The organism is Gardnerella lacydonensis (assembly GCF_048545055.1).
GTDB classification, from domain to species: domain Bacteria; phylum Actinomycetota; class Actinomycetes; order Actinomycetales; family Bifidobacteriaceae; genus Bifidobacterium; species Bifidobacterium vaginale_C.
The window spans coordinates 1-44,266 of the sequence record NZ_JBKQXT010000008.1 but is presented as its reverse complement, the minus strand read 5'-3'; the positions used below and the strand labels follow the sequence as shown (position 1 = coordinate 44,266).

Annotated in this window: 34 protein-coding genes and 5 pseudogenes; 11 read left to right on the top strand and 28 right to left on the bottom strand. The window is 39.1% G+C overall.

The features are described from left to right. The first annotated feature begins 135 nt into the window (after positions 1-135). On the top strand, positions 136-2,580 hold the full coding sequence (locus ACJV45_RS06720) for a hypothetical protein (RefSeq protein WP_419397934.1): 2,445 nt from the start codon (positions 136-138) through the stop codon (positions 2,578-2,580). Positions 2,581-2,930: 350 nt separating this feature from the next. Here the strand turns inward: ACJV45_RS06720 and ACJV45_RS06715 are convergent, their stop codons facing one another. Continuing rightward, a complete protein-coding gene (locus ACJV45_RS06715; protein WP_419397933.1) occupies positions 2,931-4,697 on the bottom strand; it encodes an ABC transporter ATP-binding protein in 1,767 nt (588 codons plus the stop codon). Between the two features lie 207 nt (positions 4,698-4,904). Beyond that, the gene (locus ACJV45_RS06710) at positions 4,905-5,714 is read right to left on the bottom strand and encodes a nucleoside phosphorylase (protein WP_419397932.1); all 810 of its coding nucleotides are present in this window, start codon (positions 5,712-5,714) and stop codon (positions 4,905-4,907) included. Between the two features lie 620 nt (positions 5,715-6,334). On the opposite strand from ACJV45_RS06710, the gene cysK reads away from it, so the two are divergent. Together cysK and epsC are read left to right on the top strand one after the other, a co-directional pair. Continuing rightward, the gene (gene cysK / locus ACJV45_RS06705) at positions 6,335-7,267 is read left to right on the top strand and encodes a cysteine synthase A (RefSeq protein WP_415703570.1); all 933 of its coding nucleotides are present in this window, start codon (positions 6,335-6,337) and stop codon (positions 7,265-7,267) included. A 135-nt stretch (positions 7,268-7,402) separates the two neighbouring features. Further along, positions 7,403-8,260, top strand: a complete 858-nt coding sequence (gene epsC, locus ACJV45_RS06700) for a serine O-acetyltransferase EpsC (protein ID WP_419397931.1) — start codon at positions 7,403-7,405, stop codon at positions 8,258-8,260. 7 nt (positions 8,261-8,267) lie between these two features. On the opposite strand, the gene ACJV45_RS06695 is transcribed toward epsC, so the two are convergent. The 3 genes from ACJV45_RS06695 to ACJV45_RS06685 all read right to left on the bottom strand — a co-directional run bounded on the left by ACJV45_RS06695 (position 8,268) and on the right by ACJV45_RS06685 (position 11,557). Further along, the gene (locus ACJV45_RS06695; RefSeq protein ID WP_419397930.1) at positions 8,268-8,690 is read right to left on the bottom strand and encodes a GNAT family N-acetyltransferase; all 423 of its coding nucleotides are present in this window, start codon (positions 8,688-8,690) and stop codon (positions 8,268-8,270) included. Between the two features lie 102 nt (positions 8,691-8,792). Continuing rightward, positions 8,793-10,049: a serine/threonine transporter SstT gene (sstT, locus tag ACJV45_RS06690; protein ID WP_004123314.1), complete on the bottom strand. Its 1,257-nt coding sequence runs from the start codon at positions 10,047-10,049 to the stop codon at positions 8,793-8,795. A gap of 209 nt (positions 10,050-10,258) precedes the next feature. Beyond that, on the bottom strand, positions 10,259-11,557 hold the full coding sequence (locus ACJV45_RS06685) for an MFS transporter (protein ID WP_004123312.1): 1,299 nt from the start codon (positions 11,555-11,557) through the stop codon (positions 10,259-10,261). Positions 11,558-12,062: 505 nt separating this feature from the next. Here ACJV45_RS06685 and ACJV45_RS06680 point away from each other — a divergent pair. Further along, entirely contained in the window at positions 12,063-12,404 is a 342-nt protein-coding gene (locus ACJV45_RS06680; RefSeq protein WP_004123309.1) for a hypothetical protein, read from the top strand. Between the two features lie 163 nt (positions 12,405-12,567). Then, positions 12,568-12,834, top strand: coding sequence for a hypothetical protein (locus tag ACJV45_RS06675; protein WP_004123306.1), 267 nt, complete (start codon positions 12,568-12,570; stop codon positions 12,832-12,834). Between the two features lie 226 nt (positions 12,835-13,060). Here ACJV45_RS06675 and ACJV45_RS06670 read toward each other — a convergent pair whose 3' ends face one another. Beyond that, complete coding sequence (locus ACJV45_RS06670; protein ID WP_004122597.1) at positions 13,061-14,332, bottom strand: ATP-binding protein; 1,272 nt, start codon at positions 14,330-14,332, stop codon at positions 13,061-13,063. A 364-nt stretch (positions 14,333-14,696) separates the two neighbouring features. On the opposite strand from ACJV45_RS06670, the gene ACJV45_RS06665 reads away from it, so the two are divergent. Both ACJV45_RS06665 and ACJV45_RS06660 read left to right on the top strand, forming a co-directional pair. After that, entirely contained in the window at positions 14,697-15,011 is a 315-nt protein-coding gene (locus tag ACJV45_RS06665) for a type II toxin-antitoxin system RelB/DinJ family antitoxin (protein WP_419397929.1), read from the top strand. Further along, positions 15,008-15,112 (top strand): annotated as a pseudogene (locus tag ACJV45_RS06660) (type II toxin-antitoxin system RelE/ParE family toxin); the annotation flags it as partial. The gene ACJV45_RS06665 and the pseudogene ACJV45_RS06660, both read left to right, overlap by 4 nt. Before the next feature lie 40 nt (positions 15,113-15,152). Here ACJV45_RS06660 and ACJV45_RS06655 read toward each other — a convergent pair. The 4 genes from ACJV45_RS06655 to ACJV45_RS06640 form a co-directional block, all read right to left on the bottom strand. Beyond that, a complete protein-coding gene (locus ACJV45_RS06655) occupies positions 15,153-15,785 on the bottom strand; it encodes a helix-turn-helix domain-containing protein (protein ID WP_419397928.1) in 633 nt (210 codons plus the stop codon). 409 nt (positions 15,786-16,194) lie between these two features. After that, a complete protein-coding gene (locus ACJV45_RS06650; protein WP_004123304.1) occupies positions 16,195-17,133 on the bottom strand; it encodes an ABC transporter permease in 939 nt (312 codons plus the stop codon). Continuing rightward, positions 17,130-17,909 (bottom strand): hypothetical protein, encoded by a 780-nt coding sequence (locus ACJV45_RS06645; RefSeq protein ID WP_004123302.1) that lies wholly within the window; start codon positions 17,907-17,909, stop codon positions 17,130-17,132. The genes ACJV45_RS06650 and ACJV45_RS06645 overlap by 4 nt, the downstream gene beginning before the upstream one ends. 10 nt (positions 17,910-17,919) lie before the next feature. Further along, positions 17,920-19,029 (bottom strand): ABC transporter ATP-binding protein, encoded by a 1,110-nt coding sequence (locus ACJV45_RS06640; RefSeq protein WP_004122585.1) that lies wholly within the window; start codon positions 19,027-19,029, stop codon positions 17,920-17,922. A gap of 515 nt (positions 19,030-19,544) precedes the next feature. Here ACJV45_RS06640 and ACJV45_RS06635 point away from each other — a divergent pair. After that, on the top strand, positions 19,545-19,820 hold the full coding sequence (locus tag ACJV45_RS06635) for a type II toxin-antitoxin system RelB/DinJ family antitoxin (protein WP_004122582.1): 276 nt from the start codon (positions 19,545-19,547) through the stop codon (positions 19,818-19,820). A 193-nt stretch (positions 19,821-20,013) separates the two neighbouring features. Here the strand turns inward: ACJV45_RS06635 and ACJV45_RS06630 are convergent, their stop codons facing one another. The 5 genes from ACJV45_RS06630 to ACJV45_RS06610 all read right to left on the bottom strand — a co-directional run bounded on the left by ACJV45_RS06630 (position 20,014) and on the right by ACJV45_RS06610 (position 24,354). Then, positions 20,014-20,247 carry a DUF2188 domain-containing protein gene (locus ACJV45_RS06630; protein ID WP_004122579.1) on the bottom strand — a complete coding sequence of 78 codons (234 nt, stop codon included), beginning with the start codon at positions 20,245-20,247 and terminating at the stop codon, positions 20,014-20,016. 12 nt (positions 20,248-20,259) lie between these two features. Further along, a complete protein-coding gene (locus tag ACJV45_RS06625; RefSeq protein ID WP_419397927.1) occupies positions 20,260-21,255 on the bottom strand; it encodes a type II toxin-antitoxin system antitoxin SocA domain-containing protein in 996 nt (331 codons plus the stop codon). A gap of 23 nt (positions 21,256-21,278) precedes the next feature. Then, the gene (locus ACJV45_RS06620; protein WP_004122574.1) at positions 21,279-21,689 is read right to left on the bottom strand and encodes a hypothetical protein; all 411 of its coding nucleotides are present in this window, start codon (positions 21,687-21,689) and stop codon (positions 21,279-21,281) included. A 553-nt stretch (positions 21,690-22,242) separates the two neighbouring features. After that, complete coding sequence (locus ACJV45_RS06615; protein WP_042904293.1) at positions 22,243-23,646, bottom strand: sensor histidine kinase; 1,404 nt, start codon at positions 23,644-23,646, stop codon at positions 22,243-22,245. 6 nt (positions 23,647-23,652) lie between these two features. Then, positions 23,653-24,354 (bottom strand): response regulator transcription factor, encoded by a 702-nt coding sequence (locus tag ACJV45_RS06610; protein ID WP_004122570.1) that lies wholly within the window; start codon positions 24,352-24,354, stop codon positions 23,653-23,655. 139 nt (positions 24,355-24,493) lie between these two features. Between ACJV45_RS06610 and ACJV45_RS06605 the strand changes: the two genes are divergently transcribed. From ACJV45_RS06605 to ACJV45_RS06595, 3 genes are read left to right on the top strand one after another with little or no spacing between them, the layout of a single operon-like run. Further along, positions 24,494-25,258 (top strand): ABC transporter ATP-binding protein, encoded by a 765-nt coding sequence (locus tag ACJV45_RS06605; RefSeq protein ID WP_004122568.1) that lies wholly within the window; start codon positions 24,494-24,496, stop codon positions 25,256-25,258. Further along, on the top strand, positions 25,255-25,980 hold the full coding sequence (locus ACJV45_RS06600) for an ABC transporter permease (RefSeq protein WP_004122566.1): 726 nt from the start codon (positions 25,255-25,257) through the stop codon (positions 25,978-25,980). The genes ACJV45_RS06605 and ACJV45_RS06600 overlap by 4 nt, the downstream gene beginning before the upstream one ends. 13 nt (positions 25,981-25,993) lie before the next feature. Next, positions 25,994-26,758 (top strand): ABC transporter permease, encoded by a 765-nt coding sequence (locus ACJV45_RS06595; protein ID WP_004122563.1) that lies wholly within the window; start codon positions 25,994-25,996, stop codon positions 26,756-26,758. 352 nt (positions 26,759-27,110) lie between these two features. Here ACJV45_RS06595 and ACJV45_RS06590 read toward each other — a convergent pair whose 3' ends face one another. From ACJV45_RS06590 to ACJV45_RS06530, 13 genes and pseudogenes are all read right to left on the bottom strand, one after another. Beyond that, positions 27,111-28,010, bottom strand: coding sequence for a class C sortase (locus ACJV45_RS06590; protein WP_019261836.1), 900 nt, complete (start codon positions 28,008-28,010; stop codon positions 27,111-27,113). A 478-nt stretch (positions 28,011-28,488) separates the two neighbouring features. After that, a complete protein-coding gene (locus ACJV45_RS06585; protein WP_419397926.1) occupies positions 28,489-30,372 on the bottom strand; it encodes a SpaH/EbpB family LPXTG-anchored major pilin in 1,884 nt (627 codons plus the stop codon). 244 nt (positions 30,373-30,616) lie between these two features. After that, complete coding sequence (locus ACJV45_RS06580) at positions 30,617-33,313, bottom strand: hypothetical protein (protein WP_419397925.1); 2,697 nt, start codon at positions 33,311-33,313, stop codon at positions 30,617-30,619. 627 nt (positions 33,314-33,940) lie between these two features. Then, positions 33,941-37,927, bottom strand: a complete 3,987-nt coding sequence (locus ACJV45_RS06575; protein ID WP_419397924.1) for a BspA family leucine-rich repeat surface protein — start codon at positions 37,925-37,927, stop codon at positions 33,941-33,943. Between the two features lie 218 nt (positions 37,928-38,145). After that, positions 38,146-38,419, bottom strand: a pseudogene (locus ACJV45_RS06570) (hypothetical protein); the annotation flags it as partial. 203 nt (positions 38,420-38,622) lie between these two features. Beyond that, a pseudogene (locus ACJV45_RS06565) lies at positions 38,623-38,721 on the bottom strand (GNAT family N-acetyltransferase); the annotation flags it as partial. Positions 38,722-38,779: 58 nt separating this feature from the next. After that, positions 38,780-39,994 carry an ATP-binding protein gene (locus ACJV45_RS06560; protein WP_029600523.1) on the bottom strand — a complete coding sequence of 405 codons (1,215 nt, stop codon included), beginning with the start codon at positions 39,992-39,994 and terminating at the stop codon, positions 38,780-38,782. A 127-nt stretch (positions 39,995-40,121) separates the two neighbouring features. Beyond that, a pseudogene (locus tag ACJV45_RS06555) lies at positions 40,122-40,286 on the bottom strand (ATPase); the annotation flags it as partial. A gap of 33 nt (positions 40,287-40,319) precedes the next feature. After that, positions 40,320-41,273 carry a hypothetical protein gene (locus ACJV45_RS06550; RefSeq protein WP_019261829.1) on the bottom strand — a complete coding sequence of 318 codons (954 nt, stop codon included), beginning with the start codon at positions 41,271-41,273 and terminating at the stop codon, positions 40,320-40,322. Between the two features lie 10 nt (positions 41,274-41,283). Continuing rightward, positions 41,284-41,790, bottom strand: coding sequence for a GNAT family N-acetyltransferase (locus ACJV45_RS06545; protein ID WP_019261828.1), 507 nt, complete (start codon positions 41,788-41,790; stop codon positions 41,284-41,286). 254 nt (positions 41,791-42,044) lie between these two features. Next, positions 42,045-42,341 carry a type II toxin-antitoxin system RelB/DinJ family antitoxin gene (locus ACJV45_RS06540; RefSeq protein WP_019261826.1) on the bottom strand — a complete coding sequence of 99 codons (297 nt, stop codon included), beginning with the start codon at positions 42,339-42,341 and terminating at the stop codon, positions 42,045-42,047. A 264-nt stretch (positions 42,342-42,605) separates the two neighbouring features. After that, entirely contained in the window at positions 42,606-43,541 is a 936-nt protein-coding gene (locus tag ACJV45_RS06535) for an ORF6N domain-containing protein (protein ID WP_019261825.1), read from the bottom strand. Between the two features lie 630 nt (positions 43,542-44,171). Continuing rightward, a pseudogene (locus ACJV45_RS06530) lies at positions 44,172-44,266 on the bottom strand (type II toxin-antitoxin system RelB/DinJ family antitoxin); the annotation flags it as partial.

Genomic DNA, 44,266 nt, shown 5'->3' with positions numbered 1-44,266 from the left:
CCATGCACGGCATGATCATAAGACTGCGGCAGGAGAACCACGCACAGCTGACCTTGTTTTTTTGTCAATGAGCCGGGGACCACCAAAATCAACACCGTCTAATTCGTCGGCAGCGTCAGAAATCAATAAGCGACAGTGTTGAAAGTGCAAATAGCAGCACGAAAACAAACACCCCCCCCCCCACCACATACTGATTCCACTAATCAGCATAATTTAAAAAATGATAAATCTACTAACCACAACAACACTACCAGTGAAGATCGCGACTACGATACAAATACGGTTCGAACAACTGTTGATTCCAAAGTCGCAACAAGAGATAAGGCTGTTCAGCAAAACACATCACACACTGATTCAACAAGCAATGAATTAGCATCAGGAACAGCGACCGATAAAAACGGCACACAAATCAAATGGCAAGTAACGGATAATTCCAGTAATATCAAAGCTACTGACGCATCAAAGATGCACGAATATGGCAAACAGCTCAATTATGATCCTAATAATAATAAGCTAATCGCAACCATGAGCAATGTGCCATTCAAGAATGAAGCAGCAAATGTCGTTGCAAGAAAATATAACGAAATTACGATAAAAGTCACAAACAACAATGAAACTACGCCTACAACTATTAGCAATATTAAAGAAACACCGTGGTTCTACAAAAGTCAATATTTAAAGAGTATTTTGGATGAAATTGATAAAACGACAATCGGTTCGTATAACTTTACGAAATACAATCAAGAACAAAAAGTTGGCGGCAAACACCTTAGCGGTTTGAAATACAACTTTAATACGCGCAAAATTGAGGGCATGCCAATAGTCACAGACTGGCAGGAAGGCGAAAAAAGTCGCATAATTCCTGTATACATGGCAACAACCCATACGGGCAAAGATTCAGACTATATAACGTTGGGCATATTGCAAAACATTACTGTAAATAAGCCACAGACACCTGTTGCTCCACCAGCACCACAGCCAAAACCACCTGTAACACCTCCAGCACCAAAGCCACCTGTAACACCGCCTGCCCCGAAACCACCTGAGTCTGCTACTAATGTATTAGCATCAGGAATTACAACCGACAGTAACGGCAAACAGATTCAATGGCAAGTGCTAAACAATGATAAAAATCCTGATACTGAACAAATGACTAGGTACTCTAAGTATCTCAGTTACAATCCTGATAAGAACGAGTTGATAACAACGGTAAATGCTGATCCATTTACTGGAAAAGACGCAAATATTTCCGCAAGAAAATTCAGCAACATTACGCTAAAAATCACGAAGGACGGAAAAACAACAGAAGAAAACATCAAAGAAACGCCATGGTTCTTCAAAGATCAAAATTCGCAGAATATGTGGGACTCAATTAACCAAACAACAATCGGCACGTATAGCTTTGCAAAATACAACCTCGAGCAAAAAGTCGGTGGCATGGGACTGAAAGGCTTGAGCTACGACTTTCTGAATAAGAATTTTGATGGCACACCTACGATTACTTGGAAGGACGATGAAAAAATCCACGAAATTCCTGTGTATATAGCAGCAATACATAAAGGTAAAAATGGCTCAGACTATATGACAGTAGGTGAATTTAAGAAATTCAAGGCATATAAAAATAGAAACGATATCTTTAATGGCACTGCTGGAACTAATCCGCTAACACAACAGCAGTATAAATTTAGTGATCTTGGCGACAATAATGTTAGCAAGACAGTAATTGGTATGTATGCTGATGGTCCTATTTATCTTAAGCCAGGAGAAACAAAAACTGTTAAACTCAAGTTCTATTTATATGAAAACGGTAAGAAAGGTGCTGAAATTACCGACGACTTTATGCCGGCATTAAATCCAGAACCACAAGAAGTAGAACTGAAAAAGGTTTTGTTTACACGAAGCAATAATACGTCTGTGATTGAAATGAACACTTCATATGTACTGCATACGGATTATTCGATCACATTTACGGCGAACGCAGATGCTCAGGTTGGAGATTCTTATAACACGGACGGTTCTAAGTTAGATAATCTTCCAATGGTTCTTAGCCCATCAGAAACGCCAAATTATACCTATGAGCCGGGTATAACGTTGCATGAGAAGAATAATCCAGGACATGTTGCTTTTATCAATGCATTCTTTGACGTGATAAAAGCAACACCTAATCCTAATCCTAATCCAAACCCAAATCCAAACCCAAACCCGGAAACTCCTAAACCGAAACCACCTGTAGTTCCACCAACACCTGTTCCACCAACACCTGTTCCACCAACACCTGTTCCACCAACACCTGTTCCACCAACACCAGAACTAGAACCTACTCAGGTTCCAATTCTTGAACCAAAACCAGAAACTGTTCCAGTTCAAGAATCTGTTCCTAAACCAGAACAAGCACAGGAACCGACACAAGTAACCGAGACTGAGCCATCTAAAGAAATTACAGCACCAAACTCTCATGAAATTCTTGCACATACAGGTTCTACAACCTCAACTGTTGCAGGTACTGGATTAGCTTTCTTACTGTCAGCGTTCGGTACACTTTCGCTTAAACGCACGCGCATTGGCAAACACGGCAAATAACAAGTACAGATAGCAATAACGCAAATAACCAATAAACGCCAGTCGAGTTGAAATGAACTCCCTGGCGTTTATTTTAAGCACCAATCAACCAATTACAAAGTAGCCAATCGCTGCAAATAACCAATCCCCAAATCAGCACTTCCTTCGCTAGTAGAAACGAAGGCAGGGTGATTTATTTGGTATTGCATTGCGAGCTTCCCCCGAATTTGTTTACTTATCCAGCATGTTGGTAAACAAAACCAAGAACACTCCCCCGAATTTGTTTACTTATCCAGCATGTTGGTAAACAAAACCAAGAACACTCCCCCGAATTTGTTTACTTACTGGCGCTTTGCACCAGCGCCATAACCTCACATAGACACAGTGTAAAGCGAGTAGAAGTAAGCCTTCTGATTCATAAGCTCCTCAAAGCTTCCGCGCTCAATAAGTTCACCACTTTTCATCACAAGAATCTCATCATATTGTTTAAGCGAATTAGCATCCAAGCGGTGAGTTACCACGAGTCGAATAATTCCTTGCAAATCCAAAATAGACTGCGTTACGTTCACGCTCGTCTCATTATCTAGCGCGCTCGTTGCCTCATCAACCAGCAGAATCTCGGACTTTTTAAGCAAGCTTCGCGCAATAGCAATACGCTGCTTTTCGCCGCCAGAAAGATGACTACCGTTCTCGCCGCACTGATAATCCTTGCCTTTAGCAGCAATCAAATCATCCAAACCAGCCAAATGAATCACGCGATCCACTTCCGCCTCCGGGAACGGCTTAAAAAGCGTAATATTATCTAAAATCGAAGCATCAAACATAAACACAGACTGCTGCATAAGAGTCGTCTTATCGTAAAGCGAACTCTTGCTCACATTGCTAAGCTCGTGATTATCCAGCTGCACACTACCTTCATAATCCTTGTAATAGCCCATAAGCAGATTAATCAAACTACTCTTACCAGCACCAGAAGGTCCTACTATCGCGTAAGATTTTCCAGCTTGCAAAGTTAGACTTACGTTCTTCAATACTTTATGATCCGCGTCATAAGCGTACGAAACATCGCGCAAAACAACGCTTTTAATAGAATCGTCAATGATCTCGCCAGAATCTTCCTTAGCGTTACTCATATAATCAGCCATCTTGCTAATAAGCTTCTTAGCTCCCTTCATCTCGCCAAGCATTTGCGGAAGAGTTGCAATAGGCTGAAGCACGCCATTCATCAAATTAGTGAAAGCTAACACCATTCCAGCAGTAATAACACCAATATGAGCGTTAACCATCCAAGCACCAATAAGCATCACGCCAAGCTGAGTCCCAAGACTTGAAATTGTGCCAAGAGCAGAAACAGTAGTCATCGTTTTTTCGCGAAGATTCTTAGTATGCTCAAGCTCCATCGACTGATTCTGATAACGGTTAATAACCTCTTGCTCCGCCTTAAAACTCTTAATAACCGAAACGCCATTCAAAACATCCTTCGTTAAGGCTGTATAAGACTCGTTCGACTTAGAAACCTGCTCCTCGCGAGTGGCAATTTCGTTAGCTGTAAGAATCGAGCACGCCATAGGAAGCACGGAAATAATAAGAGCAATAACAGTCAGCAGTGGACTATAGTAAATCATAAGAGCCAGAGAGCTTACAAGCATAAGAACGTCTTGAACAAAATCAAAAATCTTCTTCAAATACTTTTCTTGAATACGCTCGCAATCATTAGTAAGCACAGAAAGATATGTACCAGAATTCGCAAGCGAAAAATCACTATAACTCTTTTTTAAAAGCTTTTTAATAACAGACTCTTTATACTGATTCATTGCTTTTTCAAGAAAGCGAGGATACGCGCTGCGCTTCAACGCAAAAATCATGGAAATTGCAAGCATAAAGGAAACTACAAGCAGCAAAATAGTAGTTAAAGAGAAGGATCCTTTACCAGCCATATAGTCGAAAATAATTTGCAAAATCCAAGAAATAGCAGTGAAAATCATAGACAAGGCAATAAAAACTATCATAGAAAGAAAAGCTACAAGCTTGTTTTCTTTGAAAAATAGTTTTACGTAATTTTTTACGTCGGGATGTAGTTTAGATGATTGCTGATTTGCGGGCGATTGCTGATTTGCCGTATTGTCAGTTTTGTTCATTCCAGCTACCTCTCACTTCCTTTGAATATTTCTTCTATTTATGCTATTCCCTATCTAATAACATTTTCGTAGCTAGCATTTTCGATTCTGTTTTGCCGATTAGACGAATACAAAACGTTGAAAGCTACATTAGCATACTCATCCTGATTAATCACAATTATCTACTGACAACACCTATAAACTCTTAAACACGCTTATACGTAATGCTCAAATACGCAACGCTGCTTCAATGCAAAGCTCAAGCGCATACGCTTTAGAGTCTCCACCCCAATTACGCTCATCATAATTTTCAACATCGTGCAACGTATCTGCAGTGTAAAGAATCTCACCCCAGATAATCCCGCGCATTTGCGCACAAGCCGCTAAAGCAGAACACTCCATTTCAACAACCGCGCATCCCTCCTGCTTACGGTTAGCAACTTTCGTCTTAGTTTCACGGAAAAACCCATCCGTAGTCCACGTCTTAACTTCATGATAAGGCAAATTATGCGCCTGCAAAGTTTGCAAAATAGCACGCCTCGAACGCTCCGAAACATCAACATAACGACTTGGAGGCAAATAATGATAAGAAGTTCCTTCATCCCTTAAAGCTTTATACGGAACCAGGAAAACGTTTTCTGCATAATCAACTAACGATCCGCAAGAACCAGCACTAACAGCTTCCCTAACACCGTAAGAAATCAACCAATCTAAGATCTGAACAGCGGCAGGAGCTCCAACTGGTGCCTGTACTAAGCAGATTTTTTGCGTTTCTTCCTCTACTTCGCTGTCTGTATTTTCTCCTACTTTTTTCTCTACTTTTTCTTCCAAAACATATATCGGGTATGCTTTAGTTGCAGATTCAAAATTTGCTACAATCGTAGCTTTCCTACTTAAAGCATACCGATCGATTTCATCGCCTAAGAAAGCAAAAACCGCTTTAGGTGGCAGCTGAACAGAAATATTATCGTGATTTGGCATTAAAACTGCGCTTTTATCGGAATCATACTCTAAAATCGGCAAATCATATTCTGTCATATAATCAGCTCCTTCATACAATCAGACCCGTCCTACAAGCCATTCAATTTTACATACCAGCATACGCATTATCGCACAAAAATCACAAATCAGCCAAACACAGCAAATTCGCACTTAATGTCCGAAAACAAGCAAAATCAGACACTCACTCAGAAAAGGGAGTACATATCAAAGTTTGACAAACACAAATCCATTCGCTATAGTCATCACTTATCACCATTTCGACGAGTAAAGGAGTGCGCATGTATCATACAAATATGATGACAAATTGTTGTTGTAACGTATGCTGTTGCGCATTTCTTAATCGAAATGATGTTTGCAAGCACTAATATGCATAACATCTAGCCTGTGTTAAAAGCATCTACGTTAGAACACAGCAAATTACGATTCAAGAAACAGCGCGCTGTTTCTTTTTTTTTATGCCAAAAATCGAATATAAAACGTTAAAAAGATAACAATTTAATACGTGTTAAATATTAAAACGAATAAATGGCATTTTTAGAAACAAATAATAAAACAATAGTCGCTTTATTAATAAAAATTATTTTTTAAAAATTAAAAACAAATTAAACAAAACAAAAACAAACAAGTAAAACAACAAACAAGTAAGGGGAAATATTATGTCTAATATCTACAAGTCCGTGCAAGAACTCGTGGGCAACACTCCACTTATGGAGCTTACGCACATTGAAAAAGAGTACAATCTAGCAGCAAAAATCCTGGTAAAACTCGAATACTTTAACCCAGCAGGCTCTGTAAAGGACCGCATTGCAAAGCAGATGATTGAAGAAGCAGAAGACGAAGGAACAATTAAACCAGGCTCAGTAATTGTTGAGCCAACCTCTGGAAATACTGGCATCGGTCTTTCAATGATTGCTCAAACAAAAGGATACAAAAGCATTATTGTGATGCCAGAAAGCATGTCTATTGAACGCAGAAAACTTATGAAAGCATACGGCGCCGAACTCGTACTCACCCCTGCTGCAGAAGGAATGAAAGGCGCAATTGCCAAAGCGAAAGAAATAGTTGAAAACACGCCAAACGCGTGGACTCCGGGACAGTTTACCAATCAAGCAAATGTACACGCGCACTACAACACAACTGGTCCAGAAATTTGGCAAGACACTGACGGAAACGTGGATATTCTAATTGCCGGCGTTGGAACAGGCGGCACAATCACCGGTACTGGCACATACTTAAAAGAACAAAATCCTCAGCTTGAAGTAATCGCAGTAGAACCAGCCGACTCTCCTGTGCTCGCAGGCGGCAAGCCAGGAGCGCACAAGATTCAAGGAATCGGCGCAGGATTCGTGCCAGATGTGCTCAACAAAAACATTTACGATCGCATTGTTCACGTAACAAATGAAGACGCAATCGAAAATGGCAAGCTTATAAGCAAAAAAGAAGGCGTTCTTGTAGGTATTTCTTCTGGAGCTGCAATTTGGACAGCAATCCAAGAAGCAAAAAGAGAAGAAAACAGAGTCAAAACCATAGTTGCAATACTGCCAGATTCAGGAGATCGATACTTGTCTACCGCATTATTTGAAGACTAAATACATTTAGGAGTACTACTTTAAATACGCAAGTTTTGATTAAATAATAAATGAATAATAAATAACATTATTAGATAATGATCAAAACTATAAAATAAAGAAAATAAAGAAAATAGAAAATAACGGGAGAAATGTATGAATGATCGCATTGATCTTATAAATCAACTGAACTCAATTCACGATTCAGACATAAGACAAGCTACATTCATACCTAATTACCGAAATATTATTGCGCTCATACATGCGACTCAGGTGTTACTTTTTCCTGAGTTGCATGTGCGCAATGAAAGCAACGAGACTACACAACTCAATGCTAGTTTGAATACTGATAATAGTTTGAATACAATTGCTTCAAACGCGTTAGACACTATAGAACGCATTATATTCCACGAACTTCAATGCTACACAAACAACACAATTAAAATTCGAGAAACTTGCAATCAATTTATAAATACTCTTCCTACAATTAAAAAGCTACTTTTAACAGATATTCAAGCCATATACGAAGGCGATCCTGCTTGCACAAGCAAAGTAGAAGTCACACTAGCATACCCTGGTTTTTATGCAATGCTTATTCACCGCACAGCACACGCACTCTACGAACTTAACGTACCGCTAATTCCTAGACTTATGAGCGAATATGCACACAGAAAAACTGGAATCGACATTCATCCAGGAGCAAAAATTGGCGCATATTTCTGCATAGATCATGGAACTGGTATTGTAATTGGCGAAACAACTGTAATCGGCGAGCATGTTAAACTTTACCAAGGCGTAACGCTGGGTGCGAAAAGTTTTGCGCTAGATGATTGTGGAAATCCTGTAAAAGGCGGAAAGCGGCATCCGAATATTGGAAATAACGTAGTAATCTACGCAAACGCAACAATCTTAGGCGGAGAAACCACAATTGGAAGCGGAAGTATAATCGCAGCAAATGCATGGATTAACCGCAGCATTCCTGCAAACACAACCTACCACTTCCCTAAAGCCTAATACGCTATCATGCTCTGTCTTTTATAAAACCGCAGCACTCGATTTCTGACAACTCAATAAAACCAGCAGACTTATAAAAAGCAATAGTTTTTTCGGTGCAATCCGTAGTCAATTGAATTTGACGAACATTATGGTAACAATCCACAATAGTCTTTAACAAAACAGAGCCTATCCCCTGGCGTTGATACTCTGGCAAAACGAGAATATCTTGAATAAGAACAACCGTATATCCGTCGCCAACAGCTCTAGCAATGCCAACTAGCTCATCATTTTTATATGCAGCTAAAACCTTGAGCGAATTATTAAAACCATTTTCTAAAGAAACTAAATCATCTGTATACGAAGACCAACCAACGGAATCATATAGTCTTAAAATATCTTTGCTACTATATTTTTCGTACTCTTTTATTTGAACGTCTGTTAAATTCATTTACAATAACACCTCGCAAAATATAGTAAAAGTGCGCGCTCACAAGAACGTAAAAACGTAAGAACGCGCACTAGAAAGAATACTTAACAACAGCTACAACAGCTACTTGTTAAGTTGCACAGTCTCGTGATCCTTGCCCATCTTAAACTTAAGACCTGCACGCTGCCACATACGATATTCACCAACTGCTGTAAAGAGAACATCTGTGGAAGAATTAAGTGCAGTTTCGCAAGAATCCTGAATCACGCCAATAATAAGACCAATTGCAACTACTTGCATAGCAATATCGTTTGAAATACCAAACGATGAGCAAGCAAGAGGTATAAGCAAAAGCGAACCACCAGCAACACCAGATGCACCTGCAGCGCTAACCGCAGAAAGCACAGACAAAATCACAGCTGTTGGAATATCAACATAAATCCCAAGAGTGTGAGCAGCACACAAAGCCATAATCGAAATAGTTATAGCAGCACCACTCATATTAATGGTTGATCCAAGCGATATCGAAACTGAGTAATTGTCTTTGTTAAAGCCAAGTTTTTCGCACAAATTCATATTTACAGGAATATTTGCAGCAGAAGAACGCATAAAGAACGCTGTAACTCCTGAATCACGCAACGTTCGCAATACAAGAGGATACGGATTCTTGCCAGTAAGAACAAAAACCAAAATAGGATTAACAATCAAAGCAACAACAGCCATAGTGCATACTAACAAGGCAATAACGGAACCGTATTCACTAAAAATACGAAGACCATTGCTTGCCACTGTTGTATAAACAAGACCCATAATTCCAAAAGGCGCTGCGTTAATAATCCAGTGAACAATTTTTCCAATAGCAGACGAAACGTTGTCAAAGAATGCTTTAGTGGAAGGCTCAGCCAAACGAAGCGCTACACCGAAGGCAATTGCCCAGAATAAAATACCAATAAAGTTTCCCTTAGCAAGGGCATCTACAGGGTTCACAACAATATTTAATACAAGAGAATTAAGAACTTCACCGATTCCTTGAGGAGATGGCGAAGATGCCGCTTCAACATGTGCAAAAGTGAAATCAACAGGGAAAATCATAGCCGCACATACAGCTATAAGGCTTGCAGTGAAAGTAGAAATCGCATACAACACGATTACAAGCTTCATGTTTCCAACACTTTTTGCTTTTGCAAGCGCTCCAATCACAAGGCAAAATACCAAAATCGGAGCAACGGATTTAAGTGCGCTCACAAAAAGCTTTCCCACAAGATCTAGCACATAAACGTGAGCTGGCACAAAAAGACCAAGTGCAGCGCCAAGAAAAAGACCAATGACAATACGCAAAATAAGGTCAATGCTATTCCACTTTTGAACAATCTTGTGCATGAGAGTCTCCTGTAATTTAGTTTGTGCAGAATATTTTATACTCTTTTATTTGTATTCATACTCGCAAGATTTTTTATTTTTACATATTATACACAGATATGCATACATATGCAAATCGTTAAGTTCTAGCCAATTTAAAAATGACTTTTGCTTAGGAGATAACACTGATTAATCACATATCACTTCACATATTCTGCAACGCCAATCGTCTAATCTACATAACTCGTATTTGGTAATTGAGGCAAAACAACAATCAATCCTGCACTAAAAATCAGCGCAAGTATAGGCAAAAGCTGCCATTGCAACGTAGACGAGAATGCAAATCCAATCCAAGATCCGGTAGTAGCACCAATCGCAAACGCGAGGCGTGCCCAACCAGAAAACTTAGCAAGCATATTCCCTTTAAACAAAATCTGACGCGCAACAATAATCGGCTCTACCAATAACATTCCTCCAATCGACTCAAGGAAGAATGCGAAGCACATCATTGGCAAAATACTACTAAACATAAGGCAATAAGCAACCAAGCTCACAGCAATTCCCAAAATCGCCACTTTTCTTAAACCGAGCTTTTGAGACGAATGCGCATACAAAACGGACGCAAGCACGCTTCCTACACCACTGAAAATATACAATATCGTCAAAGATTTAGAGCCATATTGTTTACCAAAACCAAGAAGAATATATGAAACAGAGCACGCAGGAATAAAAGCAACCAAAAGAGAGCCCAAAAGAAGCATGAGCTTACTCTTGAGATGCGAATTTGCAGATTGCTTAGATGTAGATTTGTTAATCACATCATTTGCTTGCGATTCTTGCGATACTTCTCCTTCTTCACTAATCGCTTGCGATCCATTCTCTACATCGCAAGACGCTTCTTCTTCTACACAAGACGCTTGCGCAATGTCTTGTTTCATAATAAAACGCGTAGCGCAAGCTGCAAAAGAAGTCACGGACGAGAAAATCAAAACCGCAGGAATCGACCAGCTTGCAATCCACGAACCAAGTGGAGAGCCAAGTAATGTTCCAGTAATACTCGCCAAAATACTCACAATGCCACTGTAGTTTACAATCATGCCGTCATCACCGCCGGCAGCATCAACCTCGAAAACTTCGCTAGCAATATCAATCACTTGACCTGTAATCAACAATGCGCAAGAAAGAGCCACAAGCGACCACTTCCACGCAGGAGAGCCAAGCATAAGAAGCGGCAGCAAACTGAGCACGCCTTCTACGCCTTCAGTCATAGCAAGAGCGCGAAAACCGCCAAGCTTATCAACAATCCAACCAGAGCATGGCGAAAGAAAATCGGCAACCGTCATAAAAGTCTTACGAAAACCAATCACCCAAGCCGGCAAGCCAACAATAATAATAGAAGGCAAAACCGAGCCTTCATACGCTTGATTGCCAAGCATAGAAAAACAGAATCCAACCAAAGCCCATCGCAATGCTGGACTAATAGATCTCATACGAATAAAAATATTATTCTTGCTAAATATTGACTTCACAGCAACCAACTCTCCTCTAAAACTCTTTCAAAATCGCAAATCATAATGCAAGTTTACGCAAACTTACAGGCAAACTTACACAACTACTCGCAAATCGCTATCCAACTTAAATAATTCACTACAAACTACACAAATCCAATAGCTTATTTGACAAATTTGATAACACTATACTCTTGTTTAAAAAAAAAGCAAAAATTGCATTATTATTGCACATGAGTATTTCAACACTTTTTTGAGTGCACACTATAGATATTGGGTGCACTTAGTTCAATATTGCACATTAATTAATTCCTTAGAAATCTTAATGTTATTCAAACACTAAACAAGAAAAACGTTTTAGAGAACTTTTAGAAAAACAAATCAGAATACCACAAAAAATAAAACACTTAGTCATAAAATTTGCTTTGTACTAAAACTTGCTTTCTCATCACACCATCATATAGAGTATTAACACCAATCGCTATCATACTAATGCGCTATAACACAAAATTAAGAAAGGTAAATTATGACTTGGGAATACGCAGACCTCTCAAAAGCAGCTAAAAACGCAGGCGGTCCTGAAAAATTTGTAGATCAACTTATTAATGCTGGAAAAAATGCGGGACATAAAGAAATGTTGCCACTTACTTTCGCTGCATTAGGAGTAGGTATTCTTGGATATGCTTGCATTCAAAAATTAATTCAATGTTTAAATAAAAAGTCAACATCACCTGAAGAACTGGAATCTGTTAAAAAAGAAATAATCGACAGAATCAATGAATATGATTCCACTCATTCAGAACAGACCATTGTAAATGACGAAAAAAACGATAATGAAAATAAGGAAAATAAGGAAAAACTCTCATAGATAGATTGACATTACGGACAATACAACTGACAAAAAATTCTTTGATACCATAAAAACAACTAATAGTATGAATATCATCCATGCAGTCACATGCAACATGACAACCTGCATCTGTCTATTCATGCTAGCGTTTATCATAAATCCTTATCACATAGGAGTAAATATGAGGCACGTATTTAAAGCCAAAAGAATTGGATGGGATGAAGAACAAGAGGGCGTATGGTTTGACTCGGATCAATACACAAAGGAAGAAGCAGAAGCAGAGTTCAAGCCATATCAAGGAAGAACACAAAAAGGGTATTCTTACACAGGATATGAATATGATGGAGCAAAATATCACGATTTCACTTATCTAGGTGAATATGAAGATGATGATATGCCTGAAAGTGATTCTGATTATTTTGCACGCCTAACGAAAAAATCTAAATAATAAAAAAAAACTTTAATTATTTAAAAAGCTCGTTTAATCAAAACAACACTCTCAGTGCGAGATTGAGACAACAAGTAGTATATCTACACTTTTTTGAGTGCACACTATAGATAGTGGGTACACTTTTAAGAATAGAAAATACAGTCTTCTCTTAAAATAAGAAAATCCACTTCATACATTGGATTCTTTTAAGACCAGTAGTCTCATATGTGTGAATATAAAAACATTAAGGTCTTAGAGCAGTAATAGGTATTACGCAAACACCATCATTTCTTTTGTAAGCAAAAGGCGCTTTGGCACATAAAACTGCCTTAAATGAAGGTTTAGGCATGTTTTCAATATCTATTTTAGATGCTAAATCCTTTAAAGTCTTTGCACCTTCCTCAATCAACTTATCTCCACCGAGCTTAATCTCAACTAGACCATAAGACCCATTTCTTAAATGAATTACCGCATCACATTCTAAACCATTCTTATCTCTATAGTGATAAACTGTTCCATCTAAATAGTCTGTATAAATTCTTAAGTCACGAACACATAAATTTTCAAATAAAAATCCCATAGTTTTTAAATCACCTAACAAATCTTTGGGCCCAATTCCTAAAGCAGCAGTTGCAATAGACGGGTCTGAAAAATATCTAGTATCCGTTGTGCGTATGGACGCTTTAGATCTTAAATTTGGATTCCATGCAGGCGAGTCTTCTATCACGAACATTTTTCTTAGGGCATCAAGATAAGAATAAAGAGTCACTTGATCAAATGTATCCTCTTGATTGACCAACATATCTTGCCTTATCGTTTCTAGTGAACTTTGTGCGCCCACATGTCTTGCGTAAGATTTAAGTAGTCTTTTTGCTTTTTCTTTATCTCTTTTTACCGAATTCACTCTACTAATATCTGTAGAAACAACGGATTTATAATAATCTATCGCTTGAAATAAAGACGGTTTTTCATCTAAACCAATTGCTTTCGGCCATCCGCCTCTACATATTAAAAAGGCTATTTTTTCAAGACTAGTTTCATTAATAGCCGAAATATTTTTATCTTCAAATAAATCTCTAAGAGCAACTTCACCGCCTGAGTCTTTTGATTCATACAAACTCATAGGTCGCATCAAAAGCCTAGAGATTCTGCCTATGCCTGTATGCATAGAGTCATCAAATTCATTAGGCACCGCCGAACCAGTTAATATAAATTGGCCAAACTCATCCCTGTTGTCAACCTCATATCGCACTGCATTCCATATATTAGGTGCTATTTGCCATTCATCTATCAGCCTTGGCGTTTCTCCTTCAAGTAGAGTACTAGGAGAAAGTTCTGCCATTTGTTGATATTGTTTCGTCATATCAGGAAGATCCATAGATATAAAACTTTTAGCCTTTTGTTTTGCCGTTGTAGTCTTTCCGCACCATTTAGGCCCTTCAATTAACACTGCTCCCTTTGCATCTAATCGTTCTTCTAACAATTTATCTGCAATTCTGGGTAAATACTCCTTCATAATCTCCTCCTATGCTTATTCGTTAGGTAAACTTTATCAGCTATTCAAGCATTTGTCCAGTTTTCATTCAAGTATTTGGCGGACTTTTATTCAAGTATTTGGCTAGTCTTTATTCATACATTTGGACAATTTTGTTTACTTAAGGCACGCTTGTATTAGGAAGTCTACTGTATTTCTGGATTAAGATTGCAGACAGTACGTCTACATTTTCGAGTGCATACTATAGATAGTGGGTGAACTTTTTAACGATAGAAGCGAGCAATCGTTAAAAGGTTTGAGATGGATTATCTCACTGAAATAAATATATTGCTTTCATATGCTTGCTATCATTTGTAAAATGCAGACAGAAAGGAGTGTGAATATCATGGCAAATACCAATGTTGTATATGCAAGAATCGACACAGATCTTAAAGAAAACGCTGAAAACATATTGAGCCAACTTGGAATAACACCGTCTTCTGCGATTCAAATGCTTTACAGCCAGATTGTCTTACAAAAAGGCATGCCATTTGAACTCCGATTGCCAACTAATAAGCAAGAAAAACCGCTTGCTTTAGGTAATTTAACTCGAGCCGAACTGGATAAAGAATTGCAAAAAGGCATCGACTCACTTTCGACTGGAAAACAATACAGTGCAGATGAAGTAGACCAATTCTTCGCTAAGAAATACGGCGTATGAGCACAACTTATAACATCATCTATTCTCCGCAAGCGTTCCTTTATCTCACTGAGCTATACGAATACATTCGCTTTAATTTGCAAGTTCCTAAAACAGCTGAAACCACATTCTTCTGACCAATTCCCAACCGACTACCGGTTCTTACTTATCACGCAACTTACCAACTTGCGTAAATTCCTTATCCCCAACACACATCTTCTTATCAGTGAACTTTACTCGCATCATTCTGCTAATAATATACTCATCCGTTATCAGCACAAAAAATTGCTTCTCTTTTTTATTCACCAAGTAATACTGTTCACTGCCAATACTCTCTACCGCTTTACCGAATGCAAACGTATCAAACAAAGGAATACCGTCGAACAAAGTAGTAATACACCCGATAAAATTATCCATAAACCTTTCAGACGAATTTGGAATAAACTTCGTCACCGTGAGCATAATAATTTCAGCGTCTGCATATTCATCGCGAATAATTTGTTCCTTCATCTTGATTTTCTTACGAACACCCAATTTTGCATTAAGACCATACTTCGCTAAATCAATAGGCTTCTTAATGATTGACAAATCAATAGCATTGTCTTTATCCAACAAATAGTCGACAGTAACACCCAGCGCATCCGCAATCACCTTCAAATTTGCAACATCCGGCAAACCGCGACCACCTTCCCACTTCGCTACCGCAGCACGCGAAACCATAATCATTTCAGCAAGTTCTTCCTGAGTTAAACCCGCTTCCACGCGCGCATTTCTGATTTTTTCTCCCAACAACATCGTATAACTCCTTTCATTGGCTATGAGTTTTCGTTCTTAACGATTATTTGTTTTGCTCGTAATGCAATTCATAACCGCACTGAGTAATTACATGCTAACGAGCAACATATGAATAGAAAAGGAACGAACGAGAACACAAGCGTTACGAATCGTAACATGGCATTTTCTTGGCAAACGCGCACATAATTATGTGAAAATAGCTGTTTCAAAAGAAATTTATACAAAACTAACAGAGAACTTACAAAATCCAAGGTGCACGAGCCATACAACACAACGCGCCGAAGACCGATATCCACCTCATTGCTCTGCTATCATTCATGCCAATAATTAACATGCTACTAGCATCACGCCCACTCCCCACCCGCGAATCTAATCCTTATTTAATTAACTAAATTCACATATTTATTACCTAAAACCCTATATTTGTTAAAGTACCTTTACGTCGTTGAATCGCCACACCAACATTCCATATGATCACACCAACAATTGCCCACAACGCACCAACAATAAGAATCACAAGTAACGATACGCCAACATTTACAGAACCATCAACTATACTACGCGATACTTGCGTAACATGAGTTACTGGAATCACATATAACACGTATTGCATCATCTTAGGAAATACGCTAATTGGAGCAATCACACCACAAACAATAGGAAGTATTGCACTAAGCGCGTTAGAAATAGTATAAACATCATTCATCATCATGCTTATAGCAGCTATAGCAATACCAAATCCCGTAGAAGCAACAGGAACAATAAAGAACAACAGCATCAACGCACTCATATTAATCACAAAGAAAGCACTCGGGCTTACTACAAGCATTGTTATGAACAAAGTCACAGCATCACTCACCAAAGAAATAGTCACGAGCGCAATAATACGACCGAACCATAATGGTAATGCAACTTTTGCGCTTGTAAGCACGAATGGTGTTGTGCCTTCAAAACGATCCCACGCTAGTGCTTCTGACACCGTCATACTTGTGGAAATAGAACACGCACCCATAGCAGCAGCAAGAGTTGATGCAATCAAACTATGATTAAAACCCGCGCTAGTCGCATAACTAGCTGCTCCGTTGAATCCTCCGCTTACAGCTCCAGCTAGAAAAACGTATAAGAACGTGGATAAAAGAGGCTCAACAATCATACGGATAACAGCAGTATTCAAACTATTTAAGCTAGGTATACTCTGTATACTCACTCTTGCACCAGTTCGTATACTAGATAAAACGCTTACGTGACCATACTGAGAATATTGATTATATTGATGCAATCTAGAGTACTTATTATTTTGAATAATTTTATTTCGCATAGTTTCAACCTGATTATTATTTCGTATCATATTATGTTCAAACTTCCATTAAGCGTTGCAAGTCGAATAGCATGACGTAACATAAAACCTGCAATAACAAGCAGAACGCTGGATAATACAACGCATAACACAATTGCTAACACAGTAGTAGCATTAAACGATTGCGCATGAGCCACCCACACTGCAGACGTGAGCGGATGAATAAACGCAATAACGCGAGCAGGCAATGGCATTGATTCTACAGGAATCACTATTCCACAAAGCATCCATACAGGAATTAAAATCAAACCTTCATAAACTGTAGCTTTACGGCATAATACAAAAATTCCAGATAATAATGCAGCAGAAGCTACGCAAGCGAGCATAGAAAGTAAGTATCCAACTAACTGCGTGAATGTTATCATAAAGAACCCATGGCAGAAAACAGCAACGGTAATAATCGCAAGCGGCATACCAATGCACCCAAGTAAAGCTGCGGATCCTACAATAGGAAGAAACACTGCAGAAGGTGAGATAACACTTAAAGTTAAATATTGCAATGTTCCTAAATAACGCTGGTATCCAATAATTCCAACAGCAGTAGTTGTAGCAGACCATAATCCAGCTATAGAAGAATCAACCCAAATATTATTAAGACAATTAGCGCAATCATGAGAAAAACCATAGTATGCAACAATTTTCATCAACGCAAAACATACTGGAGCAAGTATCGCATTTTGCAAGAAAAACGTTGTTTTCGCTAAACTTTTAAGCTGAAACCACAAGCCACGAATCACAAAGGCGTATGAACTAGTAGAAGTATTCATATTAAACCTCCTACTTATTTAATGGGAGTAAGGACGGTGAAGAAGACTGCGTAGCAGCAGAAGTAGAAGTAGAAATATTTGATGCAGAAATATTGTCATTTTGAACAATAGCAAGATACGTTTCTTCCAAACTTGCAGCGCGATCACCTAAACGTGTAATCCCATCAACAGGAATCTTAATATTTCGTTCTTGAGATAATGTTTTACTCCACGCGATAGTAATATTTAACACTCCATGCGATTCAAAAAGATCACACCACAACACTCCATCAAGTTTTTGCAATTCTTCCTTAACACTAGGAGTTCCGCTTGATGCTTCACCGTCATACGCGTACATTGTTACATGATCAATATGCTGCAAAGAAGCCAACTGCTGCACGCTTCCCTGAGCGATAATATTACCGTGATTTATTACAGCAACAGTATCAGCTAATTTTTCAGCCTCACTCATCTCATGCGTAGTTAGTAAAATCGCTATTCCTTGATCTCGTAAAGCATGAATAATTTCACGTACTTTCCTAGCATTTTCAGGATCCAAACCAGTGGTAGGCTCATCTAAAAGCATAAGATCCGTTCTAGCAACCAGCGATCGAGCAATATGCAATCGCTGCCACATTCCCCTTGAAAAAGTTTGAACAGCATCATGAGCTTTATCAAGTAAATCAACTTGCTCAAGAGCATCGTGAATACGCTTTCCTTGCTCCCTATATGGAACAGCGGAAAGATCCGCAAAATAACGAAGATTATCTAATGCACTTAACCTTTGATAAAATCCTCGCTCACCTCCAAGAAGTAACGACACGTGCTTACGTGCTTCTCGAGGATTACTCACAGCATCAATACTGGCAATACGAACACTACCACTATCAGGAGCTAACAACGTGCCAACAATTTTTACGGTAGTTGTTTTACCTGCACCATTCGGACCAAGCAAGCAAAATATTTCACCAGAATGAATATCAAAAGATACGTTATGTAAAACTTGACGAGTTGTTTTCTTACGACCGAATCCACGAGAATAAGATCTTGTTACATTATCAATACGCAATATTAAGTTGCTAGTTGACTGCTTATTATTGTTATTGCGACTATTAGTTGCGTTTTCTATATTATTATTCATTATTATTGCTTCGTTCTTACTTGTTATTAAAGCTTAATTCTTACTGTTATTAAACCTTAATTCTTACTGTTATTGAATAAATTTCAACAATGAAAATCAGTTAGATAAAAAGATATAACGCTTGTTTACAAGAACGATAAGAAGGCGCAAAAACATGCAAAAAACGTGCAAAAACCACAGAAAAACTAGCGCGCATGTGCAAACATAATGACAAAACACCATGTGCAATGCGTGTTTAATACTGCTAAAGAATATGTATCTTAAGCTGTTTTATGTGCTTTTATATGCCTTTCAAACCGTTCTTAAGACTAGCGATCATTTGGGCAGTCATAGCGCAACACCTCATAAACTTAAATGTGCTTTACGCGGAAAATTATATGAGCATTACGCAAAAAACTCAAATATAAGCAATCACAAAACATTTGTTTAACATTTGCAAAATATTACTATTTCTTCTTTATTGCTTGACAACGTATACTGATTGTATCATAATCGCTTTAAAAGGAGTTAATACTATGGCAACAAGTCCTACTCAAATTCGTATTGATAGTAATGTCAAAACAGAAGCAAATGAACTGTTTAGCGAACTCGGCATCGATATGTCAAGTGCCGTAAACATCTTCTTACGCCAATGCGTTTTGCATGGAGGACTTCCTTTTAAAGTAGAAATCCCAAAGTTTAATACTGAAACACTGGCAGCTATGCAAGAAGCCAAAAGAATTTCCAGAGACCCTAACGTACCATCGTATTCTTCTATGGAAGAGCTTAAGAAAGCGTTGTTGCAAGACTGATGTACAACGTTAAGTTCACGAATGCTTATATTCTCACACTCACACTTATCGATACTGGTAGCCACGCAGACCTATTCAACCTGTAATCGTAAAAAATGTACAAAAAGTTGTTGTATACGATTTGCAGTTTGACATTCGCTAAAAAATAATCCTACTATTTCGGGTTATAGGCCCAAAGGGGCTTAGGACAAAATTATTTCCTATCACGAGGAGGGCATGGGTCATTCCCATGACTATCGGAATTCTGAATTCTGCCATCCATACCATGAACAATAAATTCAGTACCCTGATTTCTGCTGATTATTCTACCAACTTTTAATGCTTCAACTTTTGTTGCCGTGTGAATGCTTGCGCGTTGTGAATCATTTCGTTTTACATCCCATCCACCATTCGGATTATGAACTACATGGTGTTCGCTTCGTTCCATATAAAAGCCTCCTTACAGACTAGCAAACACAGCTTTCGTATACAACTGAATATCTCTAGGAGAATTCATGCCATACTGCTCTTTGATTTTCATAAAATAATCCCCAATTATCTGTTTATCAATAATCTTATTTGAAGAAGCACCATCTGGAAGATCTCCCCTAGTATTAATCCACGGAGACTCATTGTGTGTGAAGTCTTCCAAAATCTTTCCGCTATAACAACAAATATTTCGGATTACACTATCTAAAATAGCCTTCTCCTGAGCTGTAAATATAGAAGAATCAAATGATTCAACCTTTGAAATCGGATCAAAATGATAATCCGAATACTTCGCATAAATATCCCTGTAAACAGGCCCATGCGCCCAAGCTTCACAATCATCAACAAAAATGTACTTTTTGAAAAATGCATAGAAGAATCCCTGTATATAATAAAGACTCTTCTGTAACGCTAATGGCGTGATATCCTCACACTGATTTAAAAGATATGCAACAACTTCACTTATTTTGCCATCAAGCATGCCATTATTGCCAATCAAAGATGTAACAGCTTTATAACTTTTCTCGTAAGTCTGATTAGAAATCAATCGACTCTTATTTTCTTCCAAAATACTCAGATAATAAGAAGGGTCATCAAATAGTCGATTCAAAGTTTCAGAATATTGCCGAGTAGGTATATCACCATCTGCATAACGAGTAAACGTGTGTTCTCCCCATCCCAAAAGTATTGACAGTGGACGCTTACCAATATCATAACGTTCAGGAATTGCTCGAATCTTTTCAAGAGAAACGATACCATTCTCTTTTCGGTAAACATCATAAAGCGCTTTCAAATTAGATCCACTAATTTCTTCAACATCTACATATGCTCCACAATTAGCGCACTTTGCTTCCCTGCCAATATAGTGATACTGAATACCACGAATAGTTCCAATCATCTCCTTTTCTTCAACAGTATATGAAACTTCATCTCTACATTCTTCACAAAATACAACTCTTACACTCATAATAATTTCTCCTTTAAAACTCTCTATCTAAACAAATAACCAATAGGCTTATTAAGCTTATGAAAAGAGATCACAATTGTTCTTCTTCCATTCTTACCTTCAATCACGTTAAACTTCGTATATATGTCTACCAACTCTTGTTTTCCCAACGCATTAGCCAATGTTATTCTAGGAACAAAAACATAAAGAACTTCGCGCTCATATCCTATCTTCATATTTTGCAGACTATGACAAAAATCATCAACTGAAATTTGCATTAAGATTTCTTTTCTCTTCTTTGGATAAATGTTATATTCGTTGATGAAATCTATATTCTCCTGACGATTTTCATTCATTGCAATATTAAAACGACCAGCATTAATACATTCTTTTATCATCGAAAGAACATCTTCAATCTGCTTTCTAGTGTAATTCTGATTATAATGCGGATTCATGCTTCCCCCTGACTTCTTCATGTACTATTGTACTAAAAATTGTTCAGAAAATCAAGAGGTTTGTACTAATTAGTACATTGTAATATTAGAATTGTTACAGTTACTTAGATTGATCCCTTCTTACGTAAACAAGCGCGAGGAACTGGCTTAAATCCACCGCACTCTGAACCTTTTAACATTTAGTCCTTACAACCATATTTCTAAACAAAGCCAATCGTCGGAACGAAAACCCGCCAATCGTCGGAATGAAAGTTCGCCATCGGCTTTCTATTCGAGACACTTTGCGTCAGAGATTTGCGCATTTTTGCAGATTCTCTAGGCGGCGAAGTTTGCCACCCAAAAGGGCTAATTTCAAAAAGGAGCTCTAATGTGAACACATACCGCAAACTGTTTGCCTATATTCCGCAGTTTAAGGATTTAGCTAGCGAAAAAAAAAAACAACGCTGTTACGGCTTATAAATGGTTTAATTCCGCTCTTCTATCAAGGAAATGTAAAAGGCGATATATTAATATTTAATTAAACGGTCGTTCATGCATGTTGCACAAGATTGATTCATATGTAAGTCTGCGGTATCGTTAGAGAGACCTTAAGCCCACCATGTTTGCTTTTACTTATATCAACTGTTCCATTATGAGCGCCAATAATCTGCTGAACAATCAGCAAACCCAAACCATGCCGCTGCTCTGCAGTACTTGTATCGCAAATCATATAGTGCGGTGCATGATTAAGCTTTTCGATTTTTTCATCTGAAGCACCCATACCATTATCCTCAACGCAAATAATACAATTGTTATTATTTGCAGCAACGGATACATAAATCGTACACCCATTTTCATTATGAGATATGCTGTTCTGAATAAGATTAGATATTGCTCGTTTTAATAAATCTTTGTCTACGCTAATATTGCAAACAGTCAATTTAGCATCTGTTTCCCACTTAATCGAAAACTCATCTTGCATACCCATATTCATAAAATCCACAACAACTTGCCTAACAACAGCAACAATATTTTCTTCTTTTTTCATAATTGGTTGCATATTATATTCAAGTTTTGAAGCCAAATTAAGGTCATTAATCAAATTCTTCATTCTTGCACTTTGCTTAATAATCATCGTCGCTTTTTTACGATCTTCTTGCGAAATATGGAGAGAATTTTCTAACTGTCCTGCATACCCCATAACCATAGATAACGGCGTACGAATATCATGCGAAACTCCAGCTATCCAATTCGCTCTTGCAGTCTCCTTTTTTCTCAATTGTTCTTTTTGTATTTGCAAAATATCGGAAGCAGAATTTATGTTAGATGAAATTTCTGAAAGTGCTCCTGTTTCTGGAATATGCACGCTTTCTCCACTAGATAAACGTTGTATCCCTTTTGTAATCGGATTAATTGATTTTAGTAGTTTTATATTAGCTATTAAATAAATTCCAAGAATCAGCAAAATGTTGATAAATAATACGCTTAAAACAATCTGTGGAAAATTTGAGATTAAACTGTAGTTCCAACTTGGTCGCGTATGTTTCCAAAAGCTTTTGTGCGGAAATCCGACTACGACAACTCCATTCTTATTATCACCCGTGTAAGTTGGATAACCATCAATGTAGCCAACGCTCAAATTAGCTATATCAGACAAAGTATAATCGTTTGGGATAGTTGCAGGGACATTTTCTGTTTTCCATACGACTTTCAACGTATTATTATCAATCAAAATTGCCCATGCGCCAGAATTTGTCAATTTGGAAGACATATTTTTTGATAATACATAATCCCCACTTGCGGATAATTGTAATGCCTCACCTGTCTCTTTTGCTATGTTATAGGGAGACATCTCTTTATCGGGTGCGTAATTCCCTATAAGTACAACAAACGCAATAATATTCATTAATACTATGAGCACAGTGCTTAGTAGAAAAATACTTATAAAACGTTGTATTAGTTTTGGTATGCTTTTCATTCTGCTTTACTCCACAATCAGCTTGTATCCTAAGCCTTTTACTGTTACCAATGAAACAGGCTGCGATGGATTGAGTTCTATTTTTTCTCTGATACGACGTATATGCGCCATTAAAGAATTTTCATATCCAAAAGGATTAGCTCCCCATGCAGCTTCACATAACGCGTCAATTGTTACGATACGACCCGCATTTCTATATAAAGCAGAAAGCAAATCGTGTTCTTTGGCTGTAAGTGGAATATGTTCGTTATTTTTTATTACTTGGGCAGAAGAAAAATCAATCTGACTATTTTTCAGTTTAACAATGGGATTTTCGCTCTTGTAGCTTCGTCTTAAAATTGCCATAATGCGAAACGTTAGCTCTTTTGGAAGAAACGGTTTTACAATATAATCGTCTGCTCCTAAGTCAAACCCCTTAAACTTATCTTCATCCTCACCGCAAGCAGTAAGAAACAAAACAGGACAATCACTATATTGTTTTATCTTCTCCATTAACTCAAATCCATTACCGTCGGGGAGCATAACATCAAGGATTGCTAATTCTGGACGTAATGTTTGTGTTGCTTCTACAGCATCTTTCATGCTTTTTGCAGTCGTTATATCATAAAAACCGTATTCGTTTAATATGGATACAACCATATCTAGAAGTTCCTGCTCGTCATCAACAAGCAGAATATGCTTGTTCAACAAATAATCATCCTGATTCATGGAGCGCCCCCTAACATATATTATGCCATGTGAATATTCATTTTTTTACATCGTATAAAAATGTAAGGTAGATGTAAGGTGAAGAGAATGTTGTAGAAAGGTTGACGCAATATCATAAATCCCGAAAGGAGATATTGCCATGAACAATATTGTTACAACAGAACATTTAACAAAAAAATATAAATCATTTATTGCTGTTAATGATGTCTCACTCCATATTCGCAAAGGTAGCATTTACGGCTTTCTTGGACCGAATGGAGCTGGAAAATCTACAACAATGAAAATGCTCCTAGGTCTTACAGCTCCAACAAAAGGTGTATTTACAATCGACGGAAAGCAGTTTCCTGCTGACCGCATACCTATTTTGAAAGAAATAGGCTCGTTTATTGAATCACCATCTTTCTATGCAAATCTAACTGGTAGAGAAAATCTTGACATTATACGTCGCATTTTAGAACTACCTAAGAGTGCAGTTGATGACGCATTAGAATTAGTAGGTCTTTCCGAGTTTGGAGACCGTCTTGCAAAAAAATATTCGCTTGGCATGAAACAAAGGCTTGGTCTCGCTGGAGCATTGCTTGGTAGACCACCTATTTTGATTTTAGATGAGCCAACAAATGGACTCGATCCATCTGGTATACACGAAATCCGAAATCTGATTAAGTCGCTGCCAGATCTTTACGATTGCACGATTCTTATTTCTTCTCATATGCTATCCGAAATTGAGCTTATTGCAGATGATATTGGAATACTTAATCACGGACACTTGCTATTTGAAGGTAGTTTAGATGAACTACGACATCATGCATTACAATCTGGTTTTGCTTCCGACAATTTGGAAGATATGTTCCTATCCATGATTGATAAAGACAATACACTCAGGAAGCAGAGTGCAAGACTATGAAAACGCTTGTAATCGAACTCAAAAAATGCAAGAGGACTGGCTTTATAGCTCTTATGATTGCTATTGGCATTATGGGAGCAGCGTACGCTTTTGTGAATTTTATTGTGCGAAAAAATACATTATTAAACCTGCCTTTAGCTCCTATGGATATTCTTCTTACACAGCTTTACGGCATGATTATGGTGTTAAACATGTTCGGCATAATAGTCGCCGCATGCATTATCTACAACATGGAATTTAAAGGAAATGCAGTAAAAAAGATGCATATGCTTCCTATGAGTGTTCCAACTATGTACCTATGCAAATTTATGCTGCTGACCGTTCTGTTACTAATCGCTATTTGCATACAAAATTTAGCACTTGCAAAAATTGGTGTAACAGATTTGCCACAAGGCACGTTTGATGTAAGTACTCTTATGTCTTTTGCCGCATATTCATTTATTACGTCAATGCCTGTATTGTCCTTTATGATTTTTGTATCATCACGATTTGAAAACATGTGGGTAACGCTTGGAATTGGTGTAGCAGGATTTTTAAGCGGCATGGCATTGGCTTCTTCAGACATTGTGCTTTTTATGGCATCACCTTTTATCGTTATGTTAAAACCAGCAGTTGCCATGAGCGCGCAACCTAATACTACGGTCGTAATCGTATCCATAGTTGAAACAATTCTGTTTTTATGTTCTGGATTGTGGGCAGCTAAGAACCTGCACTACGAATAAGGAGATTATGAAAATGAGATTTTTTGAACTTCTTAAAATTGAATTTAAGAAAGTAAAGCGTAGTAAAATTATTCCTTTGATTTTTATTGCACCGCTACTTGTGGTTGGCTCTGGTGTAGCAAGTCTTCATAGCTACTTCACTCCAGAATATACACACCCATGGGCTGCTATGTTTATTCAAAGCGCATTAGTCTACTCATATTATCTGCTTCCGCTTAGTATGATTGTTGTTTGCGTGATGATTGCAGGACGAGAAACAAGCAATAACGGCATATTAAAAATGCTGGCTCTGCCTGTTAGCAGATACGCGATTTCTGCTGCAAAATTTTGCGTACTGTTATTTTATTTGCTTATGGAAATGGTTGTATTTTTTGCCGTATTCGTTATAGCAGGATTGTTTGCAACCAGTAGCACAGGAGTTACAGAAACGCTCCCAATTATGTATATACTAAAATGGTGTTTAGATCTGTTTTTGACTATGATTCCAAGCGTAATAGTCATGTGGGCGATTACTGTGCTTTTTGAAAAGTCAATGTTATCCGTTGGATTAAATATACTTCTTGTAATTCCTGGCGTATTAATAGCAAATACTCCACTTTGGATAGTTTATCCTTATTGTTACAGCGGATATATGGTTTCCCGCTCTCTACATGCAGTTACATCAACAGGATTAGGAAACGGATTTAATCTTATCCCATTTTTGCCATGTGCAATTGCAATATCTGTGTTCGTATTTTTGATAGCAATAACACAATTTGGTAAAAAAGAGATGAGATAACAAGGGATACTAAATAATAATGCAGCGAAATAACAAATAAAACGAAACAACAAATATAGACGTGATTAGCAAAAGCGCACCCAGCTAATCTGCGCTTGGCATCATCTACCGTGCTCTCAATCTACATTGAGAGCACTCGTAGTATTTATACACTTTTTTGAGTACGCACTATAGGTATTGTATGCACTTTTTAACGATAATAAGATACTATCGCAAAAAATTTAGATTGGCTTGATAGCTTGATTTTAAACATGATATCCATTCTATTAACACCAATCATTTTCACGAACGCAAACAAACGCAACCGCATCACAATGAGCGCAAATCACAAACAACCGCGATATAGTCAGCGTTAGTTTAAATGCCTTCCATGCGGCGCAATATTCTTACGATGCCTGCGGACCGCGGCAATAATCATCGTGGCAAGAATCACCGCGCACCCAATAAGCGCGAGCACAAACATCGTCATCCAAAGCGGCCACTGCAACTTGTCTCCCGGTGCGGAAACTGGATCTGGTAGCACGCGATACCCTGTCACCAACAGCCTCTGCGTATTCACACCATACGGAGTACACGTAAGCAGCGTCGCCAAATCGCGCCCCTTCTCGCGTTGAAGCAACCTAATATCATGCGGATCGACCACGCTAATGCGAAACACCTTGTAACGCAGCGTCTCCCCTTGCACGTCAAAGTAGAAGAAATCGCCCTTCTTCAACTCCACTAAATCATCAAACATGGTCGCATTCGGCAAACCAGTATGCGCCGTCACCACCGAGTGACGAGTTTTGCCACCAACCGGCAAATCCGTGCCATACAAGTGCCCAGCACCATACGCCAAAACCTCCTGCGAACTACCGTGGTAAATCGGCAGCTTAACGCCAATCTTCGGGATTTTCACGATACCCATAATCCCCATCGGCTCATCCAGCTGCTTCGCATACTCCTTATACTCCGGCGTCTTCATATAATCCGTCGTGCCGTCGTACGGATCAGCCGTAATAATCGACTTGTGACGCGCATTATAACGACGAGCCGCGTTCAAAATCTTCTCTCTAGCGCTCGCAGTCTGCTTACGACTCAAACGATCATAAGCAACAGAAATCTCCTTCGATACCTTGTTATTCCACAACGTTGACGCAACTGGATACGTGAAGCACAAAATTGCTGCAAGCGCGAGAACGATTGGCTCTAAAATACGGCGCAAATGCGATTTCTTGCGTTTTACTTGCTTTTCCTTTTTCTTAGCCTTCATTCCTACTCCAATGTGCGGATGCAAATGTTTTAATGCAGATTTGTGTAGTGCGCGGTTTTCTTACTTGGTGTTGCGCGGGGTTTGAGTATTTCTCTCCTCGCAAGTCCCGTCGCTACGCTCCTCTTTTATTGCTCGTATAGAAATACATCAAACCTTCTGAATATCTAAAACTTTTGCGTATCTTTCATCACCGAGATTCTTGATTTTTCTTGCTCTCTCGGCGAGTCACCATCTAGCGATGCTGAGGCTCACCTCGTTCGCGGCGAAAAATCTCGAATCTCTGCCACACTTGGCGTATTTGCGCAATCTGCAGTGCGCAAAAGATTAGAGCACTTTGTACCAGAAGACACGCCGCAGCGTTTAAAACAAAATGCATTTAGCATTTTGTTTCTACGCTGGCGTGTCCTGGTACAAAGTGCCTAAATCTTTTGAATGCTAAGCCGAACGTCATCTAATCAACGTCGGTTAACGCATTCAATCAAGCGTTCTGCTGCTGTTCTTCTTCCTTACGATTACGCACGTAAAGAATCACACTAGCAACGATCAAACCAATACCAGCCAATGCGAAAATCAGCACGCCGTAAGCACCAGTTGCAGGAAGGTTGAACCAGAAGCTCTTGCCGTCTTCGCCGCCATGAAGTGGGAGATCCTCAACATCAATAAAGGTGGTGTAATCTTTTGTAATCTTTGCCTCATAAACAGCCGTAGACCTAGCATAACCCTCAGGAGCTTTTACTTCGAGAAGATACACAGGATCGCCTGCACGAGTCTTATACGCATTCTCGAAGTTACCACTAGCATTGGTAGTAGCATTCTCAAATGTTGATGCAGCTTCGCAGTTCTTATCCTTAGCAATATTTTTGTTCTCATTCAAAGCCTTGTAGCAGCCTTCAGCCTTTGCCTTATCAGCAAAGATCTTGAATTCAGCGCCGGAAAGATTTTCTTTCACACCGTCCTTCATGTAGTACTTATGCACCTGGAGGTAACCGAAATCAAGAGTAGACTTGCTCTTATCAGTGTTAGGAATGATTGGAGGCAATGCCGCTTCACTATCCGAATGAGCTGGGAAGAAGCCAGATGCGTTAACAATCTCATTCTTGCCGTTTGACTCAGAATCCGTATTATTTTTTGGAGCATTGCCAGTCTGATATGTGCTACTAACCTTAAACTCAAGATTTACAGTAACCTGAGGAGCGGTTCCGCCATCCTGAACATCGTTCAGAGCTGTAGCAATCTTACCTAAGCCAGCTTCAGTAAACTTTACAAGAATACGCTTATGACCAGTTGTAAGATCCTTAGAATTTGGATCCGTAGCACTAGCAGAGTCAATTAAATCAACCGTGTAATCTTTAGTTTCAGTAGTAGAAGTAGCTTTTTCAAGAGTCGTATCACCAATCTTCACACTCTTCACAGCATCAGCGAAGGTTACATCGCTTGTGTCCCAATCAGCTTTGAATGCCTTCAAAGCATCAGCCGGAGCGTCATCGAAGACCATATAACCCTTAAGATCATTAGCCGTCAAATCCTTAGTGCCAATTTTTGCCTTATTAACTCCGGCAGTAATAGTGTAATGCAAGGTATCTTTGACGCCTGCGAAACTCTTCTTATCGTAAACCTTCTGAATAGTAGCCGAGAGATTCTTATTCTTCGGCTTCACAACAGGCTTGTAGTTGTAAGTAACTTTGGTCGTTTTGTTCGCGTAAGTACCAGTAGTAGTGTACTCCGGCAAAGGAAGCGTCATATAGAAGGATTGCAAATCAGAAATACCATAGCCTGCAGGTGGCTCAGTCTCAATTACTTTGTAAAGACCAAGTCCAAGGTTGGAGAAAGTTGCTTTACCGTCTTTACCAGTCGTTTGATCTTGGATAGTAGTGTTGGTATCAAACTTTACTTCCGCATCATTGTCACCTTCCGTAGCAGTGTGATCATTCAGCTTGGTAGCAAGTTTCGCAATCTCTTGCCAAGACTCAGGAGACCTAAGATCTAGAGTTGTTTCTTTAGTGCCAACCTTAATGGAAGCAACCTTTTTTACGCTAAACTTAGCACCCGGAAGTGGCTTATAACCAGTAGGGCAAGAAGAAGCTGCTTTTTTCTGAGTAACAACCTTCTTCCCACCACTTCCCGAAGTAGTAGTAGTAGAAGTAGTAGTAGAAGAAGCAGTATCCTTCTCACACTTGAGAATGGTTATAGTGCCATTCTTTGAAGCACCAGTCGCCCACGGAGCCAGATCAGTTTCCAGGTCTCCAATCAAACCATTACCCCACGCAACACTAGATACAGTTACAGCGCCGGCGACGCACAGCGTGCCAGCCATCGCAAGCGACGCCACCGCCGCCACGAATTTATTAGTGAACTTTTTCATGTTCACTCCTTTCATTTGCCGTTTTACGGCAAGTAGAGAATTAGTTTGCATTAATAATGCTCATACGAGTAAAGTTTTAAAATTTTTGGCATTTACCTTGTGTTATCACGCTCCCGAATCCCGAAAGACTGCGCGATAAAACAATGCGCAATAAAACAATGCGCGAAACAGGAAGGCTTTATGCGCAAATGCGTACGTAGTCGCCTTATACGCAGCACGGCGAGTAAATGCATATACAACTGCTTTATACGTGATTGCATAAGCCTCGCCACCTTCCCAAAATTAATTTGCTACCGCGCTCACTTTGACTTACCACGAAGCCAGCCGCCAATAGATTCACCAATAATGCGGCAAGAATACCCAGCTGCAAATTCCAACTCTGACCACCCGTGTGCGGCAAAGTAAAATTACTCACCGAGTGAATATTGAACGTAAAAGCAGCAAAATCCTTATGTTCCTTAAAAGATGCTGGAGCAGCAGTTAGCGAAGATTTTATCGACGTAGGGGTTAAACTGCCTTTTAGACCATCAAACGTTTCGAGTGCTTTAGGTTTCAGAGCAAACACAACGCACTGATAATCGCCAACCTCAGTCGGCTTTATACTCACTTCCTTATCAGTTCGCGCAGCCACTTTTTTACTTGGATCCGACGACTTGCAAGTTGTCTCGCCTTCTTTATTAGAGTGGCACGTATTTTGATTATCATCCGCAGGCACACTCAACCCAAGCTCGGCAAGATTACTACTCCAAGTCTTGTATTCAAAATCCTCCGCAGATTGCGACGAACCAGAAGGCTTATTAGTTTGCGAGCCAGATTGCGCACTGCTAGACGAACCAGCGTCAGTATTACCGCCATTCAAGCTAGTACCGCTATTAGCGCCATTTGAGCCACTTACAGCAGAACCACTTCCAGTAGTCAAGCCAGCACCGTCAGTCGAGGCACCGCCTCCAGCAGCATTATCCTTCTTCTTCTCACCCTTCGAGCAAAGCACGCGCAACGTAATCTTATTCTTGCTATCCGCCGCAGAAGTAGCATCAACAAACGGCTTAAGACTCATACCAAGTATCGCAGAAATACTGTTATCCTTGTCAGGCAACTCCGCCGGCAACGAACCATCGCTATTTTTAAACGGATACACTTTCAGCGTAAGATCATTATCGCCAATTTCTGATGGCTTCGGCTCTGGAGGCTTATTCGACTTCACCTCAATCGTAACTGACTTATAATCACAGTCAACGCCTTGTTGAATAGGCGAATCTTTTTTCCACTTATCTTCAATAATGTTTCCCTCAAACAGGGATTTCTTACCTTCCGGAGTTTCTGCTCTAGCATCAAACTCTTTTACTAGATTAGAAGATTCCGTAACTTTACCACCCTCTAAGGTTCGTTTTAATTTAGCATCCTTAAAAGCAAACACTCTGCACTCAAAAGTTCCAGCACTCGTAGGCGTGCCACTAATCCAGCTCTGAGATTCCTCAGTATAAGGATCACTCTCATACAAAGCAAAATTCTCTGCATTTTTATCAGGTCGATTCTCACCTTCCCTGTGTTTGAACTGCTGCGTATTCAAGCTCAAACCGTTAACTTTGTCTACCGTGTAACTGGCTTTATCACCAGTACCAGTTTTGCAAATCATACGATGATAGATAAAACCAGGCTTATACTTCGATTGCGAATCAATAAAAAGCTTATTATCAATAGGATCGTAGGTGTCTTTATTATCAGTACCCTTACTATTAGACTTTGGCTTTATGGTAATACTGACACTTTTTTTATCAGAATCACCTGTTTGTGCAGTACTATCAGTGCTCCCAAAATTGTTAACATTGATTGTTAAATCACCAGATTCAGCCTTAGGCAAATCATCCTTAGCAAGTTTTGCTATAATTTTCTTAGCTTTGGATTCTGAGCCATCTGGATAATGTATTACAAACTTAAACTTATACGTCTTAGCTGCCATCCATTTGCTTACAAAAAAACGTATAGAACCATCGCTATTTTTCGTAGATTTAGCAGTGTAGCTATCATCCTCACCCTTGAAAAAAGCATAATTTACAGAATCATCATTACCATACTTTTTCAACTCAAGCCACACGCCATCAGGCAATGTTTTCTGCTCTTTACCAGCAACCTTTATTGTTGGAGTAATAATCTGAGGAACCCTATTATAAGGCTCATTGCCATTACCCTTAATATCTAATTTGTTTTCAGTTTTTTTAACGTTTTTAGTGCCATAATAAGTAATGCTGTAACATTTTTCGAAAGTACCAAATTCCTCCATATTACTCTTGCACTCTGAAGGAAGTTCAGGCTTTCCCTTCGTACTTCTGTCAGTGCCGTTAGTAGCCGCCGCAGAATCAACGCCTTTCTTTTGTGCATCTTTAACGTTTTTATTTACAGCAGAATCAGACTTAGCCTTATCGACACCATTGTTACCAGCAGTCTTCGGCTTCTCAACAGGCTTCGATTCCTTATTATTATTATTCTTTAAAGCATCAGAAGAGCCAGTATTTTTCTTATTAAGCTCAGTATTATTAGATTCACTCTGCTCAGGATTCTGCTTCTCACCCTCACTCTTAGCAGAATCAGACTTAGTACCACCAGTATTCTCAGTAGAAACAGTATTAGCACCAGCATTCTCACCAGCGCTTAAAGCAGAAGTTGGAGCAATCACAAAAGTAGCAAGCAACGTTGCAGATGCTACCAATAACGAAAGTAACGCTCGACTCGTGCACGAACCACACGCTTTTCGAGACGCGTTTTTAGACGATTTTATGAACGCGTTTTTAGACGATTTTATGAACGCGTTTTTGGACGCGTTTAAGCGCAAAGCAGCGCAAGAAGCCTTTTTAGACTCTCTTGCAACGCTAGAGTCAATACAGCGAGCAACAAAATCTCTAATCGCCCGCCAAACTTTTAATAAAACCTTCTGAATATTCATAAATATTCCTTAATATTCCTTTAACTACTCTATATATACGCTCCCCGGCCTTGCACAATAAATAAAGGATAAAGGTAATTGTCTTTACTGCAAGCACAGCCATGAAAACTGTCAAACAGTACGATCAAAACCCCATGTAATGTACAGCTGTAAGCATACCCCCCCCCCCATGCTGGATTTCAAGCAAAATCCATGAATTTGACAATCTTTTTGAAAATCACTATTTTCTATGAAAATAATCGCAAAATACGTTAAAAAATATTCAAAATAACACATGTTTTTAGGATATTTTACTACAAAAAATTTTATTGTCGCAAACTTCGGGCGTGTCACAAACACAATATACAGTCATTCGAAATAAACATAACCACAATATATGCTGGTTAGTATTACAAGCAGACAAATGCACACCTGCTTTAGCACTACCAGTACCACTACCCATACCAATACCAGTACCACCAACTACCACTATAACTGCCTGCATCAATCGAGACGAAGGCAGACCTCACTCGCGTTAAAAGCACACTGCGCTTTCATCAACTTTGAGCAAGCTCAGCGCTACGAGTTGCTTTCGCGCACGCTACACTCTGCGCGCTGCGCTCTCAAGCAGGTAGGAGCGCAGCGATATTAAAGCTGCTTAGCATGCTTGCAGAAGGTGGATCCGTCGCCTAGGAACCGAGCAAAGAAGCTGGTTGCTGCACTTACAGCGGTTTTAAGCATAGAACCACTTACAACAGAGTGCGCAACAGAATGTGCAAAGCAGTGTTTAGCGCCAGAGGCAATATCGAGCGCGCCGCCGCTAAAAGCCTTCGAAAACCCAGCCAAAGCAGTGCTTGGAAGCACAGACGCAACCCAACCATGACGACCAAACGCCCCAGCAACCGCGAACATTGAGAACAGTCCAATAGACAAGAATGTGAACATAACAGCCGACTGGCCGCCAGTATGAGGCAAAGGCACCGGCTGAACAAAGGTCTCCAAATAGTACATTGTAGTGAAGAACACTAAAGGCGACTTTGGATTACTAACAGGCACAACACCATCTTCACCTTCGCCAAGTTCTGTCCAGGTGCAAGTATTTCCGCTTGGCTTCTTAAACATGATTTTATAAGTATTGCCCTGTCCTTCGGTACCTCCAGGTTCTCCGCTTTCTTCATCACTGCCATCACTTACAGATCGCGATTCTCTTGCGGATCGCAATTCCTTTACACGCGATTTCTTTATAGATCGCAACCTCTTTACACGCAATTTCAACTTTGAACTACGCGAGTCACCAGTATCGTCACCAGTATCGTCACCAGTATCGTCACCACCTTCACCGGGTTTATCTCCACCTGGTTCCTCAGTACTAGGTTCTTCGCCCGATTGAGAATCTATAGCACTTCTAAACTTTGAAGCGAAACTATTTTTTACAATTCTGTACGCATAATCCTGCGATTTTTCATCCTTCTTCTTCTCTAAATTACTCGAATTATACAGTGCAGGAACATAGTACGTATAAGTAGTGCCACCCGAATCTATATTGCAATCACATGTCATATTGTCATTTTTTATATCGCCAGGCTCCATTAGCTTGGCTTTAACAGGAATGTAGTATGCAATATTTTTAAGATCATCATCGTTTGAAATTGTATCTAAAATCGTAACATTATTAGTTACGACTATATTATTGCTGTGATAATTCTCATCGAGGGAGAATATTCCACCCGTAGCAAAATGTTTTGCGATAGGATCATCATCAGGATTATTCTCAAAACCACTAGACTGCAAGTTATTCGCAATCAGCGTGCCTTTAAAACCACTGAACATATTATCAACAGAAAAGTAATGCTTGCTCTGATCATCAGGGTCAGCATTAGCCACAGGTGTATCCGATTTTGTAAAAGTCTTATTGCTGAAATCTAATACGAAGTTGTTGCCACTTTCTGCCCCCGCATTGGAAAACATTGAACTAAGATCCGTAACTTTTGAAATATCCCACTTGCTCAAATCCGCAGTGCCAGTAAGCGATTTGCAATCAGAAAACATGCCAGACATGTTCTCAACATTGCTAACATTCCACTTACTCAATGCACTTATATCAGTCAACTTATCGGTACCTTCAACAAAGCTGTGGCTGAACATATCACGCATATTCTTAACATTGTCAACCTTCCAGTTTTCTAGACCTGAAAGATTACTTAATCCAATGCACTCCTCGAACATGTTATGCATATCTGTAACATTGTTAACCTTCCAACCTTTCAAATCTAAAAGGCTATTTAAACTCTTGCACCAGCTGAACATGTTATTCATATCCGTAACATTGCCAACATTCCAGTCTTTCAAATCACTAATACTATTCAACAATTCACAACCGCTAAACAGGCTAGACATGTTCGTAACATTGCCAACTTTTGTTGCCCAATTACTCAACTTCTCTGCACTAGTAAGCTTTTTACAATCCGCAAACATGCCAGACATGTTCGTAACATTGCCAACATTCCAGTCTTTTAAATCTGAAAGGCTACTTAAGCTCTTACAACCGTTGAACATGTTATGCATATCCGTAACATTGTCAACCTTCCAGTCTTTCAAATCACTAATGTTCGCCAGCAATTCACAACCGCTGAACATGCCATACATACTCGTAACATTGCCAACCTTTGCTGCCCAATTACTCAATGCACTTATATTAGTCAATCCAGTTTTAGTGTCAGAGTCGGAATCAGCGCAACCGCTGAACATGCTATTCATATCCGTAACCTTATTAACATTCCACTTTTCTAGACCAGAAAGATTACTTAATCCACTACAACCGTTGAACATGTCATGCATGTCAGTAACATTGTCAACCTTCCAGTTTTCTAAATCTGAAAGGCTATTTAAGCCCTTACAACCTTTAAACATGCCATCCATTTTCGTAACATTGCCAACATTCCAATCTTTTATATATGAAAGACTCGTTAAGCCACTACAACCGTTGAACATATCATGCATATTCTTAACATTGCCAACATTCCAATCTTTCAAAGGCTCAATGCTACTAATATTGTTGCATCCATAGAACATTCTAAACGTGCTAGTTAATCTGTTTGTGCTACTCTTAGATTTAGCCCAATTAGCTAATTCCTTGATATTGTTAAGATTAAAGCAATTTGCAAACATGTCATCCATTGCCGTAACGTTACTAACATTCCAATCTTCTATGCCAACAGTATTTTGAATCTGTGTCACCGCAAACATTGCCCTCATGCCTGTAACTTTACTTACATCCCACTTTTGAAACGCATTCAAATTTTTACCAATATTCATACAGTATCTGAACATGCTGTTCATTGACTCGACTTTTTTAGTTTTCCAGTTTTCCAAACCAGTAAAATCTTCTAGACTGCCACAACCCTCGAACATGCTATCCATATTCGTAACGTTACTAACATTCCAGTCTTTCAAAGGTTCAAGCGAAGTAATATTCATCAAACCTGCATATCCGGCTAGATCAAAACTTTCACGTTTATCTTCGTCCGCAATAATAGCCGAGAACATGCTCTTCATGTTCGTGACACTGCCAACATTCCACCCACTCAAACCGCTAATATCACTTAAACCAGCGCACCCCTCGAACATGTTGCTCATGTTCGTAACCTTGCTCACATTCCAACTACTCAAAAAACTAAAATCAGTTAATGAGGAATCCTTAAATAGATAGGACATGTCTGTAACGTTACTTACATCAAACCTGTCGTAGTTGCCAATGCTACTAATAGTTTTCCCTGAAAAAAGACCTTCCTTACCTTTTGACAAACTCCCGTACGCATACACGAATGCACCAAAAAAATCAACTGAGCCATTGCCATCATTATTGAGCTTTGAAATTTCTCTTCGAATACTATCAAAATTAGTAGGTAGCTTATCAGCACTAATAGCACACGCGTTTCCAGAACCAGAGTCAGGGCGAAATATAATTGCATTACTGAAAAATCCACTTCCACGATAACCTACACAAGCAGGAAGCTTTTTAACTTGGTCTAGGGTTAATTTCTCAAGAGTATCTGCATCACGATCTTGACCCTTAGTTTTTTTAGCCTTTTTCTTTTTAGCTTTTTCTTTTTCTTTTTTAGACTTAGCCTTTTCCTCAGCCTTTTTCTTAGCCTTCTCTTTTGCGTCTTCGTTCTTAGCTTCGGTATTTTTCTTGTTCTTATCTACTTGCTTGCCATTTTCTTTATTGGATTTATGCTCAGGAACATTCGCAGGAACATTAGATTGCTTCTTTTCATCGCCAGCATCTTTGCCAGCATTGCCATTATCTACAGACACCCCATTAGGATTTTTAACAGTTCCCTTATTACCTACAGTACTTTCTCTATTAGTTTCACCTTTATCGACTTCCCCATTAGCTGCCCCGTTACCTTCAGCGTTAGTCTTCTCTTTACCCGCTTTACCAGCACCATTGCCAGCCTTATCTTGATTCTTATTATTCTCGGCAGCAGCAGCCAAAACAGCAGCAAACAATGGATTCTTCGTTATTTTGGCATAAGCCAGCCCTGGCAGCACTGACACACTCAATGTCATAGCAAGCACACACAAAACAGCACTCAACACTGCCAACACACGATGCTTCATATTTTTCTTCATATCCCTCACCTCGTGATACGCAATAGTCGTTAATTCACGTAAAACGGCACATCTCCCTTATTTTGCGCACTGATGAAGTTCTACCGTGAACCACACTATTTGCGTTCGCTATACCTTTCATAGTATACTCCTATAACACTAATCAGTAAATATCCACAAACTATGTGCGAATTTGTTTGAAACCAGACGTATTAGTGATTGGCTATTTCTACGCGTAGTTAAACTGCGGTTCTTCTACATGGGTGCTGCTTGATAACGAGAACAATATTGGTAAGCACAATACCAAAAACTACGCTAACCCACACCAAACTCGGTGTAAGCAGCAAAGCGAGAACACCAAAGATCAGCAGTCGAAGCAGCACAACAATAACTAAGAAAGTCCAACTTTTTGTTAGGCATTTCTGTTGGTCAGTCTTCAATGCACCCATCAGAACCATAACAGCAGCCGCCGCGCAAGAAAAACAGCAAATTGCCCAAAAATATGACAAGCAGCGCAATAATAAGAGTGCAAATACCAGCAACAGTTTCCGTAATCACATGCCCCCCCCCAAAAAAAAGCATGCTTGAAAAGCACCGGACTTACCTTCATCTCACTCATCATCTTTCCCTATGAAAGGCAGTTACGGAATATCGTGCTATGATTGCACAGCTTTGATTGCACAGCTTTGATTGCACAGCTATGACTGCACAGAATATCTAAAACGTCTTTCTGCATTCGGCCTAAAAATTTCATCTTCTTCATTTGCTTCTATATAACCTTGGATATATTTCCTATCTGGTCTAATTAATCTCATAAGCTCTTCTTATTCCTAATATGTAATTCTATTAAAATTAGAATCCATACCAGTCTGTTTAGTCCCATTTATCAGATAAAAGGAAGTCACGAATATTCCTGTGCTTAATCCCATTTCGACTCATGTCAAACTCATCAAGAGAAACAACATATTTCGGGAAATTATCGCGAATAGCATCATACGCTCCAAACTCGCGATTCACCGTTTCTTCTGAAGCGAGCAAATAAGTGACCTGAACATACAACTTTTCACCGCGCCTACTGCATACAAAATCAATTTCCTTGTCACCCATTCTACCAACAGTCACTTCATAACCTCGGCGGAGCAATTCCAAATATACAATATTCTCCAAAATGAGATTAATATCTCGCATATTGCCACCGAAGATAGCCTCGCGAATACCATGATCAGCAATATAATATTTTTCATTAGAAGAAAGAACTTGCTTGCCTTGCAAATCCTCTCTTTTCACCTGATAGAACAAGTACGCATCGCAACAGTATTTTATATAGTTCAGGATTGTTTCTGGAGCGACAGTACGATGCTCGTTTTTCAAAAACTTTGCAAGAGACGTTGCAGAAAAAGTCGTTCCAACATTAGCAATCACGTAAGCAATGATTCGTTCAAGCAAGTCAACATCACGGATTTTATTACGTTTCACAATATCCTTGAGCTGAACCGAATTAAACAAATCATGAAGATATTGCTTAGAAGGCGCATCTGCATAACGTAGATTTGCAAGATAAGGCATGCCTCCAGCAAGCAAGTATTCTTGAAAACACTGCTGATTGGACGCATCGGGATTTACTGAGTGATACAGTTCCATAAACTCCCCAAAAGAGAAAGGATATATCACAAACTCCACATATCTACCACCCAAATAAGTCGCAAGCTCACCAGACAGCAACTTCGCATTCGACCCAGTAATGTAAATATCACAATCCAAAGAAACACGTAAAGAATTAACGCACTTTTCCCAGTCTTTAACCTCCTGAATCTCATCGAAAAAGAGGTAAACCTTTCCGCCAATCTCCTTGGCACGTTTGACAATCTCATCGTTCAACGCCTGAGCGGTTAGAAGATGCGAATAGCACATATCTTCAAAGTTGATTGAAATAAACTGAGCCGAACTAACACCAGATTCTGTCAGCTCCTGCTGAATCAGCTTCAACATAACCGACTTTCCACATCGGCGTATACCAGTCATGACCTTAATCAAATCAGTTCCAATGAATGGACGAATACGACTCATATACAGTTCGCGTTTAATCATAAAACTTCACCCTCATTCCTACTTAACTAATAACAGTTTATCACACTTATAAGTGAAATTTAATGGCAAAATCGATAATTTATAAGTTATAACTGATAAAATCGCGAGAAACCATCCTAAAACAGACTAGAGAGAACCGTATACGTAATTTCGTTTGATTCGGGAATAATTCTTTAAACTTTTTCAAACTTCTACTATTAATATTTGCTTCAGATTTAACCTCAATAGGGAAAATATCATTTTCTCGTTGAATAAGAAAATCCACTTCATACGGCGGATTCGTTTGAGACCAGTCGTATTAGTGCGTTGCTATTTCTACGCGTAGTTAAACTGCGGTTCTTCTCCATGGATGATGCTTTATAACGATAACAATATCTGTAAGCACAACGCCAACGACTACACTCACCCATACCAAACTCGGTGTAAGCAGCCAAGCGAGAACACCAAAGATCAGCAGTCGAAGCAATACAACAATAACTAAGAAAGGCAAACTTTTTGTTAGGCATTTCTGTTGATCAGCCTTCAATGCGCCCATCAGAACCATAACCGCAGCCGCCACGCAAGAAAACAGAATATTGCCGAAGAACATGACGAGTAGCGTGCGCCAGCCAGCGATAGCACCAAGCATCCACCATTGCAGCATCAATGCAAGCAAAAATGTGACAACATCGCATACTGCTTCCAGCAGCATATTCGCAACGATTAACGAGGAGAATGTTAGAGACACACCTCTAGGAGTGCCTGTTTTACCTGCGCTCTCATGCTGTAATGCAATCATGTTTCTCGCCTCGGCGCGCTTTACGCGCTCTTCTTCAAGCATTTGAACGCCAAGCTCAACCGATTTCTTTGAAGCTTCCTGTAATTGCGCATCCGTCATACCTGGCTGCCAAGGCTTTTCAAAAACAAACAGCAACACACTAGTGATCGCTGCGCCAATAATAATGCTTAGCAACGTGATATCGGAAACAAGCAATAAAGCAATACCAGAGGTCACCAGCAGCCTGAGCACAAAATCGATGATTCCAATAAGCAAATCACCAGATCCATCATCCGGTCTGCGACGCCTATCCCACTGCAGATACGCTGTGCTTAGCAGAGAAAACACCACAACACTCAACGCGAGTATGACCACAGTTTCCCAACCTAGTACGCGGTGCCCTACGAACTGCTGTACAAGCAACGCAATAATAAGCGTGCAAATGCCAGCAACAGTTTCTGTAATCACATGACCCCAAAAAGCATGCTTGAAAAGCACCGGTCTTACATTCGTCTCACTCATCATCTTTCCTCTATATATTAATCCAATACCTTCTTGTTGTAACATTTCCTCTTGGTAGGCTATTTTTCACTTTATTTTCTAAAATTCCACCATTATTTTCTATAACTCGTATCGAGCCAATATTGTCATCATCGCATGTAATCAAAATTTTATGTAGATTCAAAGTCTCTTTACAATATGTAAGTGCCATAGAAAGCATTTTTGTTCCATAGCCCTTCATACATTCAGATTGTCTAACTTCGTACCCTATGTGACCACCATAGTTAACTAAAAAAGAATTTAATTCATGCCTAATATTAATTTCACCAATAAATTTTTCATTATCTATCAGCCAAAACGTAGTAGCTCTAACATAATTTTCAGGTAAATTTATACCATGTTCAATATTATAAGAACTCTCTATAATTGTCTCAGGGTGTATAAAACGTCTTTCTGCATTCGGCCTAAAAATTTCATCTTCTTCATTTGCTTCTATATAACCTTGGATATATTTACTATCCGGTCTAATTAATTTCATAAGTTCTCCTTATTCCTAATATGCAATTCTATTAAAATTAGAGTCCATAATAGTCTGTTTAGCTTTAATAGTATTACTATTAAAAAAAAAACCATACATACAAGCTTTATTAAAGAAAAATTTTTTATTTTTCCAATTAATATAGGCTTTTCACACCCATAAAATTTTTCTTTTCCATAAATCACACGAGAAACCACAACTTCATGCTTTTCTTCAAAAACAAAAAATAAGAAAATTATCACACGCCATGAACCCTATGCTTGATGCAAAGATTCAAAAACCTTATCCGCAGGCTTCACATCACCAGATAAAACCGACTTATAACCCTTTTCCAACTCATCATTCAACTCACCTTGAGTCATAGAACTCACATCACGCGGCTCTCTATAACCCAATTTAACATCAAAAGGAAGCCCCTGCTGTAAAACAACCTGCTTATAAAACATGGTAATAGCACTCGAAGGAGGAAGACCCAAAGAATTCAATATATACTCTGCCTGCTCTTTTAACTCTGGATCAATACGAGCATACAAGTTAGCTGTTTTCGCCATACAATCACCCCTTATTTCTTACAATGATCATACAACATTGCATTGGCATTGCAATGGCACTGCATTAACATTAACATTAGAAAATTACACTTATACGTAATATTAAAAACGCAAAAATCGCATCTAAAATCTCAAGAAACTCAGCTAACAAACTAAAAAACCAACAAAATCAAAGCACAAAACTTACATGCAAAAACTATTCATATTGATGTTCAAGCAAAGCATCAGTATCGGTTTTATATTTTTTCAACAGTTCCATTTTCCTTACACCGTACTTAGCCTGTTCAACAAATCTTGTACCATCCCCACATCATGCCAAAGCGAAATGCCAAAGCATTTCTTTCCGGCATCCTTGATGGATGCCCCGATATGATAAACCGACTTGCTGTCCAAAATAATGAATCTGTCGTGGAAAACCTGAGTCTTCTTAACAGAGAGTGTGGGGTACTGGGCATTGAAGTTTGAAACATCTGTGTTCGTCAGCTTTGCGCTTGCATAGGTGTAGATTTTCACATCAACTCCCGCTTTCTTCTTTGACAGAATATTCAGAGTGTAAATATCCACATATCCGTCAATCAGGATAATCTCCTTAGCAGCTTTTTGGATAATGGATGTAATCAGGCTGAACGCATCATAAATCTGGCCATCAAAGAAGATTTTCTGCTCGGACTCAGCATGATCTTCAATGTATCGGAATACCTTATCGAATCTCTCGTCTGTGTTTTTCTGGTATTCCAGCTGTTTAACTTCCAGTTCATCTACGCGGTTCAATATCAGCGAATTGGTTGCCAGAAATTTACGCATTTCAACAAATGCCCGCATAATACCTATGCTTACATTGATAGCTACATCACTTCGAAGTATGGCAGAAAGCATCGATATGCCCTGTTCTGTAAACGCATACGGCATGTAGCGTCTGCCTCCACGTCCATCCGCAATTTCTTCTTTTGAAATGCCAATTTGGCATCTCAAAAATTCTTCCTCCGTAAGCTGAAAACAAAAATCTTCTGGAAAGCGCTTCTTGTTTCGTTTGAGCGCTCGGTTCATTGCACCCGTTTCAACCTGATACAGCATCGCAAGATCACTGTCCAAAATAACCTGTTTTCCTCTGATTATATGTATCAGACTGCTTATGGTTACACTCGTGACCTTAACTTCTGGTTCACGCGCAATCTCGATAATTTCTTCTTTCTGTGCCATGCTAAAGCCCTCATTTGCAATATCTTCTTTTTGAGATGCCAATTTGGCATCTCAAAAATCATTCATACCGTTTTTCATATGTCAGGCGAACATCGTAGCCCAACCGCTCCATCATAGCGAGAAATGTCTTGTTCACAATTTTTTCTGGATGGTTTATCAGCCGCGAAACTTAGGCTCCAGATGTTCCTACATACTCACCGACCTTTTGCTGACTCAATTTTTCTTCGATATATTTCGTTTTTACATCCAACTCTATGTTATTTAACAACATTGTCCGCTACCTGAGTATATGTAGAAATCTTGCACTAATCGCCCAAAATATTATAACATATCTCCATGCAAATTTCCGGTCCCTTCACGAAAAAAGCGCCCACCTCCGAAGAAGTGAGCGCAGCGTTAATTTCAAAGGTTAGTATAACACTAAGTAGAACACTTCACACAGTTCAAAGACTTAGTAGAACGCGTACTAATAAGTCTTGGAACTATATCCTTTTCATTAGGTAACAAACAACAAGAAGAGATGTTCTTTGTTGTAAAGACTATGAAAGGGATGAAGTGTGATGCAAGGAATAAACGTAATAATTTTTTACGCGTATTTTTCTAAAACCAAGCTCACACCACGGTTTCCTATCATCGTTCAAGCTCTTCAAAAACATCATCTATAGGATAACTATCACTTTGAGCCGCCTGATCATAACCTTTAGCCATCAACGCGTTAAACGTCT

Bases quoted from the DNA above. Each gene is read 5' to 3' on its own strand.
- ACJV45_RS06535 (WP_019261825.1), bottom strand. From the start codon at position 43,541: ATGGCACAGAAAGAAGAAATTATCGAGATTGCGCGTGAACCAGAAGTT.
- ACJV45_RS06585 (WP_419397926.1), bottom strand. From the start codon at position 30,372: ATGAAAAAGTTCACTAATAAATTCGTGGCGGCGGTGGCGTCGCTTGCG.
- ACJV45_RS06560 (WP_029600523.1), bottom strand. From the start codon at position 39,994: ATGATTAAACGCGAACTGTATATGAGTCGTATTCGTCCATTCATTGGA.
- ACJV45_RS06665 (WP_419397929.1), top strand. From the start codon at position 14,697: ATGGCAAATACCAATGTTGTATATGCAAGAATCGACACAGATCTTAAA.
- ACJV45_RS06630 (WP_004122579.1), bottom strand. From the start codon at position 20,247: ATGGAACGAAGCGAACACCATGTAGTTCATAATCCGAATGGTGGATGG.
- ACJV45_RS06580 (WP_419397925.1), bottom strand. From the start codon at position 33,313: ATGAATATTCAGAAGGTTTTATTAAAAGTTTGGCGGGCGATTAGAGAT.
- ACJV45_RS06640 (WP_004122585.1), bottom strand. From the start codon at position 19,029: ATGAATAATAATATAGAAAACGCAACTAATAGTCGCAATAACAATAAT.
- ACJV45_RS06715 (WP_419397933.1), bottom strand. From the start codon at position 4,697: ATGAACAAAACTGACAATACGGCAAATCAGCAATCGCCCGCAAATCAG.
- ACJV45_RS06540 (WP_019261826.1), bottom strand. From the start codon at position 42,341: ATGGCGAAAACAGCTAACTTGTATGCTCGTATTGATCCAGAGTTAAAA.
- ACJV45_RS06590 (WP_019261836.1), bottom strand. From the start codon at position 28,010: ATGAAGGCTAAGAAAAAGGAAAAGCAAGTAAAACGCAAGAAATCGCAT.
- ACJV45_RS06635 (WP_004122582.1), top strand. From the start codon at position 19,545: ATGGCAACAAGTCCTACTCAAATTCGTATTGATAGTAATGTCAAAACA.
- sstT (WP_004123314.1), bottom strand. From the start codon at position 10,049: ATGCACAAGATTGTTCAAAAGTGGAATAGCATTGACCTTATTTTGCGT.
- cysK (WP_415703570.1), top strand. From the start codon at position 6,335: ATGTCTAATATCTACAAGTCCGTGCAAGAACTCGTGGGCAACACTCCA.
- ACJV45_RS06545 (WP_019261828.1), bottom strand. From the start codon at position 41,790: ATGAAATTAATTAGACCGGATAGTAAATATATCCAAGGTTATATAGAA.
- ACJV45_RS06615 (WP_042904293.1), bottom strand. From the start codon at position 23,646: ATGAAAAGCATACCAAAACTAATACAACGTTTTATAAGTATTTTTCTA.
- ACJV45_RS06620 (WP_004122574.1), bottom strand. From the start codon at position 21,689: ATGAATCCGCATTATAATCAGAATTACACTAGAAAGCAGATTGAAGAT.
- ACJV45_RS06710 (WP_419397932.1), bottom strand. From the start codon at position 5,714: ATGACAGAATATGATTTGCCGATTTTAGAGTATGATTCCGATAAAAGC.
- ACJV45_RS06655 (WP_419397928.1), bottom strand. From the start codon at position 15,785: ATGTTGTTGGGAGAAAAAATCAGAAATGCGCGCGTGGAAGCGGGTTTA.
- ACJV45_RS06605 (WP_004122568.1), top strand. From the start codon at position 24,494: ATGAACAATATTGTTACAACAGAACATTTAACAAAAAAATATAAATCA.
- ACJV45_RS06695 (WP_419397930.1), bottom strand. From the start codon at position 8,690: ATGAATTTAACAGACGTTCAAATAAAAGAGTACGAAAAATATAGTAGC.
- ACJV45_RS06675 (WP_004123306.1), top strand. From the start codon at position 12,568: ATGAGGCACGTATTTAAAGCCAAAAGAATTGGATGGGATGAAGAACAA.
- ACJV45_RS06645 (WP_004123302.1), bottom strand. From the start codon at position 17,909: ATGAATACTTCTACTAGTTCATACGCCTTTGTGATTCGTGGCTTGTGG.
- ACJV45_RS06650 (WP_004123304.1), bottom strand. From the start codon at position 17,133: ATGATACGAAATAATAATCAGGTTGAAACTATGCGAAATAAAATTATT.
- ACJV45_RS06550 (WP_019261829.1), bottom strand. From the start codon at position 41,273: ATGAGTGAGACGAATGTAAGACCGGTGCTTTTCAAGCATGCTTTTTGG.
- ACJV45_RS06670 (WP_004122597.1), bottom strand. From the start codon at position 14,332: ATGAAGGAGTATTTACCCAGAATTGCAGATAAATTGTTAGAAGAACGA.
- ACJV45_RS06600 (WP_004122566.1), top strand. From the start codon at position 25,255: ATGAAAACGCTTGTAATCGAACTCAAAAAATGCAAGAGGACTGGCTTT.
- epsC (WP_419397931.1), top strand. From the start codon at position 7,403: ATGAATGATCGCATTGATCTTATAAATCAACTGAACTCAATTCACGAT.
- ACJV45_RS06625 (WP_419397927.1), bottom strand. From the start codon at position 21,255: ATGAGTGTAAGAGTTGTATTTTGTGAAGAATGTAGAGATGAAGTTTCA.
- ACJV45_RS06575 (WP_419397924.1), bottom strand. From the start codon at position 37,927: ATGAAGAAAAATATGAAGCATCGTGTGTTGGCAGTGTTGAGTGCTGTT.
- ACJV45_RS06595 (WP_004122563.1), top strand. From the start codon at position 25,994: ATGAGATTTTTTGAACTTCTTAAAATTGAATTTAAGAAAGTAAAGCGT.
- ACJV45_RS06680 (WP_004123309.1), top strand. From the start codon at position 12,063: ATGACTTGGGAATACGCAGACCTCTCAAAAGCAGCTAAAAACGCAGGC.
- ACJV45_RS06610 (WP_004122570.1), bottom strand. From the start codon at position 24,354: ATGAATCAGGATGATTATTTGTTGAACAAGCATATTCTGCTTGTTGAT.